The organism is Bradyrhizobium sp. NBAIM03, from assembly GCF_020194055.1.
In the GTDB taxonomy this organism is placed as follows: Bacteria; Pseudomonadota; Alphaproteobacteria; order Rhizobiales; family Xanthobacteraceae; genus Bradyrhizobium; species Bradyrhizobium yuanmingense.
Genome location: NZ_JADYVS010000012.1, coordinates 57,672 through 115,342 on the forward strand (window position 1 = coordinate 57,672; position 57,671 = coordinate 115,342).

Annotated in this window: 38 protein-coding genes and 6 pseudogenes (2 of these 44 cut by a window edge); 9 read left to right on the top strand and 35 right to left on the bottom strand. The window is 58.5% G+C overall.

Going from position 1 to position 57,671, the window contains the following annotated elements:
* The 17 genes from I6F21_RS19490 to I6F21_RS19570 all read right to left on the bottom strand — a co-directional run.
* On the bottom strand, positions 1-101 hold the 5' portion of the coding sequence (locus I6F21_RS19490) for a 4Fe-4S binding protein (protein ID WP_225129601.1). Its footprint begins 94 nt before the window's first position; 101 of the gene's 195 nt are visible here — the first part of the coding sequence; it begins with the start codon at positions 99-101; its stop codon lies off the left edge, out of view.
* Positions 102-807: 706 nt separating this feature from the next.
* A complete protein-coding gene (gene ald / locus I6F21_RS19495; RefSeq protein ID WP_225129650.1) occupies positions 808-1,920 on the bottom strand; it encodes an alanine dehydrogenase in 1,113 nt (370 codons plus the stop codon).
* Between the two features lie 392 nt (positions 1,921-2,312).
* On the bottom strand, positions 2,313-3,359 hold the full coding sequence (hypE, locus tag I6F21_RS19500; RefSeq protein ID WP_225129602.1) for a hydrogenase expression/formation protein HypE: 1,047 nt from the start codon (positions 3,357-3,359) through the stop codon (positions 2,313-2,315).
* Positions 3,356-4,498 carry a hydrogenase formation protein HypD gene (gene hypD, locus I6F21_RS19505; RefSeq protein WP_225129604.1) on the bottom strand — a complete coding sequence of 381 codons (1,143 nt, stop codon included), beginning with the start codon at positions 4,496-4,498 and terminating at the stop codon, positions 3,356-3,358. The genes hypE and hypD overlap by 4 nt, the downstream gene beginning before the upstream one ends.
* A complete protein-coding gene (locus tag I6F21_RS19510; RefSeq protein ID WP_346656823.1) occupies positions 4,495-4,680 on the bottom strand; it encodes a HypC/HybG/HupF family hydrogenase formation chaperone in 186 nt (61 codons plus the stop codon). The genes hypD and I6F21_RS19510 overlap by 4 nt, the downstream gene beginning before the upstream one ends.
* Before the next feature lie 49 nt (positions 4,681-4,729).
* Positions 4,730-6,985, bottom strand: coding sequence for a carbamoyltransferase HypF (gene hypF / locus I6F21_RS19515; RefSeq protein WP_225183363.1), 2,256 nt, complete (start codon positions 6,983-6,985; stop codon positions 4,730-4,732).
* The gene (hypB, locus tag I6F21_RS19520; RefSeq protein ID WP_225183364.1) at positions 6,982-7,938 is read right to left on the bottom strand and encodes a hydrogenase nickel incorporation protein HypB; all 957 of its coding nucleotides are present in this window, start codon (positions 7,936-7,938) and stop codon (positions 6,982-6,984) included. The genes hypF and hypB overlap by 4 nt, the downstream gene beginning before the upstream one ends.
* Positions 7,938-8,279 (bottom strand): hydrogenase maturation nickel metallochaperone HypA, encoded by a 342-nt coding sequence (gene hypA, locus I6F21_RS19525; protein ID WP_225129612.1) that lies wholly within the window; start codon positions 8,277-8,279, stop codon positions 7,938-7,940. Before hypA ends, hypB begins: the two co-directional genes overlap by 1 nt.
* Complete coding sequence (locus I6F21_RS19530) at positions 8,272-9,366, bottom strand: hypothetical protein (protein ID WP_225183365.1); 1,095 nt, start codon at positions 9,364-9,366, stop codon at positions 8,272-8,274. The genes hypA and I6F21_RS19530 overlap by 8 nt, the downstream gene beginning before the upstream one ends.
* Positions 9,367-9,466: 100 nt before the next feature.
* Positions 9,467-10,321 carry a hydrogenase expression/formation protein gene (locus I6F21_RS19535; protein ID WP_225183382.1) on the bottom strand — a complete coding sequence of 285 codons (855 nt, stop codon included), beginning with the start codon at positions 10,319-10,321 and terminating at the stop codon, positions 9,467-9,469.
* Entirely contained in the window at positions 10,321-10,653 is a 333-nt protein-coding gene (locus I6F21_RS19540) for a hypothetical protein (RefSeq protein ID WP_225129616.1), read from the bottom strand. The genes I6F21_RS19535 and I6F21_RS19540 overlap by 1 nt, the downstream gene beginning before the upstream one ends.
* Before the next feature lie 300 nt (positions 10,654-10,953).
* Positions 10,954-11,244: a HypC/HybG/HupF family hydrogenase formation chaperone gene (locus I6F21_RS19545; protein ID WP_225129618.1), complete on the bottom strand. Its 291-nt coding sequence runs from the start codon at positions 11,242-11,244 to the stop codon at positions 10,954-10,956.
* A gap of 16 nt (positions 11,245-11,260) precedes the next feature.
* Complete coding sequence (locus I6F21_RS19550; protein ID WP_225183366.1) at positions 11,261-11,845, bottom strand: HyaD/HybD family hydrogenase maturation endopeptidase; 585 nt, start codon at positions 11,843-11,845, stop codon at positions 11,261-11,263.
* 11 nt (positions 11,846-11,856) lie between these two features.
* The gene (cybH, locus tag I6F21_RS19555) at positions 11,857-12,561 is read right to left on the bottom strand and encodes a Ni/Fe-hydrogenase, b-type cytochrome subunit (protein ID WP_225183383.1); all 705 of its coding nucleotides are present in this window, start codon (positions 12,559-12,561) and stop codon (positions 11,857-11,859) included.
* Positions 12,562-12,565: 4 nt separating this feature from the next.
* Positions 12,566-14,356 carry a nickel-dependent hydrogenase large subunit gene (locus tag I6F21_RS19560; RefSeq protein WP_225183367.1) on the bottom strand — a complete coding sequence of 597 codons (1,791 nt, stop codon included), beginning with the start codon at positions 14,354-14,356 and terminating at the stop codon, positions 12,566-12,568.
* A gap of 13 nt (positions 14,357-14,369) precedes the next feature.
* Positions 14,370-15,470 (bottom strand): hydrogenase small subunit, encoded by a 1,101-nt coding sequence (locus tag I6F21_RS19565; RefSeq protein WP_225183384.1) that lies wholly within the window; start codon positions 15,468-15,470, stop codon positions 14,370-14,372.
* Positions 15,471-16,351: 881 nt separating this feature from the next.
* Positions 16,352-17,041: a molybdenum ABC transporter permease gene (locus I6F21_RS19570; protein ID WP_225183368.1), complete on the bottom strand. Its 690-nt coding sequence runs from the start codon at positions 17,039-17,041 to the stop codon at positions 16,352-16,354.
* Between the two features lie 1,142 nt (positions 17,042-18,183).
* On the opposite strand from I6F21_RS19570, the gene dctA reads away from it, so the two are divergent.
* The 4 genes from dctA (at position 18,184) to I6F21_RS19590 (ending at position 24,416) form a co-directional block, all read left to right on the top strand.
* Entirely contained in the window at positions 18,184-19,494 is a 1,311-nt protein-coding gene (gene dctA / locus I6F21_RS19575; RefSeq protein WP_225129623.1) for a C4-dicarboxylate transporter DctA, read from the top strand.
* A gap of 1,093 nt (positions 19,495-20,587) precedes the next feature.
* Positions 20,588-23,263, top strand: a complete 2,676-nt coding sequence (locus tag I6F21_RS19580) for a PAS domain S-box protein (protein ID WP_225183369.1) — start codon at positions 20,588-20,590, stop codon at positions 23,261-23,263.
* The gene (locus I6F21_RS19585; protein ID WP_225183370.1) at positions 23,260-23,943 is read left to right on the top strand and encodes a response regulator transcription factor; all 684 of its coding nucleotides are present in this window, start codon (positions 23,260-23,262) and stop codon (positions 23,941-23,943) included. Before I6F21_RS19580 ends, I6F21_RS19585 begins: the two co-directional genes overlap by 4 nt.
* A gap of 86 nt (positions 23,944-24,029) precedes the next feature.
* Positions 24,030-24,416, top strand: a complete 387-nt coding sequence (locus I6F21_RS19590; RefSeq protein ID WP_225129628.1) for a response regulator — start codon at positions 24,030-24,032, stop codon at positions 24,414-24,416.
* A gap of 917 nt (positions 24,417-25,333) precedes the next feature.
* Here the strand turns inward: I6F21_RS19590 and I6F21_RS19595 are convergent.
* The 4 genes and pseudogenes from I6F21_RS19595 to glmS form a co-directional block, all read right to left on the bottom strand.
* Positions 25,334-26,161 (bottom strand): Effector protein NopP, encoded by an 828-nt coding sequence (locus I6F21_RS19595; protein WP_225183371.1) that lies wholly within the window; start codon positions 26,159-26,161, stop codon positions 25,334-25,336.
* A gap of 457 nt (positions 26,162-26,618) precedes the next feature.
* Entirely contained in the window at positions 26,619-26,963 is a 345-nt protein-coding gene (locus I6F21_RS19600; protein ID WP_249787520.1) for a hypothetical protein, read from the bottom strand.
* A gap of 402 nt (positions 26,964-27,365) precedes the next feature.
* Positions 27,366-28,340, bottom strand: a pseudogene (locus I6F21_RS19605) (beta-L-arabinofuranosidase domain-containing protein).
* A 1,208-nt stretch (positions 28,341-29,548) separates the two neighbouring features.
* A complete protein-coding gene (gene glmS / locus I6F21_RS19610) occupies positions 29,549-31,375 on the bottom strand; it encodes a glutamine--fructose-6-phosphate transaminase (isomerizing) (RefSeq protein WP_225183386.1) in 1,827 nt (608 codons plus the stop codon).
* A 1,041-nt stretch (positions 31,376-32,416) separates the two neighbouring features.
* On the opposite strand from glmS, the gene gmd reads away from it, so the two are divergent.
* Together gmd and I6F21_RS19620 are read left to right on the top strand one after the other, a co-directional pair.
* Positions 32,417-33,502 carry a GDP-mannose 4,6-dehydratase gene (gmd, locus tag I6F21_RS19615; RefSeq protein WP_225128595.1) on the top strand — a complete coding sequence of 362 codons (1,086 nt, stop codon included), beginning with the start codon at positions 32,417-32,419 and terminating at the stop codon, positions 33,500-33,502.
* Positions 33,483-34,460 (top strand): GDP-L-fucose synthase, encoded by a 978-nt coding sequence (locus tag I6F21_RS19620; protein ID WP_275945323.1) that lies wholly within the window; start codon positions 33,483-33,485, stop codon positions 34,458-34,460. Before gmd ends, I6F21_RS19620 begins: the two co-directional genes overlap by 20 nt.
* A 272-nt stretch (positions 34,461-34,732) precedes the next feature.
* On the opposite strand, the gene I6F21_RS19625 is transcribed toward I6F21_RS19620, so the two are convergent.
* The 6 genes and pseudogenes from I6F21_RS19625 to I6F21_RS19650 all read right to left on the bottom strand — a co-directional run.
* On the bottom strand, positions 34,733-35,872 hold the full coding sequence (locus I6F21_RS19625; RefSeq protein WP_346656825.1) for an MFS transporter: 1,140 nt from the start codon (positions 35,870-35,872) through the stop codon (positions 34,733-34,735).
* 539 nt (positions 35,873-36,411) lie between these two features.
* A protein-coding gene (locus I6F21_RS19630) for an IS5 family transposase (RefSeq protein WP_225183372.1) occupies positions 36,412-37,163 on the bottom strand; the annotation gives its coding sequence in 2 pieces (ribosomal slippage) (positions 36,412-36,830 and positions 36,830-37,163; 753 coding nt in all).
* Between the two features lie 211 nt (positions 37,164-37,374).
* Complete coding sequence (locus I6F21_RS19635; RefSeq protein WP_225183373.1) at positions 37,375-37,641, bottom strand: hypothetical protein; 267 nt, start codon at positions 37,639-37,641, stop codon at positions 37,375-37,377.
* Positions 37,642-38,021: 380 nt separating this feature from the next.
* Positions 38,022-41,126, bottom strand: a complete 3,105-nt coding sequence (locus tag I6F21_RS19640; RefSeq protein ID WP_225128599.1) for an efflux RND transporter permease subunit — start codon at positions 41,124-41,126, stop codon at positions 38,022-38,024.
* A 707-nt stretch (positions 41,127-41,833) separates the two neighbouring features.
* Positions 41,834-42,508: pseudogene (locus tag I6F21_RS19645) on the bottom strand (pantoate--beta-alanine ligase); the annotation flags it as partial.
* Positions 42,509-43,338: 830 nt separating this feature from the next.
* Positions 43,339-43,524, bottom strand: a pseudogene (locus I6F21_RS19650) (transposase); the annotation flags it as partial.
* Positions 43,525-44,239: 715 nt separating this feature from the next.
* Between I6F21_RS19650 and I6F21_RS19655 the strand changes: the two are divergent.
* A pseudogene (locus I6F21_RS19655) lies at positions 44,240-44,526 on the top strand (IS3 family transposase); the annotation flags it as partial.
* Positions 44,527-44,940: 414 nt separating this feature from the next.
* Here I6F21_RS19655 and I6F21_RS19660 read toward each other — a convergent pair.
* The 3 genes and pseudogenes from I6F21_RS19660 to I6F21_RS19670 all read right to left on the bottom strand — a co-directional run.
* Positions 44,941-45,739, bottom strand: a pseudogene (locus tag I6F21_RS19660) (efflux RND transporter permease subunit); the annotation flags it as partial.
* A 2,289-nt stretch (positions 45,740-48,028) separates the two neighbouring features.
* Positions 48,029-48,244, bottom strand: a complete 216-nt coding sequence (locus tag I6F21_RS19665) for a cold shock domain-containing protein (RefSeq protein ID WP_225128600.1) — start codon at positions 48,242-48,244, stop codon at positions 48,029-48,031.
* Positions 48,245-51,471: 3,227 nt separating this feature from the next.
* Positions 51,472-51,703 (bottom strand): annotated as a pseudogene (locus tag I6F21_RS19670) (transposase); the annotation flags it as partial.
* 229 nt (positions 51,704-51,932) lie between these two features.
* Between I6F21_RS19670 and I6F21_RS19675 the strand changes: the two are divergent.
* Both I6F21_RS19675 and I6F21_RS19680 read left to right on the top strand, forming a co-directional pair.
* On the top strand, positions 51,933-52,562 hold the full coding sequence (locus I6F21_RS19675) for an FMN-binding negative transcriptional regulator (RefSeq protein WP_225128601.1): 630 nt from the start codon (positions 51,933-51,935) through the stop codon (positions 52,560-52,562).
* A gap of 502 nt (positions 52,563-53,064) precedes the next feature.
* On the top strand, positions 53,065-53,973 hold the full coding sequence (locus tag I6F21_RS19680) for a TauD/TfdA family dioxygenase (RefSeq protein ID WP_225183388.1): 909 nt from the start codon (positions 53,065-53,067) through the stop codon (positions 53,971-53,973).
* A 162-nt stretch (positions 53,974-54,135) separates the two neighbouring features.
* Here the strand turns inward: I6F21_RS19680 and I6F21_RS19685 are convergent, their stop codons facing one another.
* From I6F21_RS19685 to trbL, 5 genes are all read right to left on the bottom strand, one after another.
* A complete protein-coding gene (locus I6F21_RS19685) occupies positions 54,136-54,378 on the bottom strand; it encodes a DUF2274 domain-containing protein (RefSeq protein WP_128931751.1) in 243 nt (80 codons plus the stop codon).
* Between the two features lie 4 nt (positions 54,379-54,382).
* Positions 54,383-55,594: a TrbI/VirB10 family protein gene (locus I6F21_RS19690; RefSeq protein WP_225128603.1), complete on the bottom strand. Its 1,212-nt coding sequence runs from the start codon at positions 55,592-55,594 to the stop codon at positions 54,383-54,385.
* Positions 55,591-56,622, bottom strand: coding sequence for a P-type conjugative transfer protein TrbG (gene trbG, locus I6F21_RS19695; RefSeq protein WP_225128604.1), 1,032 nt, complete (start codon positions 56,620-56,622; stop codon positions 55,591-55,593). Before trbG ends, I6F21_RS19690 begins: the two co-directional genes overlap by 4 nt.
* Positions 56,619-57,302 carry a conjugal transfer protein TrbF gene (gene trbF / locus I6F21_RS19700; RefSeq protein ID WP_225128605.1) on the bottom strand — a complete coding sequence of 228 codons (684 nt, stop codon included), beginning with the start codon at positions 57,300-57,302 and terminating at the stop codon, positions 56,619-56,621. Before trbF ends, trbG begins: the two co-directional genes overlap by 4 nt.
* 92 nt (positions 57,303-57,394) lie before the next feature.
* A protein-coding gene (trbL, locus tag I6F21_RS19705; RefSeq protein ID WP_225128607.1) for a P-type conjugative transfer protein TrbL crosses the window boundary here: on the bottom strand, positions 57,395-57,671 show its 3' end. The gene runs 950 nt beyond the window's last position; 277 of the gene's 1,227 nt are visible here — the last part of the coding sequence; its start codon lies off the right edge, out of view; the stop codon is at positions 57,395-57,397.

Below are 57,671 nucleotides of genomic sequence, written 5' to 3' on the forward strand. Positions count from 1 at the left end.
ATCACATATATATCGTTCTTCAGGCTGATCGCGGCATTGGGACATTCGAACTCACACGCACCGCAGACGGTGCACTGGGATGCGATTATCTTGTAGGCCATCACTGCGATTCCATGAGCAAAAGTTGCGCGACAGTTTCTTGCTTTCAAGTCTTGTGCCAGACAGTTAACCTTGATTTGTCTGGGCTATTTTCGATAACGCAAGTCGCCGCCTCGACACGGTGTCGCAATTCCTACAACGCGCATGACAGCAGCTTGATCTCGATGCCGTGGTTTGCGCATGGTCGATCTCTCGGCAGTCAGCGATCAGGTGAACCGCGTTAGCCAGCCTGCGATGCATCCTAAGGTGGTCGTGCCGCGGCTATGATCGATGCGCCGCGCGACTTCACAAGGTTCTCCGCCGGTGTATCAGGTCGACCCCAAGCCCCAGTCACGGGACACCGGCGGCCTCGGCGACGGCACCGCGATAAACAGCCCGCGCAGTCATCACCGGTCCGGTCGGCGTTCCACAGCCAGCCAGAAAGGGTCGCGGCGATCGCGCCAGATAAAGTCGCCCGTGATTGCGGGTCCCCTGCGGACCCGCGGGACGCATTCTCAATTGCCTTCGATTACCTGGCAAGACCGGCATTCATATGCGCTGTATGGGCGAACGTACATTGTCTCGCATCGTGCGAGCGACTGAAGCCGGCGCTCGTCTGGTGATCCTTCACTTATGCCGACGGCGGTCAGCAGATCGATGGAGCCAAAAAAAAGCCACCCCGAGGGGTGGCCTAAGTCAGGGAGGAAACGCCCATAAGGGCCTCTGGGATCAGGCCGCAGCCTGTTCGATCGGTGAGAAGGGCAGCCCGAGGCTTTCGGCCACCGCTTTGTAAGTTAGTCGGCCCCGATGGACGTTGAGGCCCGCGCGCAAATGCGGATTTTCGAGCACGGCGGAAAAACCTTTGTTGGCCAGAGCCAAACCAAACGGCAGCGTCGCGTTATTAAGTGCCTGGCTCGAGGTCAGCGGTACAGCCCCAGGCATATTGGCCACGCAATAATGAATGACGCCATCCACTTCGTAAGTAGGATCAGCGTGGGTGGTTGGGTGCGATGTCTCAAAGCAGCCGCCCTGATCGATAGCGACATCCACGAGCACCCCCCTCTTGCGCATCGAGCTCAGCATGCTCCGGCGGACCAGCTTCGGCGCGCTCGCACCTGGAACGAGCACCGCACCAATCACCACATCCGCCGCAAATACCTCTTCCTCCACGGAGTCGATAGTCGAAAACCTGGTGCGAACGCGTCCTTCGAATAGCTCGTCCAGCTCGCGGAGCCGGCGTATCGAACGGTCGATGATGGTCACTTCTGCGCCCAGACCGACCGCCATGCGTGCCGCGTGCGTACCAACGACACCACCTCCGATCACCACGATACGGGCAGGCTGAACACCGGGCACCCCACCGATCAACAGCCCTCGTCCGCCTGCACTCCGCTTCAGGGCGCTACCCGCCGCTTCGATCGCAAGCCTACCCGCGACCTCGCTCATCGGCGCCAGCAGCGGAAGACCACCATGCGCATCAGTTACGGTCTCATAGGCGATCGCGGTGCATCCAGATTTCAGGAGGCCCTTGGCCTGATCCGGGTCGGGGGCCAGATGCAGATAAGTGAAAAGGATCTGATTTTCCCGCAGCTGACACCATTCGGACGGCTGAGGCTCCTTAACCTTTACGATCATCTCGCTCGATGCGAATACCTCAACTGCGGAAGTTAGAATCGTTGCGCCAGCATTGCGATAATCGTCGTCGGTTGCACCAATGCCAGCGCCGGCATTGGTCTCGATCATCACGCGGTGGCCCGCTGCCACGTATTCGCGGACAGCTCCCGGGGTAAGGCCGACGCGATATTCGTGCGCCTTGATTTCCTTGGGGACTCCGACCTTCATTTGAAAACTCCCTACCTGGAGCGCCTTTCTAATCGGAAGCGAGCAGGGATATTGCGACGCAGCCGTCAAAATGACGCAGAAATTCAGCGATATTTGGCAAGCTTCGCAGGATTTCAAACCCACTGGTGCCGAGCGGATCGAGTGACCATGCTCGCTGAGCTTAACCGTCGAAAATGCGTGATCGCGATGAAGTTTCGAATTGCGTTCTCGGCTCGTGAAAAAGCTAACAACCGAAATCCAGCCTCGCCGAAACTTCTTGAAGAGCCGAGTCGCAGTGTGCCGGTTGGGTAGACTTGCCCATAGAAGGGATCGTTTCCAAAGCTGATGGCGCTTGGCTAATGACCATTGATCATAAATTTGGTTTCCAAAAAACTGGACGATGCGCAACGTGTTCAACAGATCCGAGGCAATTGTTCGCCCCACAACCAATCAACGATTCGCCGGCCGCCGAAACCGGTCGCCATCTGCACAAATTTCCGATCGTCAGCCACCGCCTCGCCAATATCAGCTGCATCGGACCCGAGCGGGTGCGCCTTCATGGCTGCAAGCACGGCATCGGCCAAATCAGGCGCGACGATCGCAACGAGCTTGCCCTCATTGGCGACATGGATCGGATCGAGACCAAGGAGCTCGCAGGCAGCTGCAACCGCGGGCTTCACCGGAATGGATGTTTCCTCCAGATGGAACCCGAGGTCAGATTGATGCGCAATCTCGTTGAGGGTCGCGGCAAGCCCACCCCGCGTCGGGTCGCGCATCACCCGGATGCTGCTACCGCCGGCGGCAACCATGACCGCTACGAGATTATGCAACGCTGCGCAATCCGAGACGACCTCGGTTTGAAAAGCGACGTTCTGACGTTTTGACATGATCGCCACCCCATGATCGCCGACGCTACCGGACACCAGCACACGGTCCCCGACCCTTGCCTTGTCGGCGGAGAGATCGAGCCCATCGGCCACAATCCCGATGCCGGTCGTAGAGATGAACAAACCATCGGCCTTGCCGCGCTCGACCACCTTGGTGTCTCCGGCAATGATGTAAACGCCAGCGCCGCGCGCTGCCGCGCCCATCGAATCCGCGATCGCCTTCAGATCCGAAAACCGGAAGCCCTCCTCGATGATAAAACTGGCCGACAGATAGAGGGGACGCGCGCCGGACATCGCGACATCATTGATCGTGCCGTGCACAGCCAGTGACCCGATATTACCGCCCGGAAAGAACAGCGGGGAAACCACATAGCCGTCGGTCGTCATCACCATCCTGCCTGCCGCAACGTCAAACGCGGACTGATCATTGCAGCGGGCGAGCCATTCATTACCAAAGGCTTGGTGAAAAAGGCCGGAGATCAGCTGTGCCATGGCACGGCCCCCGGATCCATGGGAAAGATCAACGCGTCCGTTCTCGATGTCGAGCTTGCGTTGATAAGCCTTTACGCTCATGACGTCCGCCTCAACTGTTCATCGCGAACTCGGCCGTAGGCCCAATACGCCGCACAAGCGCCTTCTGATGACACCATGCAGGATCCTATGGGAGTTTCCGGCGTGCAGACGGTTCCAAACAGCTTACAGTCGACCGGCCGCTTGGCGCCACGCAAGATCGCGCAGCACTCGCATGCCGGATTGTCTGCGATACGCAGGTCGTGGATCGCAAAACGCGTCTCGGCGTCGAATTGCGCGTAAGCCTGCTTCAGCTTCAGTCCGCTGTTGGGGACGAGTCCGAGCCCTCGCCATTCAAACTGCTCGCGCAGTTCGAATATCTGCGATACCTCCTCCTTGGCGCGCCGATTGCCTTCACGCGTCACCGCACGACTGTATTGGTTCTCTACCTCGTAGCGATCTTCGTTCACCTGCCGCACCAGCATCAGGATCGCCTGCATCACATCGAGCGGTTCAAAACCCGCGATCACGATCGGCTTGCCGAATTGTTCCGCCAGAGGCTCGTAAGGCTGCGTGCCAATAATGGTGCTCACATGTGCAGGCCCGATGAAGCCGTCGATTGGAACCCCGCCGGTGTCGCGGATTTTGGGGTTCTCGAGAATGCTGTGCATCGCAGAGGGTGTAAGCACGTGATTGCAGAACACGCTGAGGCCCTTCAACCGCTTCTTCTCGGCAATCCGGATCATCACCGCCGTCGGAGGGGTAGTGGTCTCAAATCCAATGGCAAAGAAGACCACCTCGCGGCTCGGCGCCTGTTCGGCGAGCCGGATAGCGTCGAGCGTCGAGTAGACCATCCGAATGTCTGCGCCGAGCGCTTTGGCTCGCAACAGGGACTGTCCTTGCGACCCAGGCGCGCGCATCAGGTCGCCGTAGACGCACAGAGTGACCTCTGGTCGGTCGACGAGCCGGATCGCCATATCAATTCGGCTGGCGGGCAGAACGCAGACGGGACAACCGGGCCCGTGGATCATGCGAACGTTCGCGGGCAGCAGATCCTCCAGGCCGTAGCGGGAGATCGCATGAGTGTGTCCGCCGCAGAATTCCATGAACCGATAGGCTCTTTGCGAACTGACCTCGGCGCCAATCGCACGCGCAATTCCCTGCGCGATGGCCTTGTCGCGAAATTCGTCGGCATATTTCATGATCGGCATTCTCCTGCACTGCCTAGCTCCTGCAGGAGCTCCAGCGTGCGCTTGCCTTCCGTCGGATCGATCTTGGCCAGCGCATAGCCGACATGGACAAGGACGCAATCGCCGACCTCGAGCTCGTCGATGAGAGCAATCGATATCTCCAGGCTGATGCCATCGATGGACACCGTAGCCATGTCGTTGGGAAGAATTTTCGCAATCCTTGCCGGCACTGAAAGGCACATATCAGGCTGTTCCTTCCCTGGCGGACGACCGTTGAGCAATCTGCAGAGCGGCAATCCAGGCCTGGCCAAGGCTCAAACCGCCATCATTGGGCGGCACCCGCCGTGGCACGAGCGGGGTAAGGCCGGCAGCGCTGCAACCGCGCGGGATCTCATCCGCCAGCACCGCGTTCAGGAAGCAGCCGCCGCTCAGAACGACAGTATTAACGCCGGTTGTCCGCGCAGAGCGTGTGACCCAGTCAACGCAGGCGGCAGCGAAGGTGCCATGAAAAAGCCCGGCTCCGCCCACGGCGTCAATGTCATCTGCAATCAGCCGCGCAAACAGCGGACGAAGCGACAGCACGCCGCCGTCGATCGTCCAGCCGGCTTCGAGAATCGCAGTCCGCCCCACCAGCGCCTCGAGCTTCATCGCCGCTTCGCCCTCATAGCTCTGCAAACTCGCAATCCCCAGCAGCGCCGCTGCCGCGTCGAACAACCGGCCCGCACTGGTCGTGGTGGGCCCGCCCGGCTGATCGAGCAAGGCCGACACACATCCAGCCCGCCGTTGCGCCGCAAAGCGCGGCCCGATTTCATTACACCGGCCGAGCCCGTGTAGTACTGCGCTCGCCATGCGCCACGGCTCGCGAGCTGCACGATCTCCACCAGGCATTTGCAGCGGCGCTAAGTGCCCGATGCGTCGGCACCTCGGGCCTTCGCACAACAATAGTTCGCCACCCCAGTTGCCGCCATCGGAACCAAAGCCATGGCCATCGAGCACCAGGGCAAGCGCAGGTCCCGCATGGCCATGCTCGGCGATCACTGCGGCAGCGTGTGCGTGGTGATGTTGGACAGCCACCAGCTCGCGGCCATTTGCTTCCGCAAACCGGGTAGAAACCATATCGGGATGCAGATCATGGGCGACGACGACAGGCTCCACGTCAAGGCTCGATGTGAGGTGTCGGATCGTCTCCTCGAACGCACGAACGCCTTCGGCCGTATCCAGATCGCCAATATGCTGAGAGACGAACGCTTGGTCGTCCCGCGTGATGGTGATGGTCGATTTCAGCGCGCCGCCGACGGCGAGCACGGGGGGCACAGACTTCGGAAGCCTGATGGGTTCGGGAACATAGCCACGGGCACGACGAATGAATTGTGGCCGGCCAGCCACCACTGACACCACGGAGTCATCAGCACGCGTCAGGATATCGCGGTCATGGGTCACGACAAGGTCGGCGATCTCATCGAGCCGCCGCAGCGCCTGCGCGTTGTCGATCAGGAGCGGTTCGCCGCCAGGATTGGCACTGGTAGCCACGATGACCGCGCCGGCCCCCGCCCATGCTCCTGCCGAGCGAAGCGCATGAAAGATGAGGTGATGCAGCGGCACTATAGGCAGCATGACACCCACACGTGACAAGCCAGGAGCTATGTCGGGCGCCAGGTTGTTTCGCGAAGGCAGAAGGACGATGGGACGTGCTACGGATTCGAGCAGCGCAAGCTCGGGCGCGTTCGCCTCCGCGATCTCGCTGACGCGCTCTATCGAATCGACCATAACCGCGAACGGCTTCTGAAGGCGCTGCTTTCTCCTGCGCAAACGCTGCACCGCGTCCTGGTTACGCGCATCGCAAAGCAGCTGGTATCCGCCCAGCCCCTTTATCGCCACGATTTGTCCACCCGCGATTGCCGCGACAATGGCGCTGATCTCATGGCTGAGCCGAGGACCGCATGTCGGACACGCGATCGCCTCCGCATGAAACCTGCGGCTCTCCGGATCGCCATATTCGGCCGCGCAGGCGGCGCACAGCCTAAAAACCCTCATGACGGTGTTGCGGCGATCGTAGGGAAGCCGTTCGGCGATGGTGTAGCGTGGGCCGCAATGGCAGCAACTGATGAAGGGGTAAAGGTAATGCCGATTTTCTGGATCGAACAGCTCACTGAGACATTGCTGGCAGACCGCAGCATCAGCGACGATCTGCGTTGACAATTTGCCGCCTTCGCTCGTGCCGATCGAAAAGTCTTTCGCCGCGCGCGCCGCAGTCTCCCGAACGCAGATGTGGTCGATGCGTGCCAATGGCGGCGCCTCGAGCGGCAACGTGGCGATAAACTCCGAGGCCCGATGCCCCTCGACCTCGATCGTAACACCGTCGGGGCCATTGATGACAAATCCCGCCAATCCGTACCGCATAGCGAGTCCATAGACGTAAGGACGAAAGCCGACCCCTTGCACGGCCCCACTCACGCGCACGCGTAGCCGTGTTCGGTCGCAGGAGGTTGCGGCGTTCATCGCCTTGTGTCCTCTACGATGGGCCTCTGATGCCTCGCCTGTCTATCGATCCAGGCGTAGAGCGCGCCAAAACCCTCGCCGGTACGAGCCGAAACTACAAGCACGTCAATCTTTGGATTGACGCGTCTGGCGTATTCGATCGTCTTACCCAAATCGAACTCGAGCAGCGGGGCTAGATCAATCTTGTTGATCACCATGAGCGAAGAAGCGGCAAACATATCAGGATATTTGAGCGGCTTGTCTTCACCTTCGGTAATCGACAAAACTACGATCTTGCAGGCCTCACCAAGATCGAAGGCTGCGGGACAGATCAGATTACCGACGTTCTCGATGAAGAGAATACCGCCAATCAGCAGCGGCAAGCGCCGATGAGCCTCGCCAATCATTGCAGCATCGAGATGGCAACCCTTGCCGGTGTTGACTTGAACGGACGGCACGCCGGCGGCCCGAATGCGTTCGGCATCGTTCGAGGTCTGCTGGTCGCCTTCGATGACCCCGACCGGACGGCTGCGCTTGAGCTCGGACACGGCGCGGACAAGCAGGGTCGTCTTACCTGCACCAGGACTAGACAGAAGATTAAATACAAGCAGGTCATCGGCTACGAAGAGCGCGCGGTTGTCCGCCGCAATCCGATTATTCTTGCCAAGAATGTCGCGCTCGATCTGAATGACCCGCTCTCTGCTCATGCCCGCAGCCTTCAAGCCAGCCGGCCCGGCGCCGCCGCTCAGCAGCGCCTGCCCGCCATGAGCCTGGTGATGGGCAAAGCGATGGTCGTGACTATGACTGTCGCGAACATGGTATGAACGCTGCAGGCCTTGGTCGCCATGCGGATGGTAACCGCGATCGAAATCGTCCTGCATATCAACATAGTAACGCGCGTGGCTCTCCGCGTCATGCGCCTTGGCGCGTTCGGTCGACGGCGTCCCGTCGGTGCAGCCGCAAACGGTACACATCAATCGATCTCCAGCTCTTTCACGCGCATCTGTTCGCCCGCGGTTACCTGCAACTGATAGCTGCCGCAGCGAGGACAGCACTCACCGCGCCGTGCAATTTCAACGCTTTTCGAACAGCTCATGCACCAGACAATGCCTGGCCGTTCGACGATATTAAGGACCGCGCCCTCGGCAACGGTCCGCGTTGCAACGACAGCAAAGCAGAACCTGATCGCTTCAGGCGCAGCATGGCCCAGCGCTCCCATCTCTAGACAGACGCTCCGTACGCGCGAAAACGATCGGTGACGTGCCTCCTCCTCGATGATTTGAATGATGCCAAGACAAATCGCCATTTCATGCATCGCCAATTTCGCGAAAATTGAGGGTGAATCCGACGCACGGATCGAGCGATGCAATCACTGCATGGACTGCATCCCGACGCCGTCTAGCCGTCAGCACCGCGCCCTGCAGGCTGCGGACAAGCGGTCCGCGCCGGTGGAAATTCCACTCCGTCGGCGCAAGGAATTCGAAGCGGGATATCCGGCCCTGAGGATCAAGCTCAACCGCTTGGTAGAGACGCCCCCTGGCGCATTCGACCGCGGCCGCTGCACGGCCGGGCCCTAGCCTATATCTTTCGATAATCCCATGCTCCGCCGACTCAATCTGAGCACCGGCCTTGAGCCAGGCGCATAGCCGGAGGATTTCAGCAATTCTGGCCCTCAGCCGCTCGGCCGCTCCGGAGGGGCTCGGCGAGAGTTGATCACGCGCCATTTGGCGCGCCCATGGACCCGTCTCGGGCGCATGTCCGTCAAGATCGGGACAATGGCAAAATGTAGCGTCATCCACGAGCAGCCGTTTAATGATGTTGCGGTCGTCAGCGACGGACAGGAACGAGTGCTCCGCCGGAATTGACTTCAGGTCGATCTCATCAAGTGCTGCAATGCGAAGCGCCAATGGGCTACCGGATGTCAGCGCGCCACCCTCATTCGGTATGCCGAGCGCGGCCAGCGCAGCCACAATCCGCGCGGTTGCTTCGCATTGAGTGGAGCCCCAGGGTGGCTGGGTGGTGCCGACAAGCGCTGAGATTTCCCGCATCACGGAGCGGACTGCCGCCGCACTGATGACGTCTTGCGCAAGATGTCCGACAAAGAGGCCCCTTAGCAAGTCCGCGATGCGCTCGGTAACGATAAGCGCAATACGATGCTGTTTTGTTGTGCGTGTGATCACTTCGTCGCGCGCCGTCTCGATCGCGGACAGCAGTGCGGTTTGCTGCGCAGCGGCACACAATGCGAAGAGCCGCGGCAGCACCTTAAGCAGCGACGAAGCTTGTTTGCCAGCGAACAGCTGCCCCAGCGGCGGCCGGACTCGCGGCAGGATCTCGACCGCGGCGACTACGTCGGCAGCAAGCGATACGGTGACATCGATCTTGTTGTGGGCAGCAAGGCTCATGCGCACCGCTCCGCAAACATCCTGCGCAAGGTATGCCGGCGGTCGCTGCGCACGCGCCGTCTACGGGATCCCCCCGGACGCCGAACGTTCTCCAAGCTCTTCATGTGACGTACGCCTTAATAATTTCCTGCATGCGTTCGGCAGAGTCCTGGAAATCCTCGTCGGCAGCCAACGCAACAATCGGCACGCCGCCGACCTCCAGCGTATCAAGGATGATGTTGTTCGTAGAATTGAAGAACTGCACCGACCAGACGTTCCTGATCCCAGTCGCCTGCACTCGGCACGTTCCGTAACCGCGGAAGATGAGCTGGACCGGGCCATTGCCCAGGCTGAGCTGCAGGAATGCCAGATCGATAACGCTCATCGGCAGCAACGTGAGATTGATGACGTGAGCGCGCATGCCAAACCGCCAGACGCGCGACCGCTCGCGTATTTCCGCGAGCAAAGGTTGCACGTTCATCGCGCCGTCCGGCGCCGCGCGGATCACAATATCGGCGGACGTCAGGTCACTTGCGGCGCGCCGGACAATTTGCGGAATCGCTCCGACCTCGACATATTCGTGCGCCGGATCGGTCCCGATGCGCACGCGCCAGATTCCCGCAAGCACGGACTCCCGGATTTGCGCCAAAGTGCCATCTGGCAGCGCAACCACGCCAGCAATCTCACCTTCTCCGAGCACTTCGCCAATCAGCTTGCGCTCGGGATCGCTGAGATTCGCGAGTCCGTACTGTTGCGTCCGAGCGCCCCTTCTCTGGCTGGCAACGGCAGCAGCGGCATTCGATAAGAGCGCGGTGGCATTTGGATAGTTCCTTGCAAGCCCGTCGCCATCGCGCCAACCGCTGGCGAGCGCACTCCTCGACCCGCCATTGAATACATCGAGGCTCCCAGAGCCCATGGCAAGCTTGCTCGCCACCCGCTCGGCGCCGTCCGATGCAACGCGGAGCGCTGTTTTCATCATGCGATGTTCCGTTGGCTGTCTCGAGGAGCAATGCCCTTGCCGACACAAGTGCTGCCGGCGTGTGGCCGAACGATCGGTACCGAGATGCGGCTGATCCTGACCAAACGGACCGGTCTCTTGCCGATCACGCGGAGTGTATTGCGCCGACGGCGCAGGCTCGGGCTCGACGGGCCGCGCAGGCCGAGCCGGCCGACCAGTTCGCCACCAACGCCGCCCGCAGGCACTGCGCCTTGCATGCGCCGCCGAAACGAGTTGACCATTTCAGGACGGAAGTACGCGGGCTTGATGATTCGGAGCAAATATAGGAGATCGGCCGGTGACTGCGGCATCACGTCCGCCCTCACGGGAGCGTGTGCGACTAGGCACGCACCTCCGCTGACGCCCCTCACCTCGGATGGAGCGGGCCGCGAAAGACCACGCTGCGCCGGCTGCAACTTCATCACACGCCTTCTGAAAATCTTCGGTTCTGCTAACAGGCTATTAGCAAGGTGCATGCCAATCATCGTCTGGCCGCGTCTCCCCCTCGAACCAGAGGCTCGAAGCGCCTGACATTTTCCATGCAAAGGTTACGTGCGACTGGAAGCCAATGTGTGAGCAAGCAATCGGCGCAATATCCGCAAGCGGAATCGCTAGCGTAGGTGCTCCGGCAATTGCGGCTCATGACCGATTAAGTCCGCAAAGAAGGGATCGCAGTCCTGGCCGTTGAGGCTGGCCTCAAGCCCGTCCAGTGCTTGCGAGATCAGCGTTGCTTCATTTTCATCCAAAAGCCGCACCGCGCTGTCGATATGAACGAGCACCTTTGCGCCGACCACGGCGTCCGAGAGCAGCATGACCGAGACGCGCCGCTGTTTATCGCCATACTCGCACAGCGCCGTGATGCCGTCGGTCTCGAGAATCGTCATTGGCAATCCAAGGCACATGGTCACTCGCGGGCCGCTAGATCGGCTGCGTCCTCATCTCATAATTTGCATGGTCGATATTGTTCGCCAATAGTCGTTCTGATGCAGGCAGCGGCGCGGTCCGCGGTTTTGCCGGCGAGTCCCACTGCGCCAGGAGTTTGCAAGCCAGTTCAATCGCAGGCGCAATCTGAAAGCGTACCGGGGCGGTCAGCGGACCGCCCCAATGCTCCAGGTCCAGCGGCTGACAGCCGATGAGAGCGAGCTCTCGCGGGCGGCGGCCAAGCAGGTCGGCCGCACTCAAGACCTCCTGAAAGCCGGTCTGATGCAGGCTGACCTTCTTGGCGGCGGTAAATTTTGGCACTTCGTCATCTCGCACAAGCTTCAACTGCCCGGGCAGTAATCCATAGTCGATAGCATCGAACACGATCAGGCAATCGGCCTGCTCAAGAAAACTGATGAGGTAGAGCCCCTGTGTGCCGCCATCGAGAACGGTGACGTTGTCATCGATGGCATAGCGGCGATGAAACTCCTCGACCACCCGCACGCCAAATCCCTCATCGGCCCACAAGATATTGCCGATGCCGAGCACCAGAATCCTCTTCTTGTTTTCCGGATTCAGCATCCGCCTCCCAGTCAATCGCGACACCCGCGCTCACCCGATGGACTAGATGCTCCGGCGCGACATGAGTCTTCACGGATCACCGCGTAGATGTGGACCAGCGCAAAGGTCACGATCACCCACAGGCCGAGATGATGCCAGGTATGGACGTCCTGACTGTTCGGCCAAATTGAAAATACCCAGCTGAACAGCTTGTACTGCCAGCTGTCAGTGCCTGCACCTTGCCCATAAAGTGCAAATCCTGTGACAACCATGAACGTGATCGTCTGCGTAAACATAAAGAACATTGCGAGCTGAGCAAGACGGTTGCGCCCGACGCGCCTCTCGGGCTCAACTGTAAGGAACGCATACGAGCGAATCTCGTGGTAGACCTCGCGCCAAAAGCACCTGCGCCAGAGCGGCACCCAAAAGATCTGCATGGCATGCGCATTTCCCATTAAAGCCCAGTAGATTCGCAGAAGAAAGCCGGTACTGAGCACATATCCCGCCGAGAAATGAGCAAAGCGGATGTAGCCGAACAGGAAATTGCCGGTTGCCTCTCCCGACATCGCCGGTGTCCCGGTTCCAATGAGATAGCCGGTTAAACTCAGCATCAGAATGGTCGCGGCATTGACCCAATGCCACAGTCGCACCGGCCCGGAGGCGATGCCACCGCCGATCCTGCCTTCAGTCGGTGCCGCATCGACGGCGGCAAGGAGCTTCCGAGCCCTGTCCGGCATGCCCCTAACGAACATTGACTGAAGCCATTTCCTGGCCATCAGGACTCATCACATGGGTCGAGCAAGCCAAGCATGGATCAAAGGAATGGATCGTGCGCAAGATCTCCAGGGGCCGCTGCGGATCGGCCATCGGGGTACCGATCAGGGAGGCTTCAAAGGCGCCAATATTGCCCTTGGGATCGCGAGGAGATCCATTCCACGTCGTCGGCACAACACATTGATAATTGTCGATCTTGGCGTCCCTGATCTTGATCCAGTGCCCAAGCGCACCGCGCGGCGCCTCAGTGAACCCGTAGCCCTTGGCCTCCTTGCGCCAGGTTTCCGGCTTCCACCTGCTGACATCGGCTGTTGCCGTATTGCCTGCCTTGATGTGGATTACCAGCTTATCCTGGAAATAACGCATCTGATGCGCCGCCCACTGGCATTCGAGCGCCCGCGCCGCAGTACGGCCAAGCGTCGAGAACAGCGCAGTCAGGGGAAGATTGAGCCCCTTGAGCAGTCTCTCGGCGGGCTCCTTGAACTCGGTTTTGTCTTGCGCATAACCGATGATGTATCGCGCTAACGGCCCGACCTCCACGGCGTGGCCGTGCCAGCGCGGCGCTTTGATCCAGGAATACTTGCCGCCCTCGTCGAGTTCCCTGATATCTGTCTTGCTGCCTTTGAGTTTTGGCCCAAGTTCAAAACTCGGATCGGTGATACCGTCCCAGGGATGCAGTCCGCAGCAATCGCTGGGGTATTTATACCATGAATGCGCGACGAATTCCTGAATCTGCTCGGGATCACCATGGTCGATCGGCAGTATCTCCTTGAGATTGCCACCAAGAATGACCCCGCGCGGCAGCTTGAGGCTTTTGGCTGAACAGTCATTTGCGTTTTCGGGGATGTCGCCATAGGACATCACGCTTTTGCTCGAAAGTCCGCCGCCATGGAGCCAGTCCTTATAGAACGAGCAGATCGTGGCAATGTCGGGCAGGTAGACCTGTTCGACAAACTCGATCGAACGGTCGACGATCGAGGACACGATGTTCAATCGCTCCATATTGATCGCACCCACCGCACCAGTTCCGTCGATGTTGATCGCGCAGGGCACGCCGCCGACCAGCCAGTTCGGATGCGGGTTCTTGCCACCATAGATAGCTTGGATCTTGACGATCTCCTTCTGGAAGTCGAGCGCTTCCAGATAATGCGCTACAGCCATCAGGTTCGCTTCCGGTGGCAGCTTGTAGGCCGGATGCCCCCAATAGCCATTCTTGAACGGACCGAGTTGCCCTGATCCGAAGAATTTGGTGAGCCGGATCTGCAAATCCTTAAAATAGCCAGGGGACGACAGCGGCCAGGGCGAGATAGACTGCGCGAGCGCGGAGGTCGACTTGGGATCGGCCTTGAGCGCGGAGACCACGTCGACCCAATCCAGCGCGTGCAGGTGATAGAAATGTACGAGGTGATCATGCACGAGCAGGCACAGCTGCATGATGTTGCGGATCGAATTGGCATTCTCCGGAATCGCAATTCCTAGTGCATTTTCAACCGCGCGCACGGAGGTGAGCGCATGGGTTCCGGTGCATACCCCGCAAATCCGCTCGGTGAACGCCCAGGCGTCGCGCGGATCGCGCCCGCGTAGGATAACTTCGATGCCACGCCACATCGTGCCGCTTGAGACCGCATTGCGGATCACATTGTCTGAATCGAGATTGGCTTCGACACGCAGGTGGCCTTCGATCCGCGTCAGCGGATCGATGACGATTCGCCTGCCGGAACGATCGAGATTGAACCCATTCGGTGTCTGGACGGCCACCGTCGCCCCCTCCTCAAGTCGATTTGCTTTTGTGGGCTGCGCGATCCCGCTTGTGGGTCAACCGCTTCGCGGCGGTGAGCGCCGCGTGGGCAGCGACGGTTAGCCCAACTACGCCGGCAGCGGCCATGCCGATCTGGTCGGCGTTCGCCTCGATGCCGAACTGCTTGATGGTTGTGAGGCGGTCGTAAAATGATCCCTTATCCCAGAAGCCGTCTTCGGAGCAGCCGAAGCAGCCGTGGCCGGATTGAATCGGAAATGAAACGCCGCCGTTCCAACGAATGGCCGAACAGGCATTGTAGGTGGTTGGTCCCTTGCAGCCCATCTTGTACAGGCAATAGCCCTTGCGTGCGTACTCATCGTCCCACTCTTCGACGAATTGGCCAGCGTCGAAATGGGAACGCCGATAGCACTTGTCGTGAATCCGCTCGGAATAGAACATACTCGGACGGCCTTGGCGATCGAGCTCCGGAAGCTTTCCGAACGTGGTCATGAAAGTCACGAGGCCACTCATAACCTCTGCGATAGGAGGGCACCCGGGCACCTTGATGATCGGCTTGTTGGTGATCACCTTATCGATCGGCGCCGCGCCAGTCGGATTGGGCTTGGCCGCTTGCACGCATCCCCAGGACGCGCACGTGCCCCAAGCGATGACCGCCATGGACTCTTCCGCCATGGACCTGAGCTTTTCAACGAACGGCTTGCCGCCGTCAATGCAGAACATGCCACCCTCGTTCAGCGGCGGATTGCCTTGGACGGCGAGCACATACCTGCCTTTGTACTTGGCACGAGTTTCCTCCAGGATGGCTTCGGCCTGGTGTCCTGCCGCCGCCATGATCGTATCGTCATAGTCGAGCGAAATCATCGACAGCAGCGCGTCCTTGATCAATGGATGGGCCGAGCGGATAAAGCTTTCCGAGCAGCAGGTACACTCGAGCCCGTGCAGCCAGATGACGGGCACACGCGGTTTGGTCTCTAGGGCGTTGGCAATTCTGCCTGCGGCGAGCGGACCAAGTCCCAAGCTCGCGGCAGTCAAACTGCAGAATTTGTGGAAACTACGACGCGTGATACCCTGACGTCTGATCACGCTGTAGAACGTTTCTGTTGCACCACCCATTAAGCCTTCCATGTGAGTTGTCGTCGACCGAAACGAATTACTGACGTTCAGCAAGAAACAAGCCACAGAAGCGAAACACTTGACAGATGGCACGCCACCGCTTCTGGATTTGATGACAGTCGAAACCAGCCAGCGAGCCACGAGCTGCGCCATTGATCTGTCATGCTAATGGTGTCCGGTTTTGGACATCGATGTGATCAGTTCAACAGAGCGACACGATGGTTCATCACTGCACGGTGACTACGTCCTGCTCGCTCTTGCACGACGCGACACTCACGCCTCATGCCGATTGTTGAATAGAATTGGTGCAGTTGACGGGGACCGCACTGCCCCTGGGGCGCTTAAAGCCGCTCATAGTCGCAACTGCGCAAGCAGCCCGTACCAAAGCGGCTGTCGAGCGACGAAGAGAAGCCGCAATGTGAGCCCCGAGGCGCACGCAGCGTTCGCTTTTTAGGTCTGATCGACCCGCTCTGCCTTCATTCAAAGCGGCTCGCCGCACCGCATCGCTGCACTATTTTAGGCGAGAGCCTGGATGTTCAGAGCTATTACAGGAGCGTTCATCGCGCGAGCCGATCGATAGCAATGCGCGATCGTCTTGGCGCATCGCGATACCAAACCCGCTTACAAGAGCTTCTTCTCGATAGCGGAGGCGATCTCGTTATTGAAGCACTAGCGCGATCCGGCCGGGCGCTGCCGTCCACCACGAGATGCTCCTTTGGGTCGCAGAACAATTGTGTCCCGTAGGCGCCGGTCCAGGTGAACTCGCTAGACGAGTTCTTCGTTCGCGAGACCGCCAGTAAAAGCGTTCTGTGCGCGGTGGTTGCAGATCCGGCTTGCAATACTGCTGCTCGGTCGTGATCGGATGTGTCCGGCGGGCAAGCCTAGGACGGTTCAATGCCTCTCTTGACACAGTGTCTGTCGATCAGGGCTAAGGTGAAGATAGCCGCAAAGGCGAACATCACCATACCGCCGGCAACCACACTCGCCTCGCGCCAGCGAGACGCTTGGACGTAGTCTAAGACGTGGGCTGACAAGACCTTGGTGCGCCCAGGAATGTTGCCGCCGATCATCATCACGGCGCCGAATGTGCCGATCGTATGAGAAAACCCAATCACGGCAGCTTTAACAAACTCCAGTCGCGCCAGCGGCCCGCTGATGGTAATGAAGGCATACAACGACGAAACGCGCCCTGTAGTTTTCAACGGGCAATCGCCTATCGCAACAAAGGCGTTACGGATCGGCTGCACCACCAACGGCAGCGCCGAGAGGACCGATCCGACCACGATTCCTGCGAAGGTAAAAGCGAGCGTGCGCTCGCCCCACAAAGGGGCGAGGACGCCACCCGGTCCGTTGGGGCCGAGCAACACGAGTACGCAAAAACCGAGAGCCGTAGGCGGTAGCACTAGCGGCAGGGCGATCATCGTCGCCACCGCCTCGCTCAAAAGAGTCTTTGAGCGCGCCAGCCACCAAGCGAGGGGGACACCAATCAGGAGGAGGATCACGGTCGTCACGCTGGCGAGCTCAATCGTGAGCGCAACTGACTGCGAAATCTCTGCCGAAAAGACATCCATGTGGATCAGCCCAAAAGTGCGAGCAGGTCGCCGTGTCGGCAGAGTGAGCGCCTGCACGTCCGGCTCGTCCAGGGATGTGGCGCGGATCGCCCTTTAGTCGCGCGGCACTTCGTGGCGGCCGCCACATCGCGCGTCGTTTCTGCGAGCAACAGCAGCATCGCAAGCCTCATCGGCAACTCCTGTGACTGGGTCACTTCCATCCATCCGACGGCGGAAGCTCCTCGTTCGTCATCAGCAATTGCTGTGCCGCGTGCGAACTGTGGCGCGTTCTATGCTCAACGTGCGAAATTCGCATAGACGGCGACGTCACCCTGGCGTGAACCTAACGCTCTGTCAGATTTCTGGCATCTTTGTTGCCGAGCAGACAGCGACACGCCGCGCAACGAAGGGCAGATTTTGACGCCCCCAGACATGCTTGTTTGATTCGTCGATGGCTCAACCGCCGCACTCGCCGCGCTGGCAATGGAACGGATCTCAGCAAGACTGCCGTAAGTAACGGGAACGATCTAGCTGTAAGCTGCTTCTGCGACGCGGCAAAAGGCACGAGGAGCCGAGAGCGAAGGCCGCCTGCCGACCAACCTGCCTAATGCGCAGCGCTAGCACAGGCCTGGAGACAATGCCCCGTGAACGAGCCTTGCCGTTAGCGACAGCGCAGTGCATTGATCAAAGATTCTTCCGCGCAATCGAGTTCCTAAGCCAGGCTTCCATCGCGTGGATGCCTACGATCCAAACTATGAATTTTACCGATGTCACGTACTGTTGCATCCATCTCAGCAGTCGGCGTATATCGATCCCGCTAGAGCTTCGGGGCCGAGACGTGTACTCCGCTAATGCGCCCAGCCGATGAAGTTACGAGTCACGCTAGAACTTTTTGTTCGACCTTGCGAACGCGGTCCGAGCACTCAAACCCATGCCGCCGGAGACAGACGGTTTGTCCGCCACTGCTTAGTCGGCGCACTTTGGGCATCTGGTGCAGATCTTGCTTAAGAGAAAGGATAAACGCAACTCGCCTGCCTTTGGAACGACGCGCCGACTCTCGGAACCGTCTTCAATCGCACACGGCTAAAATGAGTCTCGTATGACGCTGTCGCCTCTCAAAGACGCGGCGGCTCACATTCGACTATATTCGGGAAGGAAGCGTCATGACCACCATGTCAACTGCGGCGCCCGCGCGCGCGTCGCAAACTTGGTATAAGATTCTCTACGTGCAGGTGCTGATTGCGATTTTGATTGGCGCCATGGTCGGCTGCCTATGGCCGTCCGTCGCGACCAACGACTGGGTCAAGGCGCTTGGTGACGGATTCATCAAGCTAATCAAGATGGTGATCGCGCCGATTATTTTCTGCACCGTTACATCCGGTATTGCGCATATTCAGGATGCGAAGAAAGTCGGGCGCGTCGGCGTCAAGGCGCTGGTCTATTTCGAGATCGTCTCCAGCTTTGCCTTGTTGTTGGGCCTTGTTATGGGCAATCTGGTCCAAATCGGCCATGGTCTTGCGCTCAAGCCGGATGCTGCGGCGGTCGCCAATTACGTGAAGCAGGCGGAAGCCTCGAAGACCGTCGATTTCTTTCTCAACATCATTCCCGACACCGTGGTGGGCGCCTTCGCTCGCGGCGATGTTCTGCAGGTTCTCTTGTTCGCGATTCTATTCGGCTTTTCGTTGATGGCGCTCGGAAAGCGTGGGGAGCGTCTGCGCGGCATGATCGACGACGTCGCGCACGCGGTGTTCGGCGTAATCGCTATCATCATGAAAGCGGCTCCGATCGGCGCCTTCGGCGCCATGGCCTTCACCGTCGGCAAGTTCGGGCCGGCAGCACTCGGCAATTTGATCGGTCTGATCGCTCTGTTTTACGCGACTGCGGCGCTGTTTGTTGTGGTGGTGCTCGGTTTGATCGCGCGCCTCGTCGGCTTTTCAATCTTCAAGTTCATTGTCTATATCAAGGATGAGATTCTGATCGTGCTCGGCACTTCGTCCTCTGAAAGCGCTCTGCCGCAATTAATGGAGAAGCTCGAACGGCTGGGCTGCTCCAAGCCCGTGGTCGGCCTGGTGGTGCCAACTGGCTACTCCTTCAACCTCGACGGCACCAATATCTATATGACACTTGCGACATTGTTCATTGCCCAGGCACTCGGGGTCGAGCTCACCTTTGGCCAGCAGCTCACCATCCTGCTCGTTGCAATGCTGACGTCGAAGGGAGCAAGCGGCGTCACCGGCGCGGGCTTCATCACGCTCGCTGCGACGTTGTCGGTGGTCAATCCAGCGCTGGTGCCGGGCATGGCAATCGTGTTTTCGATCGATAAGTTCATGAGCGAGGTGCGCGCCCTTACTAACATCACCGGCAATGGCATCGCGGCCGTGTTCATATCTTGGTGGGAGGACGAGCTGGAGCACGCGACGCTGCAGGCCCGGCTCAACCAGCCCAACGTTTCCACCACTATCGACGCACGATGAGATAGGTCCCGGATCTTAACCACAGCCATTCGAAGACGCGTCAAATGCAAGCGCAGCCACATTTCTCGTAGTTCGAAGACACAGCCGACTTGACACGAGCCGGAACTTTCAAGGGCGATCTCCAGTGCGCAGACCTTGTCCCGCTTCGCCCCCCCCCCGGCAGCCGCCCTGAAAAGATGCCAGCCGGGCAAAAGAGCCGGAGCTTTTTAACGGTCATTATCAAGCGCGTCTTTCGCGTCAAGCTCCCGCCATCTGAACGCTTCTGCGACATTTTGCCGTGCCAGATAACAGGACTGCGACAGAACTTGTCCAGCCTGACGGACCTAGGTGTTGCTCCGCCTACAATTGCCAATGCGCGGTCACTGCACTGGCCTCGCCCAACCAACGACGTGGTAGCGATCTTGCTGACGCAACTCGTCATCCCTTGTTACGGTCCGTGCTGCCGCATTAGATCGTGATGGGTGTGATCAGCATGGATTAGATGGCACCTCGACGGAGCCATGCCGGCTCGCACACGGCTAGTGTTCGGTTCGGCGTCGTTCGCGCGCGCTCAACGGCTGACCGGAGACAAGTCCTCTCACCTAGGCGTGATGGCCCTCGGGCATGCAAGGCAGTCGCGTAACTTCGCCTTCGTATCTCGGCACGAGACGGTTGCGCTTTCTTCCGCATGCCGATCGCAACGGCGAGATGAATCGGCCGGCAGCTTGTCCCTGTTCTTTCCGGTTCGGCGAGGCGCGCCTGATTGTTTCGGCTCAACGTCTTGGCCGAACTGCAGCCGCTGTCCTCGTCCGGCTGGCGTAAGGGAGTTGTCCTCGGCTGCAGCCTCAAGCGCCTGCCCGGAGGTTATCGGCAGCGGAGGAAAGTAGACATCTCAGCTTCGATTCTAGGCGTGTCAGCGCGCGATAGTGGCCATATTGAAAGGTTTAGGACGACTATACGTATGTCTGTGATGCGTTTTTTCTTCGCGCGTGCTCAGTTCAGCAAGCAATCGATCTCGGAACCGCTCAGAGCAGGTGCTGGTGCCGAGTATTGCCCCATTTTTGCCTAAAATGTTATAGCTCTCCCGCCGGAGAACAGGCCGGACAGTATCAAAATGCGTAGCCAGATCAGCAGTTTAAAGCGCTCAGCCCCTCAGTTTACCTTCGGCTCCATAACGCTGGCGGTGGTAACACTGTCTTGCTTGTACCTTCACGCGCATTTCGCCCCCACGGCGTTCGCCTATTTGTTAGTGGTGTTACTGTTTTCGTTGATGGGCAGCTTCATCGCGTCGTCCGCGCTTTGCATCGTAGCCGTTGCTGCTCTCGCTTATTATTTTGCGCCGCCGGCGTTCAGCCTGCGAATCGATGACCCCCAAGATCTGCCCGTGGTTGTTGCATTCTTTATTGCCTCGATTGTGGGAGCGCACCTGATCGGAAAGCTGCGCCAGGAAAGCGAGGCTGCGCGTGTGGCTGCGGCCAAGCTTCAGCGGAGTGCGGCCGATTTGGAGGATCGGGAAAAGCGGTGGCGCGCCATCTTCGAGCACAATCCGGCCATGTACTTCATGGTCGATGAAGCCGGCACTGTCCTCGACGTCAATACATTCGGCGCGACACAACTCGGCTATGCTCGTGCTGAACTGATTGGTCAATCCGTGCTGGAGGTATTTCTCGAGGAGGATCGCGCCTTCGTTCGCGAATGCGTTCGGACGTGCCTGGAGGATGTCGGACAAACGCGCACGTGGGACGTCCAGAAGGTCAGGAAGGACGGCTCGGTATTGTGGGTACGTGAAATCGCCAAAGCCATGCTCTGGGCGGATGAGCGGCCCATTATCCTTGTCGCCTGCGAAGATATAACGGAGCGAAGGCGGACTGAACTTGCCCTGCAGCGGAGCGAAGCACATTTGGCCCAGGCGCAGGAGTTGAGTCACACAGGCAGCTTCAGCTGGAACCCTGCTACGGGCGAGGCCTTCTGGTCAAAGGAAACATTTCGGATTTTCCAATTAGATTCTGAGACAGTGCCACCGGGGCCGCAGCTCGTCGTTGAGCGCACTCATCCCGATGATAGGGCTTCGGTTAAAGAAATTATCGATCGCGCGATGCGAGACCCGAGCGATTTCGAGCACGAATACCGGCTTCTGCTACCGGACGGCTCGGTAAAGCACATTCATGCGCAGGCACGAGCCACGAGGACAGCCTCTGGTGACATCGAGTTTGTTGGGGCAGCTACGGATATTACGGCGGCGAGGCGAGCAGAACAGCAGCTGCGCCGCAGCGAGGCCTATCTGGCCGAGGCCCAGCATCTCACTCACACAGGCAGCTGGTCCTGGGACGTCTACGGCCTAGATTTCGTGTATCGCTCCGCCGAGGTCGATCGTCTGTTTGGCTTTAGCCCACAAGAGCCGGTATCGATCGAGACCATTCGATCGCGCATCCATCCGGACGACTTGCCGCGGCTACAGGAGGTGCAGCGGCAGGCGATTGAACACGTGGAAGAACGGTTCGAGTATGATTTTCGTATTCTTCTGCCAGATGGCGGGATAAGGCGCATACACTCCGTTGCACACGTTGTCCTCGGCAGCGATGGTAATGTCAGCGAGCTGATCGGAACACATATGGATGTCACCGAGCAGCACGCAGCTAGGGAACGCCTGGAAAACACACTTGTCGCGCTGCGCGAAAGCGAGCAGCGCTTTCGCGACTACGCCGAGACAGCTTCCGACTGGCTCTGGGAAACTGGGCCGGATCATCGGGTCACTCACTTGTCCGAGCACACCAGCGCTGCGGGAATCTTGGCGACAGGATTGATGGGCCTGCTTCGCTGGGACATTGCTTGCGACACGGAAGAGGAACCCGAGAAGTGGCGTCAGCATCGGGCGACGTTGCAGGCGCATCTGCCGTTTCGGGATCTCATCTACCGTACCGTGAATCGAACGGGATCTCCGATCTATGTCCGTACGAGTGGCAAGCCATTCTTCGATGGAAACGGAACTTTTCTGGGCTATCGGGGCGTCAGCACTGACATAACGGCTCTCATTCGCGCTGATCAGGCCGAACAAGAGCTGCGAAAGGCACAAGCGGAGCTTGCACATGTCACGCGTGTAACGACGTTAGGAGAACTGACGACTTCCATCGCTCACGAGATAAACCAACCACTCGCCGCTATTCTCAACAACGCCGATGCGTGCCTCGGCTGGATGGCTCGGGAAGCTCCTAATCTTGCCGCCGCGCGCTCTTCAGTGGAATGGATCATCGAAGACGCAATCCGGGCAAGCGAGGTGATCCGCAGTGTTCGCGCGCTCGCGAAGAAAGGCGAGATTCAGATGGTGCCACTCGACATTAATGAGGTCGTTAGGGATGTCATTGCGCTGGTAACACGAGAGCTGGTGAGCCACCGAGTGACGTTGCGAACCGAGTTGGCGGCCGCGCCGCCGAGGATCCTCGGTGACCGAATTCAGCTACAACAGGTGATCATCAATCTGGTAATGAACGGAATTGAGGCGATGGACGCAGTTACCGACCGGCCGCGCGAACTTCTAATTCGATCATCCAAGGACGATCTGGGGCACGTGCAGCTTGCAGTGGCCGATTGCGGCGTCGGGATCGCCGAGAAGGACGCTGACCACGTCTTGGATCCCTTCTTCACCACCAAGCCGAGTGGCCTTGGAATGGGCCTTTCGATCTGCCGTTCTATCGTGGAAGCTCATGGAGGGCGGCTATCGCTTCTCCAGAAAAATGAACCGGGCGCGACCTTCCAGTTTGTCCTGCCCGTACACAAGGAGGCCCTCCAGTGACAGGACGATTTGACTCGCCAGGTGAGGGTAGCAATGCCGAGGCCTCGACGAAGGCCATCGTTTTTGTCGTTGAGGATGACATCTCGGTGCGCCGCTCGCTTACGAACCTTTTTCAACAGGTAGGGTTGGAGGTCGTGGCGTTTGGATCGGCCCGTGAAATGCTGCAGAGCACAATTCCGGACGTCACAAGCTGTCTAGTTCTTGATGTCCGGCTGCCAGGCCTGAGCGGCCTTGACTACCAGACCGAGCTGGCCAGGTTGAACATACACATCCCGATCATTTTCATCACCGGCCATGGCGACATTCCCATGACCGTCAAGGCCATGAAGGGAGGTGCGGTCGATTTTCTCAGCAAGCCGTTCCGCGATCAGGAACTGCTTGATGCCGTGGTTGCGGCGACCGAACGAGATCGCAAAAGACGGGAAGCTCAGCGAACCGTCGCGAATCTGCAGTCTCTATTTGAGACCTTAAGCCCGCGCGAGCAGGCAGTGATGAAACTGGTCGCGGCCGGCCTAATGAACAAGCAGGTAGCCGGCGAACTTGGGCTCGCCGAGATTACGGTGAAGATTTACCGGGGTCACGTAATGAAAAAGATGCGTGCCCGGTCGCTGGCCGACCTGATCAGAATGAGCGAGACGCTGGGAATTCGCGTCGATCGTTCCGAACAAACGCAAGTATGATTTTACAATTCCATCACTTAAGCCCACTTTTCGCCGAAAGTGGCTAGCGCTTTGGCTGCCGCTGTACTGCGTCTGGAGGGCTCATCTTGTCCACGCCTTTGATTTCCGTCGTTGACGACGACGTCTCCGTCCGTGCGTCGACAGAAAACCTTCTGAAATCGCGTGGCTACGTCGTGCAGATATTTGCGTCGGCCGAGGCACTCCTGCGGTCGCCGTACTTGAATGAGACATCCTGTGTCATCACCGATGTGCAGATGTCGGCCATGAGCGGGCTGGAGCTGCTGGCAGAGATGCGGACGCGTGGTTACGACGCACCATTCATTTTCATTACAGCTTTCCCCAACGAGCGCGTGCGCGCGTCAGCCCTGGACGCCGGGGCGATTGGCTTCCTCGCCAAACCCTTTGCAGGACAAGCGTTAATCGAATGCCTCGACACCGCACTGAACGCGTATGACGGCCGGCGCGACATCTGATGCAATCTATCTGCGGCTTGGGTTGGTGTCCGATCTAAACGCTCCACGCGTCGATCTCGCCGCCGATCAACCTCTTCGAGTCAAAGATGCTACTTGCTCTAAAATCAAGCGAGCGAGAGGCCAATTGTCGCTTGTCGACACTTTAGCGACCATCGCCGGGCGGCTACATTGGTGCAGAACAACCTTATCGCTGCGAGTGCTGGAAGGGTACGCCAGCTCGACTCATTCTGCAGATCGACGTTCAACGTAATGCTCACCCAAAGCAATCGACGACCCTGAGCCCTTCTTAACTCGTCTGGATCGTTTCTATATGTTCTATTGCAGAGCGGAGCTGGCCGAGAGCGATCGACAAAGCAAGAGTTTGGCTGTTCGCAGCCGACTGCAGTGACGATGATAACGGAGCTTCGCCCAGGACAACCGCCGCGTGTCTTCTGTTGAGGCTTTTCTGGTGAAAGTGCTCTGCACGATGATCGTGCTCTCGGCGTCGTTATGTCCGTTGACGCATGCCAGCCGTCTTGCCCATCGGGCGCCGCTTCGCTGTGCATTTCCTTGCCCACCGACTCGCGGCAGGCGCCCACACCCTTACTACTTCGTAGGCGCCATCTGTAGACAACTTCTGGCTCCAAGCCGTCCAACGACTCGGCACAACACGCCTGGTCCTCGGCGGCCGGGCGCACTTTGGCGGCACCCCATCCAGGTCCTCTCCGCAGCGAGCATTGTCGCAATTGCCTTCCGCAGTGAGCCCCTACTTCCAAGGCTCAAACAAATCAGCAACCGCTAAGCCAAGAAGCACTCTGCGGACAGTATTCTGAGCCAACTCAGAGGAACTCTCAGCCGAAAAGGCGATAAACACAGAGGAGCCCGGAGCACGCTAGATTGGTCTACTCCATCGGGCCAAATCACCGGTGATCCCATTGTCACATAAAATCATCCTCATAGTCGTATGTTGAGGGGCTCGCTGAGATCTCAGTATCACTACCTTCACTGTCGTCAGCTTTGGAAAGATACCGCGCAGCAGTACCTTTGCGCTGCCATTCGCCGTCGCTATTCCTTACCCACTTATCTGACTTCGCTGGGTCAAGAACCATGTTGTCGGCGTCAACCTCGACGAATCCCATCTTTGCCGCACGGGCTCTTGCTTCCGAATTAGCCGGACGCAAATTGAGCAGCGGCTGTTTTCCGTCTAGTCGAAGCTGGTGCTCGAGCAGGATGTCGCCAGCGTTCTCGACAAGCGGATGAACGACTTGAAGATCCACAGTAGAGGTAGTCCCGTTGCGTCCAGGAAATAGCTTCTTCCACCTTTCGACGTCGAACTCGGTCATGCTGTCGCCGCCTTCCGTTCTTAGAAGTCCGACACTCTTGTTGCCCAATTGGTAGCTGAAGTATCGCGCCTTCTCGGAATCTCGGGTTCGCCCGTAGTCTTTGGCAACTTCGGCAGTTCGCCTTGCCTTGCCGGACACGAAGTCGGAGTACTCTTGGGGGTTGTTGGCGATTTTCATGATTTCGTCACCATGATAGGCCTCCGCGGCTTTTCGGAATGACTGACGATCCTCGAACTCTATTATGGGAGGGGTTGAAACGAGCGAATACGGTCTTGTTGCCGCAGATGAACTGCTACTGGAACCAGATTCGGCTAAGCGCATATTTGCGAACGCATCCGCAAAGATGTCCGCGTCCATTTGCTCATCAGTTTCGGCATAGTCAGAGGATTGGAAGTAGGACGAGCCATTGATCCGATTATACATGGCGATTGGTGCTCCCGTCGGACATACATTTCCGCATCTGTTTAGGCTTGTTAGGCCCAGCGGCGCTGATAGGGAGCCTGGCTTACCAAAACCTGACGTGGCCGCCCTCACGTTTGGCTTGTCATAGGGCTTCCTTTCGAACTACACGGCGGCACGCTCGTGCCATTGGCATTCATCAGGTTTGATGAGAGGCCGCGAACACCTCCGAGGAAGCTCCTTTATTGGGAATTGGGCCGATCGCTGGTTGACCTGCTGATGCCAATCGGATCGTACTCTTTTCGGAGTTCCGCCGCTTCATATTCGGATTTTTTCAACGTTCGAGTGGAGCTCGCGCACCGCCTTCCATAGATTGGCCGATTTCCAGACTTTGACCAACGATATCGCCTGCGCCAGAAAGGCCGTCTAACGTCGATTCGTGGAAGCGCGACCCGCTCGTCCGGCGTTAGCGCTCCTCTATTTAAATCCGCATTTCGCCTTCGCCACGATTATCCCAGCTGAACCACGGAATGAATGTCAGCCGCTGCGGTTCTAGCTGTCCAGGCGATTTGTCGTAGTTATAAAGCGCCGCTTCTTCAGAATGCGTGCGTTGCAACCGCGCCCCGTCCGCCTGCAGCATAATCTTGCCGTTAAAGAGACCTGTTCCTTCCATAAGGGAAAACCGGCTGTCTGAGTGAAGCCAAACGTTGTCTAACTCGGTCCCGTTGTCGGCCTCCTCCAGACAATAAATTAAGGGGCCACGCTGGATGGCCACCTTGCCGGCCAAATTGCGAAGTTGATGGCCGTATACGCGGCGCACTTGCATCGGCAGCGATAATTTGACGCGATCTCCCTGCTGCTACGCTCGGCGAATGTGCAAATAGCTCCTGCGCGGCTCGCAATTCATGGGCTCGCCGCAGGCTCGCCTGCGGCACGCTGTACCATTCTGGCAGCGCAGGGCGAGCGTGTGGGCAATTGGCGGCGCAGATTCGACGGCGATTTCTACCTCTTCTCTCCAGGGATAGCTGCCGCTTATCAGCTAACGCAGCGCGTGTCCGTCGACCGATATTGCTACTCTATTACCAACGTAGAGATTTACATAGAGCGCATCGGTGCTGGCGTGTAGATGTAATGACCAATGGATGTGAAAAGCCGTGCGATGTTCGGTGGACAGCAGGCGCAGCCAAACCAAGGTCGTCGCACCGGCAAGACATGATTGTAGATGCCATTAGACCTCAGCGTTTTTGGATGCATTTCGAGCCGTTAACATAAAAATAATGGCGCCCGTCGAACGCGATACCGCCGAGAGCGCGCGCTCCATCACGTCTGCATAGCGACTGTCCAGTTCCAACTCCAGCATACGGCGCGCGAACATCATCAAGCCAATCGACACGCAACTTTCCGCATACGCCGTATCATTCGGCAAATCGTAATCGCTGCTGTACGCTTCGCCGGCACTTTGCGAGCCGATGGCTCCGGTAATATAGATCTTGCGCTGGACCATGTTTTGCCATTGCCGTAGGCAAGTTTGGCGCTGCTGGTCGTTCTGGCGCAGACGCGCGAGATGAGCTACTGCCGTCATGAGGTATACAAAACGAACCGCATGACCTATTGCAGTCCTCTGCTCCGAAAGCGGCAACTGCGCTTGGCTGTACGCTTTGTTTTTTATCATCCAAGGCGTGCCGTGGGATTTGGCGACGCGGGATTGCTGGCGCTTCTCTTACTCAATGTCGTAGAAGTGCGGCTCCGTGCCACGTTCCTAGCCGTACAACTGATCGCGCTCTGGGCCAAAAACTGTGCCGAGGTGGTCAGCAAGCCTGCAAACGACCTCCAGCAATCGCCGTTTGCCAGTTGCCTGAAAGAACGCGACACCTGCTTCAATCAAGTGCCCCGCGCAATAAAGTTCGTGGCACTCCGCTAGGTTGGTCCAGCGCTCCTGAGGCGCGTTCAGTATGAAATAGGTGTTGAGATAGCCGTCGCCACATTGGGTGGCCGCCATCAATTCAATGAGCTCATCGGCCGCTTTCTCCTGCTCTGGATTTGGTGTCTGGCATAGCGACCATGCAGCCGCCTCAAGCCATTTTGCGACGTCACTGTCCTGAAAGACCGCGCCGTGAAACTCGCCCCTCGCACGTCCGGCGGCAACGCGGAAGTTCTCTACCGCGTGGCTCGGTATCGCCCCGGGATTGCGATCGTTTAGCACCTCCCATTGCTAGGGAATTGCCACTTCCCTGACCAGTTGCTGGCATTGCCCAATCAGCGGATCCAAGACTTCTTGATTGTGAAGATCGACTTCGGCCACATTTCTCTCGTTCCTCCTTGCCGTGTGGCGAAAGGAGCCTAGTAAGCCACCTCACCACGATTGCGTCGTTGAGGTTGTGGCTCTGAGATTTGCGGCTGCACACTCGTAGTCTCGGTGCGAGGGTTCAAACGATAGAAATGGTGAGGCTGCCCTAAGGCGCCACACTCCCAGACGCGCGTTGACAGCAGTCGTTCGACGAGGGGGACAGCAATTCCCGTGCCGATTATGAGGACCGGTTCTTCTGGCAACCCGATCTGCAGCTCCGCGGAAGGAACCCGATGCGATCGCTGGCCCACCAACCGGATTTGGCGGTCGTGCTAATCCCACGTCGTCGCAAGGCTAGTCCATCCTGCTATACGAGCGGGTGACTGTCGCTGGATCAGACAGTGGCCAATAGTACTCGCCTGCCGCATATACAGCCAGGGGCGCCGCGTCCTTCCGGTGCGGCGCCCCCTGCACTTGGTTTTGGGCCCTCACCTTGCGCGGGAATGTCAGTTATCTAACAATCCATTTGATGACACGTATCAGGTCGGAGAGCCGCGGTGGCGCGTGTGGCCCAACCGGATTGCGTGAACCCCTGCCACGCGCGATCGAAGGGACAAACTGGGCTGCTAATCCTGAGCAATCGTCCCCGGAGTCGAAGTGCATGCTCGACGTGCCCGACATCGCGCGGATGCTGGCAATCGGGAAAAGTAAGTTGTCGCGCGTATGCGCCGCCAGTGAATAAGCTGCGACGGAGCGGCCCGAAGCTGTTGTGCAGCGACTTGTTCGTCGACATCGGCGAGGTGGGAGGATGAGTTAGAGAGTATCTTTTGTGGCTTCAGGCTGATTTGGCCCTGCAAAGCAGATCGCGGGCTGGTAACCGAGAGCCGACTTCGATCTTCCAATTATCCGGAATTTCCACTTGTTATCGACCGTTCGGCTCGAACAAGAGGAAGGTAACGCTCGCTCCCAGGACGTTAGTCGGTAGACGATGATGACGCAAGCAGGGCTGACTGCTGCTCATCGAGCTGGATCGGTCTATGATTGACCTGTGATACCGGGATCGTTCTCTTTCTGAGCTCGCCCAGGCGATTCGTGGCCTCAAGGACCGACATAACACTGTAGCCTCATTCCACAGTCACCGATTTTGCTAGATTACGCGGCTGATCCACGTCCGCGCCCCTTACGAGAGCGGTATGGTAAGCCAAGAGTTGTACCGGAATGGCATAGACCATCGGCGTAAAGCGTGCGACCATCTCAGGCAGCACAATGGTCATGAGTGTGTCCACCGTCGCTTCCAAAGAACCCTTCGAATCGGTGATCAGGATGATCTTGCCGCCCCGAGCCGCAACTTCTTGCATATTCGAGACGGTCTTCTCGAAGACATCGTCATAAGGTGCGATCACCACCACAGGCACGGCCTCATCGATCAGTGCGATCGGTCCGTGCTTGAGCTCGCCGGCGGCATAACCTTCTGAATGGATATAAGCAATTTCCTTCAGCTTGAGTGCGCCCTCGAACGCCAAGGGAGCCGATGTGCCACGACCGAGATAGAGCACGTCCCTTGAATCGGCGATATAACGCGCGAGCTTCTCGATCTGCGGCTCGATCAACAGCGCCGCAGCAATCAACCGCGGCACTTCGATAAGCTCACGCACGAGCCTCGTTTCATCGATCTCAGACAGTTTACCGCGCTCTTTGCCTGCTGCGACGGCAAGCGCCGCCAATACCATCAGCTGGCAGATAAATGCCTTGGTGGAGGCGACGCCGATTTCCGGCCCCGCCAGCGTCGGCAGCACGGATTCGCTCTCGCGCGCAATCGTCGACGTCGCGACGTTGACCACAGATATCGTGTGCACGCCCTGGTCCTTGGCGTATCGCAGTGCAGCTAGCGTGTCAGCGGTTTCGCCCGATTGCGAGATGACGATCGCGAGATCGCCCCGGCGCAAAGGCGCCTCCCTATAGCGGAACTCGGACGCTACATCGATCTCGACAGGCAAGCGCGCCAGCCGCTCGAACCAGTATTTGGCGATGTGCCCGGCATAGCCTGCAGTCCCGCACGCGGTAATTGAGATGCGCTGAACGGATTTAAAGTCGAACGGCAATGTGACCGGCAGGGCGACGCGCTCGGCCGCCATGTCGAGATAATGCGCCAATGTCTTGCCGGCCACTGTCGGCTGCTCGTGGATTTCCTTGGCCATGAAGTGGCGATAATTCGCTTTGTCCACAAGGAGTGACGATACGCCAGACTTTGATGTTTCCCGCTGGACGACAGATCCGTCTGCGCTATAAATCACGCACATCGTGCGGGTAAGCACGGCCCAGTCGCCGTCTTCAAGATAGGTGATGGTGTCGGTCAAAGGCGCGAGCGCAATCGCGTCCGATCCTAGATACACTTCGCCGATACCATGTCCGATCGCAAGGGGCGACCCCTTACGCGCACCGATCAAAAGATCATCGTGGGCTTTGAAAAGGAATGCCAGCGCGAAGGCACCGCGCAGCCGTGGCAGTGACGCTTGTACCGCATCCCGCGGCGAGTAGCCCCTGTTGAGATAAGATTCGACGAGATGCGCCACCACCTCCGTGTCTGTCTCTGAGTTAAAGTGGGCTCCATTCCGCTCCAGTTCGGCTCGCAGCTCGCGGAAATTCTCAATGATCCCGTTATGAACGACCGCGACATTTTCTGTCGCATGCGGGTGAGCATTGCTCTCGGTCGGCTTTCCATGAGTCGCCCAGCGGGTATGACCGATGCCGATATGACCCAACGGCGGATAATAGCACAGCTGCTCTTCAAGGTTTCTCAGCTTACCTTCAGCGCGCCGGCGTTCGATACGGAGACCTTCGAGAGTCGCGAGGCCTGCGGAGTCATAGCCACGATATTCCAATCGCTTGAGCGACGCGACCAACTGGCCAACGACCGGACCACGCCCCAAAATGCCAACAATTCCACACATATCGATCAATGCAGCCCAAGTTCAAGGGGCCCGAGGTCCCGCCTACAGGAATCCGATCATGAAATCGCCTGCCCGATGGTAACAGGCGTCAAGTTCGGGCTTTTTCGCGGCCGCCTGTATCGCCGCCGCATTCGCAAGCGTGAGTTAGACCTCCTTTAGCCATCATCGCTTCGGCCGACTACATTCCGCTTTTGGCTGCCGATCGAGTACAAACTGCGCAGCAGCTCTAGCTTGAATTGTTCTGTTCTACCTGAAACATTTTGCCGGCTTGGATTTAGGAGGCCCATCATACTCGTACGAAGGCAAGTACGCTATCGAGATTAGACGATTGGCAGCGAAGCTCTATTGTACGAGCGTAAACTTTCGATATCGAAACGTTGGAGCATCTATACCAACGTTTACTACTCTTTCTCATCTTGTCTTGTGTCGGCCGCTCCACTGCCTGCCGCGAGCTTGACATTGGCAACAGCGCTGATCACGGGCGATGAATCGACCGCGAAGACCGGGTGTTCTGTCCGGAAGTTAACGGTAGGGGGGCTTTCTTGACTACGAATTGGCGTGCAAGCTTGACTGTACGCTTGCTTGCATCCCGTCATCGGGCAAATGCATCGATGACTGCGGCTCCAGCTCGTCGCTCTCGCAAGCCGTGACGAGACCACGCGTATGCGTACTTGCGCCTGAGGTTAGATAGGAACACAGATGGTCAGCTTCTATCTCGTTGGAGATATAGCCCGGACAAGCGCGCCCTTGCGCTCGCAACCGCGATCGCATGCATCTCGCCTACTTAGGATCGTCAGAGATATAAGCCAGGATGCGAGCGTTAATTGACTTTGATGTTTTGGAGATCAATGCGTTCACACAATCCAGTCCGATTTAAAACAATGTATATAGTGTGCTTTCCTAGCTGATGTGTATGACTGGACATAACGATCGCTTTCCTCAAACTGCGGGTGGAGCGGGCTTGCGCATCTAGACTTCACGAGAAACGGCTTCCAATAGCGTTTCACAGGGCTTTTCTTTCCGGCGAAACTACGAGAGACCATGACGGTTCAGGACTCAAAGCGACGCGTTGCGCTGATCACCGGCGTCACCGGGCAGGACGGAGCATATCTCGCCGAGTATTTGCTCGGTCTCGGCTACCACGTGCACGGGATCAAGCGCCGATCGTCCTCGTTCAACACCGCGCGCGTCGATCATCTCTACCAGGATCCGCATGCCGGCAGCGTGCCGTTCCTGATGCACTATGGCGACATGACGGATTCGACCAATCTGATCCGGCTGGTGCAGCAGATCCGGCCGACCGAGATCTATAACCTGGCCGCCCAGAGCCACGTCCATGTCAGTTTCGAGAGCCCGGAATACACCGCCAACGCCGACGCAATCGGCGTTCTGCGCCTTTTGGAAGCGATCCGCATCCTCGGCATGGAAAAGGAGACGCGGTTCTACCAGGCCTCGACCTCGGAGCTTTACGGGCTCGTGCAAGAGGTGCCGCAGAAGGAAACCACGCCATTCTATCCGCGCTCGCCCTATGGCGTCGCCAAGCTTTATGGCTATTGGATCACGGTGAACTACCGTGAGGCCTATGGCATTTTCGCCAGCAACGGCATCCTTTTCAACCATGAGAGCCCGACCCGCGGCGAGACGTTCGTGTCGCGCAAGATCACCCGCGCCGTCGCCCGCATCGAGGTCGGCCTCGAGAACACGCTCTATCTCGGCAATCTCGACGCCAAGCGCGACTGGGGCCATGCCCGCGACTATGTCGATGGCATGCACAGGATCCTGCAGGTCGACGAGCCCGGCGACTTCGTGCTGGCGACCGGCGAGACGCGGTCGGTCCGCGAGTTCGTCGAGGTGGCGTTTGCCGAGGTCGGGCGCAGCATCGAATGGCGCGGCAGGGGCGTCGAGGAGGTCGGCGTGGACAAGGCCTCGGGCAAGACCCTGGTGCAGATCGATCCGACCTATTTCCGTCCGACCGAGGTTGATCTCCTGATCGGTGACGCCAGCAAGGCGCGCGCCAAGCTCGGCTGGGCTCCGAAGACGCCGTTCTCGCGACTGGTGAAGGAAATGGTCGCCAGCGATCTCGTTGAAGCCAAGCAGGATGCGACCAATGGCAAGCACGTCGTTTGAACTGAAGGGTAAGACGGTTTTCGTTGCGGGCCATCGCGGCATGGTCGGCGCGGCGCTGATGCGCCGGCTAGCACGCGAACAGGCCGATCTCTTGACGGTGCCGCGCAGCGAGCTCGACTTGCGCGACCAGGCCGCGGTGAACGCCTGGTTTGCCGCGAAGCGGCCGCAAGCCGTGTTCCTCGCCGCCGCGAAGGTCGGCGGCATCGTCGCTAACAACACGCTGCGCGCCGAGTTTCTGCACGACAATCTGGCGATATCGAGCAACGTCATCCAGGCGGCGCATGCCAATGGGTGCGAGAAGCTGATGTTCTTCGGCTCCTCCTGCATCTATCCGCGCTTGGCGCCTCAGCCGCTGCGAGAGGATTCGTTATTGACCGGCCCGCTGGAACCGACCAACGAACCCTATGCCATCGCCAAAATCGCCGGCCTCAAGATGGCCGAGGCCTATCGCAGCCAGTACGGCGCCGATTTCATCAGCGTGATGCCGACTAATCTCTACGGCCCCGGGGACAATTATCACCCCGAATACAGCCACGTCGTCGCCGCGCTGATCCGCCGCTTCCACGAGGCCAAGATTTCGGGCAGCCGCAACGTCGTGGTGTGGGGCACCGGCACGCCGCGCCGCGAATTCCTCTATGTCGATGATCTCGCCGATGCCTGCATCCATCTGATGAAGACCTATTCCTCGTCGGAACTGGTCAATATCGGTAGCGGCGAGGACATCAGCATCGCCGACTTCGCACTCATGATCGCGGCCGCCGTCGGTTTTCGCGGTGAGATCAGCTTCGATACGTCGCGCCCGGACGGCACGCCACGCAAGCTGCTCGACGTGCGTCGGCTGTCTGGGCTCGGCTGGCGCGCCACGACTTCGCTAAAGGATGGCATTCAGCTGGCATATCGGGCGTATCGGGCTGACAGCGACGGACGGCACCAGAGTGATTCGCTTGTTCCCGGATAAGGGGCGATCCCACGATCGCCCGGCGGTGAACGTCCGTCCTAGCAGACTCGCCGCTCACGTAACGATCAATCTTGCTTCGCAAGTTGACGAACGTTCATTGTCAACAGCTGCCCTCAGTTCGCCGCCAAGAACCCCTGCCGACTTGCAGGAAAGGAAAGATCAGATCGAGACGTGCTGCCAGCAGTTGAGAGCTCATCGACTCTAAATCTCAACCGCCGACGGGCGATCACTAGCCGGAGCGAACCGGCGCTCCCTTCCTCTTGACCAATGCCTTAGCGATGGTCGGTCATCATCCTCGCCGACAGCATCACGATGGACATGAGCGCGCCTAACATCCCGAACGCCATTGGCAAGCCAAATATGTGTGCGATGAGCCCGATGCCGGCCGGCCCGACGAGTATACCCGCGTAGCCGCCGGTCGTGATGACCGCTATCGCTATGCCTGCTGGCATCACGTTCTGTTTGCCGGCGCGTCGACACAGTACGGGTACAACATTTGAAATACCCAATCCGATAAGCAGGAACCCTGCCATAGCAATCAACGCAACGGGCGCGGCTACCACGGCCAAAAAGCCTGTTACCATTAGTACAGTCCCGAGCATCAATGTGGCACGGTCGCCGATTCGCGCCACCACGGCATCTCCGCTGAGACGCCCTGCGGCCATGGCCATTGAGAAGAGCATATAACCAATGCCCCCGTGCGCCTCCGCGAGAAGATCTCGTTCAACGAGAAGCAAAGCGCTCCAATCGAGCATTGCACCTTCTACAAGAAAGGTGATACCCGCGAGCACCGCTATGAGCAACACACTGCGGTGGGGCAAGACAAATAATGGCCCCTGCTGTCTCGAACCCGTCGCCAGCAACCTCGGCCAGGCCGTCACAATCGCGATCGTTACTAACGCCGAACAGATTAACGTCGAGAGAAGCGAGCCACACTGCAGGGAGACTAACAAGGTGACCGCGGCAGAGCCGGTGACTTCCCCAATGCTGTACCGAGCGTGGAAGCCGGACATCAATAGACGGCCCGTGGCGCGCTCCAGTTCAATCGCGTGGATGTTCATTGCTACATCGATCGAGCCGAGTGAAACGCCGAAAGCAAATAGCGTGGCACCGAGCCTTACAGGTGTGTCGGAAATTGCAAGGCACGGCAGGATGATCGCGAGTCCAAGTCCACCCGCGAGGATAATGGGCTTGCTGCCGTACCGCGAGTTGAACACGCTGGTCAAAAGCATCGCGACGACAGATCCCGTTCCGAGACAGAGCAGCAGTAGACCAAGCATGCGGTCATCCGCCGCGAGCCGCTCCTTGGCGAGTGGCACCAAAGGCGCCCAGGCCGCGAGGCCGAATCCGGCCACAAAAAATGTCAGGCGTGTCCCAAGCAGGCCGGCAGACAAATTGGCACATGGTATCACGGACGCTCCTGAGAGAACGGACTCGCGGGCGCGGCGCCCCTCATCCTGCGTGCGTCGCCTGCAAGCGACGCGCGGCTCGACGATGATGGCCTCAAGTTGACGTTCTTCATCCCTGCAAATGCGATGCCGTCACAAATGCTGAACTGCGTCACACGGAGAGCGACAAGTAGGGGTGATCGTCGAGCCCCTGGGGATGGCGGTGTTTCGCGCCAATCTCTCCCGGATGAGCTGGCCACACGAGGGCAATGATTTTTGCTGGTCTGCGACAGCCAAATCGCAACGCTCAGCATGCTTGTCGCAACGCCTACAAAGCCGACGGCGCCCCAGGCCTCTATGCAGTTGGCGCTAACACGGCCGTCCTTTTTCCGACAACTTTGCACAATCGGAAGCTCTCATCACGAGTGGCGGCGCTGTCTCAAGAGATCACTACAACGAGCTCCGCTACCACGCGCAAGCGGTTAATGTCGGCCCCGATGGTTTCGACATTCGTTCGTCCCTGGTTTCCGGCCGCCAGATGGTTCCCGCGCAGCCATTGGGCCTCAATAGGCAACGATGGCGGCGAGATGGATGGCAGCCAAGAAGTTCCTGGCTAGTTTGTCGTAGCGAGTTGCGACACGCCTGAAATCCTTGAGGCGGCAGAAACAGCGCTCGATGACGTTGCGCCCCTTGTAGGCGCGTTTGCTGAAGCTGTGGAGAGTGACCCTGTTGGATTTGTTTGGAATGACGGGCTTGGCACCACGATCGACGATTTCGGCTCGAAAGCCGTCGCCGTCGTACCCTTTGTCGCCAATGAGGGCAGACATGGGTGGCGCGAGTTCCAAAAGGGCTGGCGCTGCGGCAATATCAGCGTCCTGGCCTGGAGTGAGATGAAATGCGCAAGGTCTGCAGTCAGGGTCGCTCAGCGCGTGGATTTTCGTGGTCCGCCCGCCGCGCGAGCGGCCGATCGCTTGTTCATGCTCCCCCCTTTTCCGCCGCTCGCCGAGCGATGCGCTTTGATCGTGGTGGAGTCGATGGACAAAGTCACGCCGTCTTTGCCGCAGCGGGCGAGCGCTTCAAAGATCGCCCGCAAATGTCCGCGCTTGGCCCAGCGATTGAAACGATTGTAGATCGTCGTGTACGGACCATAGTCGGGCGGGCAATCGCGCCAGCGTGCGCCGCACTGAAGCATGTGAATGATACCGCTGATGACGCGTCGATCGTCGTCGCGCACCGGTCCGGTCTGGTTCGTTGGCAGATGCGGCTCTATCAGAGTCCATTGCTTGTCGTTGAGCCAGAACAGTCCTTTGCGCATCGAAGTCCCCCGCGTGGAATCAACCCGCTGCGAGGGAATCAGAGTTCGCTAATTAGGTACAGACCCTAGCGCAAAGGGTACAGTGAGCGACGAAAAGCCGTAGCCAATGGCTCCATTTACAAAGGCAGCAAAACACGTCGTTGCGGCCAGAAACCAGATAGCAGCATCAAACTCAGGCATTTCCTTAATTTTCCCACTCCAGAGGGTCGGGTCACACGTCGGGGGAGCCAGCGCGGCCATTGGTCATCGGGTTGCGGCAGATGCTGAACATTCGCTTAGCAGCTCCGCCCTTCTTCACAATGGCAGCGGCCGTTTTTGCGTTCAGCAGTTGCTCTTGTTCTCGACTTCGATCGTGCAACGCAAGCTGTGCTGCACTTCCCGATACCCGGCAACGATCATTCAGCCAAAACGCGTCGGCTTGTTTCTCGGCTTGTCGATCAATGGTCCTCGTATCGAAAGCGGTAAGTGCGTCGGCCATGGATACGGGCCGTTCCCACGGCGCGTGTCGACCCCTAAGCGGTTCAGCGCCATCATTTTTCGGCTAGCAACGCAACGCGGTTAGACGGAAGCAAACAATTCTCCTTCAAGAGCCCTGGGATAAATAGCAACGCGCCTTTTGTCAGCGAGGATCAATTCCCTTCTCCCCCGGCGATGTCGAGCTTGGGCATTCCGCTGCCTTGAAATGTACGGTGAAATTCACCTTAGCGGAGCAGCCGGGGATCACCGATGTGTTCTTCCGAGCCCCCGATAGCCGCCAAGCTCGGCACCACGGGCGTGAAGATCTCAATGCGTAACGGAGCGTGAAGCGATCGCAGGCTCCCTCGCTTGACACTGAGCGAACCTGGATTGAATTTATCGTCATTGCTTGGCCAGCTGGGGATCAGCAGCGCCGGTGAGGCCGAACTCGGCGGCGTTCTTCGCGCGGCCGGAGCTCGCGTCGGCGCGGTGGTCCGACGCGAACACGACATAGACCGCCGGCAGCACGAAAAGCGTGAACAGCGTGCCGACAGTCATGCCAGCGACGAGCACGAGCCCAATCGAGAAGCGGCTCGCGGCGCCAGCTCCCGTTGCAGTCAACAAGGGTATGAAGCCCGTGACCATTGCCGCCGTAGTCATCAAGATTGGACGCAGTCGGACGCGCGCCGCCATCTCTATAGCCGAGCGACGGTCAAGTCTCTCCTTGAGCTGCAGCTCATTGGCGAACCCAACCATCAGGATGCCGTGCTTGGAAATCAACCCCACCAGTGTCAACAGTCCGACCTGGGTGTAGATGTTCATAGTTGCCCAGCCAAAAAATGGCGGGATCAAGGCGCCCACGATTGCCATCGGTACGCTGATCATGATGATGAAAGGATCGCGCAGACTTTCAAACTGCGCCGCAAGCACCAAGAATATGATGATGATTGCAAATGCAAAGGTAATCGCCAGTTGGTTACCCTCGTATACGTATTGGCGGGCGTCGGCCAGAAAATCGTGGCTGAAGCCTGCGGGCAGTTTCTTTGCCTCGGCTTCCAGGAAGTCCACAGCCTGACCGATCGTGACGCCAGGCATCGGCACGGCCTGAAAGGTCGCGCAGTTGAGCTGATTGTAGTGGGTGAGAGCGTTCGGATCGGTCGCAGTCTCGATGGAGACTACAGTAGACAGCGGGAGCATCGAGCCCGTCGCAGTCTTCACATAATAGCTCCCGATTGCTTGCGTCGCCAGGCGCTCCTGACGTGGGACCTGCGGGATCACCTGGTAGGAACGGCCCTGCAAATTGAAGCGATTGACGTAGTTTCCGCCAAGTAAGGTGGCGAGCGCGCTACCGATAGTCTGCATGGTGATGCCAAGCTCGTTGGCCTTAGACCGATCAACCTTGATTCGCACCACCGGCTGGTTGAACTCGAGGTCGGAGTCGCTCACCATGAACAGACCGCTCTTGCGCGCGACATCCTTCAGCTTGGACATCTGCTCGTAAACGGATTGGAAGCCAACCGTCGAATTAATCACCATCTGCACTGGTAGGCCACCCGAACCGCCCGGAAGCGGAGGCAAGCTAAAGGCAAACGCGTTAATACCTTCGATTTTGGACAGCTCGGCTTGAACGAGGGATTTTAGTACAATCGATGATCGCTTGCGCTCGTCCCACGGCTTGAGCAACATGCCGGCCATGCCACTCTGCTGGCCACTGATGCCATTGAGCACGAAGCTCAAGTCACTCTCTGGAAATTTCTTGAACGCGTTTTCAAGTTTGGCGCCGTAATAGTCGAGGTAGTCGATATTGGCGTATTTGGGCGCCTTCGTTAGCGCGAATACGATACCTTGATCCTCCTCCGGCGCGAGCTCCTTGGAAATATTCATGTAGAGAAAACCGACAAGGCCTAACATGGTCAGCGCAAATAGCCCGGTAATTGGGCGATATTCGAGCGAGCGGTCGAGCTTGCGGCCGTACCATCGTGTTATGGCGCCGAACCCGCGGTTCACAAGCCTTGCAAATCGGCCCCCCTCGGCGCGCCTCAGGAAGAGCGAGCACATCATGGGCGACAGCGTCAACGCGATCACGCCCGACACGATCACAGCTCCCGCCAGCGTAAACGCGAATTCGCGGAACAGCGCACCGGTGAGGCCGCCGAGAAACCCAATCGGCGCATATACCGCAGCCAAGGTGATCGTCATGGAGATAACGGGACCGACGATCTCGCGCGCGCCCCTTGTAGCAGCCAGTAGAGGCGTCGCACCTTCTTCTAAATGGCGATGAATGTTCTCCACCACCACGATCGCGTCGTCGACCACGAGACCGATCGCGAGAACCATCGCAAGGAGAGTCAGGAGATTGAATGAAAACCCCAGCGCGAGCATCATGCTGCAGACACCCACGAGCGACAACGGAATAGTGACCACAGGAATGATGACCGACCGCAGTGAGGCCAGGAACAGAAAGATCACGATCACCACGACCACGACAGCCTCAATGAGCGTCTTCTCCACTTCATCGATCGATGATTGAATAAACTGGGTGGAGTCGTAGGCCACTTTCATCGTCAGCGACGGCGGCAGGTTACGCTCCATTTCTGGAAACAGCCCTCGAACGCCTCGCACTATGTTTAGCGGATTGCCTTGCGGGCTCGCCTGCACGCCGATGAAGACCGCGTGCTCGCCGTTCATCGCGACGCTAGTGTCTGCCGTCTGCGCGGCAAGCTCGACTACCGCAATGTCTTCCATGCGCACAAAGCCACCGTCGTTGGCTTTGACGATCATCCGCTTGAAATCATCCACACTCCGCAGATCCGTATTTGCCGTGACATCGGAGATAGTGAAATAGCCCTTGGCCTGGCCAGCCGCGGCCTGGAAGTTGTTGGCGGCGATTGCAGCCGAAACCTCGGCCGGCGACACGCCGTGCCCAGCCATTTTCGCAGGATCGAGCCATAGCCGCATCGCAAAACTCTGACCGCCCAGGATGTCCGCCGCTGCGACGCCATCCACGGTTGCCATAACGGGTTGCACGACGCGCGAGAGGTAGTCGGAGATCGCGCTTGCCGTCAATTCCTCGCTGGAGAACGCGATATACATGACAGCGGTGGTTTGACCGGTCGATTTGGTGATGACCGGATCGTTTGATTCCTTTGGGATCAAATATTTCACTGAGTTGACCTTGGAGAGCACCTCGGTGAGCGCCTCGTTGGGATCAAAATTCAGCTTGATGTAGACTTGGATCGTCGAGGTACCGAGCACCGATGAGGAGCTGATGTAGTCGACGCCCTCGGCGGAAGCGACGGCCTGCTCCAGGGGAGTCGTGATGAACCCCTGGATCATGTCGGCGGAGGCGCCAGGATAGGAAGTAGTGATATTGACGACCGTATTAGATAGCTTGGGATATTGCCGGATCGGCAGTACGGTCGCCGCCCGAAAGCCGATCAGCAAGATCAGGAGGCTAACGACAATAGACAATACCGGACGTTTGATGAAAAGCTCGGTAAATGCCATCTCGACTCGCATTTCCAGAGGGGGATGCAAATACGCCAGCAAATTGCGGTACAGCAATGATCATCAATGCGGCGACTGCGCTAAAGCCCGTAGTATGAGGGAAGCGTTATCGGCTACTCTAAGGAATCACACGTTGCTGAGCATAGCGTGCCCGATCCTCCGCTTCTTCATCTTCGTCGCTTGAATGAAGGTTGGTTGCGCTGTTCTGATCGCTCATCGCGATCTCGAATAGTGGGCACCTTCTTAAGGCACAGCCCCCCAAGTCTTTTTGCGTGCAACCGGCTAACGGTCAGACTCAAGATGTTCGTCCTCACACCTGATTGGAACGCAACGACTTCTAGCAAGGCGTCACTTCGGGCTTCGCGCCGCCCCGCCGATCGAATGATCCGGGTTCGAGATCGAAAGTACAAACGACCTGACGGGTGCTCAACTCTACAAAGGTAAGTGGGAAATATAGAATGGGCTGCAAAAGACTATACCAAGGTTTGTCGAAACGCTCGCTGGTCGCAGCCCCGCGAAGTGTGACCTTGCCAGAGGCAAAATTCTCGGGCCTACAATATTCCGCAAGCCCCCCTCTCGCATCGCTAACTCGCTGAACAACTTTGCTCGGAGTTCGCCCTTGGCACCAATCGACACGTCTGTCGGAACAGTTGGCTTGAGCACTTCTTCCAGCTCAATATGCTGCGTAATGTTGGCTGCGCAGTGCGCTATGGAGTTGGCAACGCCAGTATTACCTTGTCGGTCAGCCGGGTCCATCCAACGTAGGCTGCTGCACAAAGCTCCGCGGGGCGTCGCAGTGGACTGTCGGCGGCACCGTCCACAAGTTCAAGATACTGGAGTCGGTCAACTGTCTCTAAATGCCCCTCGGCGATCGCAATTGGCCTTTCTCCCGAGCGGAATTCATCGAGCGCGGCGGAGAGTCCACGATTGAACGCAAGGGCCCGCTGACGTTCTTCCTTGCCGAGATACTGGTTGCGACTGCTCATCGCGAGCCCATCCTGCTCGGCAGCGGTCGGTACGGTGACGATCTCGATTGGGAGATTGAGATCAACCGCGCCATGCGACGCACGACTGCGCATTGGCTGAAAATCCTTCTGGCCAAAAAAAACAGCACGTCGGGCTGCACCATGTTCAACAACTGACATACGACAATAGCGACACCGCGAAAATGTCCAGGCCTGAAGGCTCCGCACAGCTTTGGCGAGGTCGCCCGGTTCAATTAAGGTCTCGAAATGACTCGGATAAACTTCCTGTGCATCCGGCGCAAAGTGGAAGGCAACACCGGCGTCGCGGCACAGTCCCTCATCCTGCAAGAAGTCGGGCGTGTAGGTGCTGAGATCCTCGTTCAGTCCGAACTGAGTGGGGTCGACGAAGATGCTGACGTTCGATCGCCGGGCTCAATCAAGCCAGCCCGGCGCCGGCCCGACTGAGCGCATAGCCGCGCGACAAATGCGCGCGCTCATCATCCTCGTATGCCGGCGGGCCCAGAAGTCGACGTCGCCCTCTTCTACTGAATGAAAGAGGTGGCCTCAGTTAGTGGCCTTACTTTGCCAAAACCAGGATCGCAGTCGAGCGCGGCCTCAACGTCAGAGGGCGACTCTTCGCTTAAACCATTTCCTTGGTAGGCCAATGTAGTAGCCACGCCTCCGAAGTTCCGGCTCGGACCTGTGGAGCGTTTCGCAAATGGATTCCACAGGCGCGCCTGCATCAACAAGCTCGCGCAACAGTTCATCTTCCCGTCTGGTCCAGCGAGGAGAGCGGAGAGCCGCCTTCAAGTTAACCTCTTAGCCCTGAATTCATGCGGTTCTAGAGAAGAACTGTCCGCCAGCCTCGGCGAGCCTGTTCCGTGCCGAGCGCATTGCCAAGCTTGGCCTGCGATCTCCGCGTTCGTGTTCTAGAGTGCGCAGTACAGTCCCAATCAGGATGACAAAACTCATCTGAACAGAAGTGTGATCAACTGTATGGCCTCCGATAGCGTCGCCTCGGCTCTCCCAATGATCGTGTCCTCCTCAACAATGCCGGCGGAGGAATTCCTTCGAAAGCTATACGTTGGCATAGCCGAGCTGATCCTATGCCAACGAAATTTTGGAGCCACTAGGACTCACCCAGACCGTGACGGACAACCTGTGGGATGGGCGTGCGGCCCTGGAGTGAACCTGCGTGCGATAGCCTATCGCTAGGATCGCCCGCCACGGCCGGAACCGGCAGTACCAAACGCATGCAGTGGACCGGGCGCCTTGGTCGCAGCCAAGACCGGCTCGACCAGCATGGCGCGCGCATAACTGCGGCCGATCTTGCTGATGCGGCCGTGAGGGGCAGCTCCCAGTCCCGACAGCCGCACCCGCGTGTTGAGCCCGAAATCGCTCACCAGCTTCTGCGGGCTGTTGAACCGGCTGATCCTGCAGCGCAGTCCGCGTGATATCAATGCGGCCTGCATGTGTCGTGTGTATCGGGCTGCCCGCACCGTGCTTCCGGTGCCTCGGCTTGGACCTAGCTGTCGATGCACGCATGTAGCTTCCGGAGCAGCGCGGACGTGCCTCGGCGCCTCGAGTGAGTGAGAACCCGACGCTGTCCCTGCTACACGCGCTAGCTGAGGGCGCGGCATCGGCTTCAGCACAAACTCCGAAAAGGCTGCTCGCGCCTAAAAACTCTCGGTTCCAAATGACCCGACGAGAGCTGCGGGCGACACGACAACTACCCATTCGCGCTCTCGGCGCAACCGGGCGAGTCGGAGGCGACCAGCCCTAAGTTCTCGGCTCGTGTCTGGCAGGAGGTGCGAATGCGACGGGTGATTGGCATTGATGTCCACCGAACCTCGGGGAACTGGTGCTGGGTTCAAATTGGCTTGCAGCCTTGGAGCCAGTTTAAGGCCGTTTTCCCAATGCTGTTTGCGGATCGTGAGGATGCGTAGTCTAAGCAGGGCCAAATCGATATCTTTGGGCCCGGCGACCTCTCGAACTGATGAGGTCGCCCGTAGCGCCGGCCATGCGGCGTCATTTGCTGTCGCGATCCCGAGGAATGCGTCGGCAACCAGCGAGATATTTGGTGGCGGCGTGAAAGTAGGGTTGTCGCCCAGGTATCATCCATCATCACGAAGCACCCGACTGGTGCGCCAGCACACGAGCGAGCAGTTCTAGCGCCTGATGGCCGACCATGGCATCGTTTGCAGCATGAGCCGTTCCGGGAAGCGTGGGACGATGCGGCCACGGAGAGCTTCTTCTCTTCTCAAGACCGAACGGACGGCAGGAAAGATCTACAGAACTAGAGACGAGGCACGCGCCGATGGGTTCAGCTAAACTGAAAGATTTTGCAACAATACCCGCATGGACTCGACCACGCCTATGTCAACCCGGTTGAGTTCGGGCGCAAGACGGGTTTAGCTGAACCCCGTGTCCATTAAACCGGAAAGCTCAGGCGCTTGGTGAACGCGTAAGACCACCGATTTCTCGGGTTCGGAGCTTGCCGGAATAGTTGGCGGGTTACGAATCGGCGATCGGCAGGCTTACGAGCACTAAGTCGACCGCTGCCCAGCCCCCAGGCCCCGGGCAGCGTAGGATAGCCGGCGGCGGATGACGTCCGCCGGCCATCTGCTCGGACGAGTTGCCCAAGTTCTCTACGAGGAGATTTGTGGTTCATCGTAGCCATCAGAAGCGAAGATGAACCACAAGTCCAAACCGGGCGAAGCGACGGCAGAACAAGTATCGCCTGGGGGTGCGTGATCGCCTCGTAGTCCGACAACTGAACTTCTCCCGCACCGTGTCGATCACCTTGAATCGACCCTGAGATCTCTTCCAGAGTCGAGGTCACCCTTCGCTTATTGCATGGAGGCCCAGTCTTTGCGTGCACCGAAATGTTCCGTGACGAAGACGTGGAAGACGGGCACAAAGAACACAGCGAGGAGCGTTGCTGAAATCATGCCACCGAATACCCCGGTCCCGATGGCGCGCTGGGTTTCGGCGCTAGCGCCGCGGGCAAGCATCAATGGGACCACACCGAGTGGAAAGGCCAGTGAGGTCATTTGGATCGGACGCAATCGAAGCCTGGCTGCTCCGACGACGGCGTTCGTAAGCCCACGCCCTGACTGCGAAGGTTCTTGGCGAATTCGACGATCAGGATCGAGTTCTTGGCCGAAAAACCTATGATAGTAGTAAAGCCGATGGTGAAGAAGACGTCTTTTTCGAGCCCGCGCAGATGGGCCGCGAGAACGGAACCGATTATTCCAAGCGACACGACAAGCGTCACCGAGAACGGAATTGACCAGCTCCCGTAAAGCGCAGCCAGCACCAGAAAGACGACCAACATGGAGAGAGCAAGCAGGATTGGCGCCTGCGAGGCAGATTGCTTTCGTGCAGAGACTGTCCAATCCACTCGACTGTGAAACCTGGGGGCAGTTTGAGGCTAGTCTTTCCATTTCCATCATCGCGTCGCCGGCTATCCCGGGTGCAGCCCTTGCCGGCAATACGCATGGCCGGGTAGCCGTTGGAGCGCACGAACTGGAGGGGACTGGTTTCCATGACCGGTGTGACGAGTTCTGACAAGGACACCGTAGCGCCCGCATTGTTGCTGACGTAAAGCTTGAGCACGTCATCAACCTGCATGCGGCTCGTCGCATCGCACACGCCGCGCCCCGTATCACCACGGTGTAGTGCCGGCTTGTCTGCATCCTCGCCAGATATGCTCGGGGCCCGTTTCTACGTGGCTGAGGTGAGCGCCCGTAGTTGCCCAAGCTTGGCGCGGGCAATCGTGTATGTACATGTGCCCATCGCGTGCGGCCATTACCACACCGATAGTGCGCCTTTACGCCGTCGGCCAGCCACCAATCCTGGTAGGCGTCCCATGATCGCTCTTGGCGCTACAATTCCGCAGCCCGTGGGAGCTTCAGACACTCCCGCGAAGGCGAGGGTGGTTAGCGTTGTTATGGCAAGGTTGGCCACTGAAGTTAGTGGGGCGTGGTAGGGACAGCGCTTTTTCGGACCAGCACAAGCGCCGAGTCACGTCGGGCTAACTTCACCGGCAGCGTGGGCGCGGCAGGGACAGCGTCGAGTTCTCTTGAGTGAAGGCGCCGAGTCGCACCTGCGTTGCCGTCAATATCAAAGGGGTTAACCCGGTAGTTAGCAATGAAATGGAGGTATGAAACATACGCCGGTCTAGCCGAGATCATTATCGTGCCGGGAGGATGCGCTCTCCTGTTTGATGGTCAGGTTTTAGGCCAGTATATCTCGCCAGTCATCGCAGCAGAAGGGTTAGCGAACGGGAGATGTCATTGGCCGTGGGCTGGAGATCCTACAAAGATGGGTATCCCGCGAGACTTATCTGAGTGGCAAAGCATCCCATAGCGCCGCGTCGGCTATGAGCACAGTGGTGAAACGCGATCGAGCTCTCACCCAGATTAGCTCGCTACGCGATCTGACGCGATGGGTTCGGATGGACTGTGATCGGTGTTGTGACCGGGCAGGCCGCATGCCAGGGCAACGTCACCTTCACGGGGCTTTTGATGAAGGACGCTGTCGACTTGGCCGACGCGCTGTCTTGGATCTCTACTTTGACAAGCATCGTCGATCGCGCAAGTTATGGCAGGGGCAGACTGCGCCTGTCCTCCAGCCCGCTTGATCCCCCAAATAGCTGTGGGACGATCTGAAGAGTATCTGTTCGTCGATAGGAACCCGCGCTCGAGTACCGCAACAGTTCACCGTATTCCTCCACGATAAGGCGTTAGGTCCGGGTTGATTCGAGTCGCAATGGACGAGGACGGCACAGTACAGCTTCGAGCATGCGAATCCTCAACTCGACCAACGCTCGGCTCGTTAAACAGTGCCAACGTTCGCTCGATTAAGTCCGCATGGGGAAGCGCGTCCGCAGTCCAGTCGAGTGGCACAAGCGTCGGCGAACCACCATGGCGCTAAGACACTATGGCAGCCACTCCCAGAAGAGCGCGCCAATACCATTTTGTCGGATTGAGCAACGGAACGACGGTAAGGCGGAGCCCGATTCTGAAAGCGGCGTCTGCAAAACGAAATCGGCGTCAAGTACGGCGACAAAGGCCGTGGAAAGCCGCAAAGAGTCGTGAGGGCAGCAGCATCAGAGCCCGTAGCGCGTAAGAAACCGACGGAATTGTGCGATCGCGCCGCCGGTGAAGATAACGCGTCCAGTACTCCCAATCGCGCAGCCGAGATCTGGCTCTCCTGCGAAGATCTGAAACAATCACGGTGACATCAAAGCGCTGGAGGTGCTGCGCACTTCGACCAGCGAAGGAGCATCATTGTAGGGCTCCCGATGAAGACTCCGTCGCGGGCTGACGCAAGTTCGGCCTCGAGGTAATTAACTCGATCCGAGAACTCGATCAGCGGCTGGCCGAGCTTAATGTCGAGAGCGAGCAAGTGAAAGCGCGCATCGTCCATCTCGACCGGCAAATCGTGCCGAGCCTGTTCGTGTCTGATCTTCGCTACGCTCAACGCCGGCGTTGTTGGCATGCCTGGAATATACCGATGGCCAATACACGCGGCGTGGCTAGGATCTCGTCAAGATCGTCGACCGCAATACGCTGAGCGTCACCGCGGGCGTCGCCGAATCCGTGTATGATAGTCTTTCCGTCGGCGCGGCCGTCCAGTTTCGGCTGTTTGGGGACGATCGCATTTGTACGAGGTCCGTGCCAAAACGCTGCCGTCAGATGACGCCGTCGTTCTAAACTGGTCCAACATCTTCGATGCTTCATTGAACGATTTTGACCAGGTTTGCGCACGACATCCAGGTGGCACGTCACTACGCCAAAAGGACTCTTGGAGTTGGCAAGATTCTTCAGAAGATCGACCGTAAATTTTAATGCGCCCTGCAAGGGAAGCGCTCCTGCATCGCCGTTCCGATATCAAATGATAAGCAACCCGTGCTTCAGAAAATACGGCATCTCAATTGATTAGTCTGACCTCGGCGGCTCTGTACTTTGAGCGGCGTTTGTTGAAGCGACGATCGAAAGACACGCGCGTCCCCGGCACCAGATCAGCCCCTGTGCAGTCGCAAAGGTCCGAAATGTGAACGAACAAATCCATGCCGTCGCAGCTGTCGGGTCTGATGAAGCCCCAGCCCTTCTCAACACTGTAGGAGACTACTGTTCCAGTCTGCATCTCTGATCTAACGTGTGTTCGAGGCTATGGCATGGCCGCTTAGGCGCCGAAGTCGCAAGCCACAGCAAATCGGCGGGGCGGACCAGACGCTCGCGACGCCGAGCCCGCCCCTAACATCGCCGTATCTGGAGCAATACGTGATGGTACCTCTAACCAAGCAAGGGCCGTGCCGAATTGAGAATTGGAGGTTCAGCAGGGACTTCGTAGCGGGCTGCAGGGTCAAGTTGTCGACATTCGTTTGAGAGCTGACGTCCGTCGTCAGACAACTCCTTGAACCAACTGTAACACATCGAGGCAGCGATGCCTTCTGGGCGGCAGATCTCGAGATGTTCTCCTTGCCGCGCACAGCATCATGCGGATCCTCTCTTCCGCCGAATAATGCCGGCGGGTCTGTCGCCTAATGTCTTTTTACAACTTGTTCTGCCGGTGCTTTTCTCGGTCCGGATTTCTGTTTCATCTTCGCTCCCGCTGGCTACTATGAACCAGGAACTCCTCCCAAAGCAAAATCACACTGCCTGTTTCACAGGCCCCGACGGCGAACACTCTTTAGGTCAGCGTGGCGCCTTGGCTAGCTAAGTGCCGCGCAAGGTCAAGCGCCGGAAGTAGTGCATGTCTAGGACAGCTCGCGAAGCTGGACCGGCAGGCCAAGCAAGCATGGATAGTTTGCGCCGGACCAAAACCACGCCGTACCCCACGTGCGCGTCTGTCGGCAATCTGCACGTCCTTCGCTATGGCGAGTAAGGTCTCGGCTTTGAGGCTGCCGGCCCGGAAAGCTGTCGTAGGCTCGTGGCTCAACAGCGGTCGCCTACTGTGCAGATTAGGCTGCTTCGCCGGATCATGCATCCTGCTGTAAGACGGGCTCGGCTTGAAGACTGTGAACGGTCTTTTGAACGCTGCCGGAAATGCGCAGCATCTTCTCGACTGAAACAATCTAAACGGCAGGGGACACTGCTTCGGTGGCAGTCCGAGGCAGCTCGCAATACTGAAGTCGCTTGAGAAGCCGCGTTCTTGAGAGTGAACCAAATCAATGTCCATCGTTCATGGCAGCCGCTCGTCTTGTTAGTTCTTGTGCATGGTGGAATCTGCGCGAAGTTGATGGATGCTAGCGAGGGCAACGATGCGCGTATTCGAGACAACGCAAATTGGCCGGCCCAGGTATCCGAAGGGCCTGGGAGATTCCAGGCCGAAACGCGACGCATTGAAACGTGAAGGCGCCAGCTTTGAAGTGACAGGGCTTCGTAGGTGCGAGCTCAAATGTTTGAGTATTTTCCTGAAAGCGTAGGTATGATCATCATCATTGGCTGGGAATTTCTTGTTCGAAGCCGCCCTCCGTCTCAGCCAGCTTCCGGAACGTGCGGAGGTCGACACGTCCGCCTGAGGGAGTATCAATATAGTCTATGTCTACTCCCGATCTCTCAAGACACTCCGCCTTACACAGGGCTTCTCTTGCGCTCAAACTTTGAACTGAAAAATGCCTCCGGCTAAACCCCGTTCGATGACACCTAATGCTGTAGGACACGGATCCCCCTCCGTTGAGAGCGACAGTATAACCAACTTCCCGCGACAGTGCGACCGGCCATTCTTGGTAGGTCCTTGCGGGCGCGTTTGCGCAATCACCGCGGCTCCTGAGCTTCAAACCGACTTTCTGAAGCAGAACTGTGAGATCCTCTCCAATCAAAGTGCCAGACGTCCGTCGAACTTCATCTGAAGTGAGTCAGAGCCAGTACGCTGGATGGCTACGGCTATCGTCTCAAAGTCCGTCGGACCGGCAGCCGAACGAGAAATGTTGCGATACAGTTGCGCTACGATCCATGCAATGAGGCAGGAATATTTGCATCACTCCAGTTGACTTCAGCGATTCCCTGCCTGCGAAGGCACGTCGTAGTGAGGTGAAGAACATGGAAGTCCTGCCGCACTGAGCCGAACGCGGGAATGCTGTTCAAACTGCCACCTCATCCCTTTCGATCGGATCAAAGTGGCATAGCGCCCCGTCGGGCCACTCCCGAACCGCTGCACCTAAGGACATAGCTATGTTGCCATCAGGCGATCCTTGTTGGCCTCCAGAGCGAATCTCAAAGGGGATTGATGCTGTGCGGCAAGGTCGGCGTGAAGGCGCTTACCGAAAGCGTGGCCCGCGCTTGTCATTTGCGCCCCCTCGCATTGCAAGCCCCAAGTGCGCCTCGCCCGCATAAAAGCGGCCCCAGCCAATCGGCGACAGCCGGGGCCGTTGTGCTCTGGCACGGCGGGGGCTATCGGCCAGGGCGCATCAACAATCCAATCCCTTCGCCACAAGTTCGTAAACGATAGCTGCGCCATGAGGCGGCGCTACTTTTGAAGCGCCTACGATCCATTGCCACCTTGATCTCGAAGATGGCGACGATCGCCGCGCAGACCGCTGTACCGCCAATTGCCGATACAGGATCATTTCGATCCATACGTGTACTAACACTGGACGAAGGCGGTTAATCCGGCCCCAGCCGTGAATCAGGACAGGCCGAGGCGGCCTTACTCTCGATGCTGGGGGTTGTGGTCGTGCCAGTCCGCCATCTGTTTGTACTCGCGGGCCATCTGCCCGAGCTCGCGCTTCGCTTTCGGATTGCCGGTTAGGGCGGCCTGGTGCCGGCCGAGCAGTTCAAGCGAGCGGTGCGAATAATTCGGCGGGAGATCGGTCTGGCATTCGGCAGAATACCACGCCCCTCTCGGGGGCGGTCAGCCGTGTTACAAAGCGAACACTTCTCAGAAGGCCGGGCGAGAAGACCGCAGTCGCGGCCTCAAGACAGCTCCTGGGGCCTGTGCCGCGACGTTCCGCACGATGGGCGCTGCGGCTTGACCTAGCACATCGCGCGCTAACCCGGCGAGGATCTTAGCCGATCGTTAGCAAGAATCTGCAGTTTGCTCTTGGGACGAGCCGTGGGGACATGCACGGCCTTGTGCTCAGGCTCGGGGTCGAGGGTCCGCCAGCCAGCCCGGAGGGCCTTCCCTCATGCCCCTAACTTTCGATTCACATGTATGGAGTCGGAACCGGTGCACGCCGTAGCGTTGGTGAAACCGGGGCTGGCTATATATTTCACTTAAACCAGGGCTCTCCCTCGCGTCGCGCGCTTACTTCGTTGTCGCGCTGCCGGACCGGGGGGAAGCTTCCTGCATTGCGCAAGGAGCTAACGTCGGCTGGTGGACGCAGGCGCGGAGATCGGCACGCGGCAGATCCCCGGCGTGGACGGCCCCTATCGCTTTTTTGAAAGCAGCTCGCGAAGGGCGGCCGCGTCGAGCATCTGCTCGGCCAGAAGCTTCTTCAGCTTCGCGCTCTCCTCTCCCAGCGCCTCAGGCGCTTGGTCTCAGAGACATCCATGCCGCCGAATTTAGCCTTTCAATTGTAGATCGTCGCTTCGGAGATCCCATGCCTGCGAGCCAGGTCAGCCGTTTCGCCCAAGCCTCATCCTCCTTTAATACCGCGATAATCTGCTCTTCCTGAACCTTGCTCGCCTCATCTGTCCGTCCCTCTTCGGGCTGGACTCTAACTCCTTCGCCTTCTGGAACAAATACTTAGTGGCGGGTCACGTCCCGGACAAATCCGAAAACTTCACGTCAAAAGAGGAAGCGGAGCACCTCTACGGGAGCTACCGAAACTGCCGGTTTTCTAGCTTCTTGACTTGGGTTTTATCTGGACGACAGCCAACGGAGACCCTCTATGTACATACCATCCCACTTTCGAGATGACGACCTCAAGAGCATTCAAGCGACAATCCGCTGCGCCCGATTGGCCAACCTGATCACGGCGACATCAGATGGGCCACTTGCGACGCCTCTTCCGCTCTTCCTCGATGAGAGCGAAGGCAAACACGGCGCGCTGTACGGGCACCTGGCGAAGGGCAATCCGCAATGGCGCACGGCCCCGATTGGAGAAGCTCTGGCGATCTTTAGTGGCGCAGAGGCTTATGTGACACCATCCTGGTATCCAAGCAAGCGTCAAACTGAACACGTGGTGCCTACATGGAATTACATCGCGGTCCACGCCCATGGACCGATTGAGTTCTTCGAGGATCCTAAACGCCTGCTTGAGATCGTGACGCGTCTGACGAATATCCATGAGACGTCACGTGCGACGCCCTGGGCCGTCAGCGATGCGCCCGCGGATTTCATTGCCGTCCAGTTGCGTGAAATCGCCGGCGTGCGCATCCCGATCACCATGGTCGAAGGCAAGCGCAAGATGAGCCAGAACCGCCCTGCGCCCGATCGCGTTGGTGTCGCCACCGGCCTAGCGGCGAGCAAACTGGCACAGGACCTGGAAGTTGCAGCTCTTATCCTGGCTCAGGACTGAGACGATAATGTGCATGACCGTGGCCAACAGCGCCGATGGACATTACATCTGCAGCTCTCACACGCTCCAGCGGCATTAGTAGAGATTAACCCGGGCATACAATTACCTCGCGACATTTATTAACCGAACAGTCAGCTCGGGCTTACCGCGCTGTAGACACTTGTCTGTATTCTGACAGAGGCACAATCTCGTGTCAGGTCCAGTACAGCGCGAATATCGAAAGTCCATTCGGCCTTGTGGCTTGCCAGCGCCGCCTAGGTTGGCGCCTCCTGCTGTCCGCTTCGGCTTTCACGGTTCGACATTAGAAGGGGGAGGTCGGTGATCGAGTTTTTTCGTCACTCGGTCCAACCATCGGCTCAGTTCGATGACTCGCGCCGAATACCACGATTCGTTCAGTGCCCATTGGCGGTACATGGTCGTCTTTCGCCTGGCACGATGCTTGCTGAAGATCATTCGCTCCGAGAGGCGAGAGAGAGAAACTGCAAGGGCTTACAAAAGCAACATGAGCACAACGGCTTTGATCGGTGGCGTCATTCCGAGCACCGATGTGGTGAAACGAGCAGCGCGCATCGGCGCCGAAATCAAAAATATCAAGCTATCAGGCAATTTACCGGATCACGCGATCGCTGCGATCAACAGCTTATTGCTCAACCACAAGGTGATCTTCTTCCGTAATCAAGGACATCTCAATGACGCCGAGCAGGAGCGCTTTGCCGCTCGTCTCGGAAAGTTAGTGCCGCATCCGATGCTTGGTGCCACCAAGGGGATGGCGTCGCTCCTCGAACTGGACTCCACTCGCGGCGGCGGTCGCGCAGACGTTTGGCATACGGATGGGACCTTCGCCGACGCCTATCCCAAGATTTTGGTCCTGCGGGCCGTTGTAATGCCAAGGTTCGGAGGCGACACCGTGTGGTCGAACACAGCTGCCGCTTATCTTGATCTGCCGCCGCCTCTACAACGCCTTGCCGACGGCCTATGGGCCGTTCACAGTAACGTTTTCGATTACGCCGGGATCGCGCGTGTCCGCGAGGTCGACAAGAAGCACTTTGACGAGGTGTTCACCAGAACGGCTTTTGAGACCGAGCATCCCGCTGTACGCGTCCACCCCGAGACAGGCGAGCGGACGCTAGTGCTCGGCGCCTTGGTGAAGCACTTTGTTGGGGTCGGCAAATACGACGGACAAAAGTTGTTCGATCTGTTCCAATCTCACATCACCGCGCCCGAAAACACTGTGCGCTGGAACTGGCTAGAGGGCGATATTGCAATATGGGATAACCGCGCAACGCAGCATTACGCGGTCAACGATTACGGGGACCAGCATCGCGTCGTACGGCGGGCCACGGTCGAGGGTGACGTGCCTGTCAGCGTCGATGGCCGGAGCAGTGTAACGCGCTTCAAGGCGACCGAATAACTGCAGTTGGCCCAGCGCCTCGCGTCTGAAAACCGAGAAAACCTGATAATCGGAGTTGTATCCGGCGCGAACACACCTTTCCGACAAGATATCTCGGCTCTTGGCGCCAGCTCGGCAGCGCCTAGAATTAGCATCGACCAACAGTTTCGGAAACCTTGAGCATCACTGTCCTTCGCCAGCGGCCGGTACGTGGCCTTCACGTTTCAGTTTAGAAAATCCTCGATCCGTGGCCATAAAGCGCGCTAACATGGGAGCGATGAGCTTAGTCGGATCGACCACTTGGCCACCCTGACGCGTAAGCGCTTCCGCATATGCAATGAGATCACGATGCACGGCCGCAGGCAGCTCGGTACTCACTTTGACCGGCTTGTCGTCTGGAAGCTCTCCAATTTTGAGTTTTGGCATGTTGTCACCCTCTATAGGGCGTAAGTATGAGGTCACGATTGACAAGAACACGAACCGGGAAGCCAGGTCGTACAGCCAGAGTGGGCTGGATGTTGAGGCTGCGGCGAACGACCTGCTGTCCGGTCTGATTCAGTGAGTCTGAGGCGCCGTGCCGCAATGCCTGGATGATCGCGCTGTCGTTGCTGTTGGTGTCCGAGCCGGCCCCAAGTTCGGTCCCGACCGCCAGAAACGTCGATAGTGCCGCAGCCTTGAACAGCTCACCCCAGTGATTGTCGACCTGGTCTTCGAGGCCTGCATACCCGGCAGCGTCAGCGCCAGGCTGCCGCTCGAGAACGATGGAACGTCCGTTCGGCATAATCAGCCGGGTCCAGACGAGCAGGACACGGGACTGGCCGAAAGTGACCTGGCTATCGTAGATGCCGATCAGACGCGCTCCCTGAGGCACAAGCAGAGAGCGGCCGGTCGGCGTGTCATAGACATTCTCGGTCACCTGCGCCGTGATCTGGCCCGGCAGGTCCGACCGGATTCCGGTGATCAGGGCTCCCGGAATAACCGTCCCAGCCTGCACGATATACGGTGAAGCCGGCTTGGTGACGCGATCAGGGCTTACCGTGCGACGGTCCACAGAAGCGTTCACGAAGGCAAGCTTGCGGTCCTGACCGTTTTGCGCATTTCCGTCGTCGCCGGTGCTCGTCGCGCTCGCAGGCACGACGCGCTCGTTTCCAACCGCCGCAGCGGCGGGCGGACGCACTTCTCGTCCATTCGCCGAAGCGAATAGATGGCTGATGCGGGCTGCTTCGGTCTCTTGATCCCGGCGCTGCTGTTCTGGATCAGCGCCGATCGTCGGCAACTGGCCTTGGGCCGCAAGGATCGGCCGACCGAGGTCCCCGGGAAGGGGCGGACCCAGTTGCGGGATTGGCTGGCGCGGAATGCCAGTGTAGTCCTTCGGCAGCGCCGTAATACCGTCAGCGACATTGTGATGGTCGGTACTGTAAAGCTCATCGGCCGCCTGGTCTCGAGGGCGATTCTTCTGCAGCGACCACAGCACGGCTCCACCGATGACAAGCAGGGCGACCGCGCTCCCTCCCGCCAGTACTTTCCGTGACAACCGTGTCACGCGCGGGTGCTCCGCTCTCAAGCGGAAGCCCCTGGACTGATCCTCTTGTGTCTCAGGCGGAGCCGCTTGCTCCTGATCGTTCATATTCCGAGTGTTCATGACGACGGTCTCCCATCGGTCCTGACAATACGGACCTTCTGCTGGTGCTCGCCGCCAAGCCGCAGTTCGGCGGCAGCAAACAGCCGATCGACGATCAATACGTTGCCGTAAGCGCGGTAGTTGACGAGTTCAGTCTTGCCGTCTGGACCGATGACGAAGAGCGGAGGCATCTCGCCCTGCACGATCCCCGCCGGGAATTCGACATAGACCTTGCGGCCATCGTCATATGCGGCGAGCGGCCGCCAGGGAGGACTGTCCCCTTCGATGGCATAGCGGAAGGTGCGCTGCGCCGGGTCCGGAAGAACAGGCTGCGCGACCGAACGCGATCGTTCCCGTGCAGTTTCTGGATAGTACCAAGCAACAGACGGCATGTATGGCCGTTCGCGGGAGCGGAGCTCAATCAAGTAGGTGCGCCGGTCCGTATTGACCACCAAGTTGGTCTCAATCGAAGCTCGGGTCGGCTTGACCAGGATATGGACCCGCCGTGTGTCGCCGCTCCCGCTTTCGGTATCGCCCACGACCCAGCGTACGGTATCTCCGGCCGCGATCGGTCCTGATCCCGTCAACTGCTCTCCCTCCTCGAGCGCGATATCCGTGATCTGCCCCGGTGCGGCGTAAATCTGATAGAGCGCCCCGGGACTGTAGGCGTAGATTTGCGCTGCGTTGAAATAGCCCCGCTTGCGCGGTTCGACCCGGGCTGCGCTGTTTGCCGTCTCTACGCGGCTCACCGGCTCAGCGTCTTCTTTCGCGCCTAACTTGCCGCCGAGAGCAGGCTTCCAGAGAGGTGGAACGTGAAGCGGTCGCGATCTGTCGTCGAGAGCCACTGGCGCCGCCGGCAGCGGAGGAACATCAGCGTCATAGCTGATCTCCGGCGGAATGTAGGTCGCGCAGCCTCCGAGCGCGGACGAACAAAGCAGGAAAGCGGATAAAAATGCACGCTTCGAGCTCACGAACTCGGGCCAAGCCGAGCCGAGCCTGCTTTGCTGGAGGGAACGTTTCGAATGAACGTCAAACGGCATCTTGGTCACTGGCTCAACTCCTTTGACCAGTTGATGGCGCGGACGTAGACGCCAAGGGGGTTCTTGCGCAGGCGTTCGGCATCGCGGGGTGTCTCGATCACGATCGAGAGAATTGCGGTCCAACGCTCAGTCGCGCTCAACGAGCCGTTGTCGTAGATGCGCTGGGTCCAGGCGACTCGAAAGCTCTCCGAAGACGCGCGAATGACGCTTGAGACGTCCACTGAGATTTGTGCCTTGCCCAGCTTGGCAAAGGGGTCATTGTTGCGCGCATAGTCGTTCAGTGCAGCCGCGCCACGATCCGTCGTAAAATCATAGGCCCGGAGCCAATTCTGGCGCAGAACGATACTGTCTGCCGGCAAACCTCTGACGTCCTCGATGAAGCGCGCCAGATGGTAGGCTATCTGAGCGTCAGTAGGTTGATAGTCGATGTTGGCCGGCGCAACCCTTTGGGCTTGACCGAGATGATCGACCTCAACTACCCAGGGCGTGATCGAGCCTTGGCTCGATTGCCAGACAAGGCTGCCAGCGAGACCGGCAGACAACATCAAACAGCCGAACGCCATCAGGCGCCAGTTCTTAGCTTGCACGCGCGCTGATCCAATGCGTTCGTCCCAAACCTGAGCGGCCTTTTGATAAGGCGTAATCGGCTCGGGCATGCGCCCGTAGTGAACTGTTGGTCGTTTGAACATCGATGGGTGCCCCTGATATCGAGTGATCGGTTTCAAGTGTGCGATAGAAGGATTTGAGGCGCTGCTGTGCGGCGGAGGTGTAGTGGTGCGTCTCAGCGTTCTCCTTCGGACAAATCGACGGAAGAGCCGCTGCCACCATGATCGCCCGAGCGGACGGCGTGGCCAGCAGCCGAGGCACCGTGCTGAATGATCTGAGCACGCTTCATGCGGCGAGCCCAATCAGGCTGCCCGTCGGCCGGAGCGCTCGCGCCCTGGTCGCCCGCTTGGCTACCTCCGAAGGTAGCCGCTGCCCGGCGCAATGGACTCCACGCAGCCGAAGCGCCAGCCTCCGCGACGCCGGCAAGGCCGCCGCTTCGATAGGCGGCTGTT

Bases quoted from the DNA above. Each gene is read 5' to 3' on its own strand.
- ald (WP_225129650.1), bottom strand. From the start codon at position 1,920: ATGAAGGTCGGAGTCCCCAAGGAAATCAAGGCGCACGAATATCGCGTC.
- hypE (WP_225129602.1), bottom strand. From the start codon at position 3,359: ATGAGCGTAAAGGCTTATCAACGCAAGCTCGACATCGAGAACGGACGC.
- hypD (WP_225129604.1), bottom strand. From the start codon at position 4,498: ATGAAATATGCCGACGAATTTCGCGACAAGGCCATCGCGCAGGGAATT.
- I6F21_RS19510 (WP_346656823.1), bottom strand. From the start codon at position 4,680: ATGGCTACGGTGTCCATCGATGGCATCAGCCTGGAGATATCGATTGCT.
- hypF (WP_225183363.1), bottom strand. From the start codon at position 6,985: ATGAACGCCGCAACCTCCTGCGACCGAACACGGCTACGCGTGCGCGTG.
- hypB (WP_225183364.1), bottom strand. From the start codon at position 7,938: ATGTGTACCGTTTGCGGCTGCACCGACGGGACGCCGTCGACCGAACGC.
- hypA (WP_225129612.1), bottom strand. From the start codon at position 8,279: ATGCATGAAATGGCGATTTGTCTTGGCATCATTCAAATCATCGAGGAG.
- I6F21_RS19530 (WP_225183365.1), bottom strand. From the start codon at position 9,366: ATGAGCCTTGCTGCCCACAACAAGATCGATGTCACCGTATCGCTTGCT.
- I6F21_RS19535 (WP_225183382.1), bottom strand. From the start codon at position 10,321: ATGAAAACAGCGCTCCGCGTTGCATCGGACGGCGCCGAGCGGGTGGCG.
- I6F21_RS19540 (WP_225129616.1), bottom strand. From the start codon at position 10,653: ATGCCGCAGTCACCGGCCGATCTCCTATATTTGCTCCGAATCATCAAG.
- I6F21_RS19545 (WP_225129618.1), bottom strand. From the start codon at position 11,244: ATGTGCCTTGGATTGCCAATGACGATTCTCGAGACCGACGGCATCACG.
- I6F21_RS19550 (WP_225183366.1), bottom strand. From the start codon at position 11,845: ATGCTGAATCCGGAAAACAAGAAGAGGATTCTGGTGCTCGGCATCGGC.
- cybH (WP_225183383.1), bottom strand. From the start codon at position 12,561: ATGCCGGACAGGGCTCGGAAGCTCCTTGCCGCCGTCGATGCGGCACCG.
- I6F21_RS19565 (WP_225183384.1), bottom strand. From the start codon at position 15,470: ATGGGTGGTGCAACAGAAACGTTCTACAGCGTGATCAGACGTCAGGGT.
- I6F21_RS19570 (WP_225183368.1), bottom strand. From the start codon at position 17,041: ATGGATGTCTTTTCGGCAGAGATTTCGCAGTCAGTTGCGCTCACGATT.
- dctA (WP_225129623.1), top strand. From the start codon at position 18,184: ATGACCACCATGTCAACTGCGGCGCCCGCGCGCGCGTCGCAAACTTGG.
- I6F21_RS19580 (WP_225183369.1), top strand. From the start codon at position 20,588: ATGCGTAGCCAGATCAGCAGTTTAAAGCGCTCAGCCCCTCAGTTTACC.
- I6F21_RS19595 (WP_225183371.1), bottom strand. From the start codon at position 26,161: ATGTATAATCGGATCAATGGCTCGTCCTACTTCCAATCCTCTGACTAT.
- I6F21_RS19600 (WP_249787520.1), bottom strand. From the start codon at position 26,963: ATGCAAGTGCGCCGCGTATACGGCCATCAACTTCGCAATTTGGCCGGC.
- glmS (WP_225183386.1), bottom strand. From the start codon at position 31,375: ATGTGTGGAATTGTTGGCATTTTGGGGCGTGGTCCGGTCGTTGGCCAG.
- gmd (WP_225128595.1), top strand. From the start codon at position 32,417: ATGACGGTTCAGGACTCAAAGCGACGCGTTGCGCTGATCACCGGCGTC.
- I6F21_RS19620 (WP_275945323.1), top strand. From the start codon at position 33,483: ATGGCAAGCACGTCGTTTGAACTGAAGGGTAAGACGGTTTTCGTTGCG.
- I6F21_RS19635 (WP_225183373.1), bottom strand. From the start codon at position 37,641: ATGGCCGACGCACTTACCGCTTTCGATACGAGGACCATTGATCGACAA.
- I6F21_RS19640 (WP_225128599.1), bottom strand. From the start codon at position 41,126: ATGGCATTTACCGAGCTTTTCATCAAACGTCCGGTATTGTCTATTGTC.
- I6F21_RS19665 (WP_225128600.1), bottom strand. From the start codon at position 48,244: ATGCAGACTGGAACAGTAGTCTCCTACAGTGTTGAGAAGGGCTGGGGC.
- I6F21_RS19675 (WP_225128601.1), top strand. From the start codon at position 51,933: ATGTACATACCATCCCACTTTCGAGATGACGACCTCAAGAGCATTCAA.
- I6F21_RS19680 (WP_225183388.1), top strand. From the start codon at position 53,065: ATGAGCACAACGGCTTTGATCGGTGGCGTCATTCCGAGCACCGATGTG.
- I6F21_RS19685 (WP_128931751.1), bottom strand. From the start codon at position 54,378: ATGCCAAAACTCAAAATTGGAGAGCTTCCAGACGACAAGCCGGTCAAA.
- I6F21_RS19690 (WP_225128603.1), bottom strand. From the start codon at position 55,594: ATGAACACTCGGAATATGAACGATCAGGAGCAAGCGGCTCCGCCTGAG.
- trbF (WP_225128605.1), bottom strand. From the start codon at position 57,302: ATGTTCAAACGACCAACAGTTCACTACGGGCGCATGCCCGAGCCGATT.